The sequence below is a fragment of the Chryseobacterium herbae genome, from assembly GCF_025154075.1.
GTDB classification, from domain to species: Bacteria; Bacteroidota; Bacteroidia; order Flavobacteriales; family Weeksellaceae; genus Chryseobacterium; species Chryseobacterium herbae.
Genome location: NZ_JAOAMU010000006.1, coordinates 1 through 57,671, shown reverse-complemented (window position 1 = coordinate 57,671; position 57,671 = coordinate 1). Strand labels below are relative to the sequence as shown.

The following is a 57,671-nucleotide window of genomic DNA, read 5'->3' as shown; positions in this document are numbered from 1 at the left end:
AAGACATGCCTGTTATCAAGTCTTATTTCAACGGTGGATCCAATGACATCAGAGCATGGGTAGCATTTGGAGGACTGGGACCTTCAGACTCTCAGGTTGATGAGAGAGTACGTACCTATATGACGAACAACGTAAAGCTGACCACGAATATCGAATACAGGGTTCCATTCAATGAAATGTATGAGGGTGCCATATTTACCGATATCGGAAATACCTGGAGCATTAGAAAACCTGGCGAAAATGACAGTTACGCAGATGAGTTTAAATTCAATAAATTCTTAGGACAGATGGGAATAGGAAGTGGATTTGGTTTAAGGGTAAATGTGGCGTACATCACATTCAGACTAGACCTTGCCTACAAAATCTATGATCCGAATAAACCTGATGGTGACCGATGGAGATTTAAGAATTTTCAGCCTTTCAAACCTACATTGAATATCGCATTCGGATATCCTTTCTAATCCGGAGAAATTCCCAATATGAAATAGACTACAGCAATCACTCTGGCGAGTACTTCGCGGGCTTGGTTTCTGTAGTAGCTTTCAGGTTTTGAGACATCCTGAGCATCAAACCCCAATGCGTTCATATTATTATTCCTTGCAAAAAACAAGGCACGAAGGTTATGAAACCCTTGTGATACAATGATCACGTCCTTCTTTTTATAGACGTCTTTACAGCGCAGAATGCTTTTATAGGTATTAAATCCTTTCGGGTCTTCGATAATAATATCACCCGGCACTCCTTCCTGATTGACCAGATAGTTTTTCATAGCAGCCGGTTCATTATAACCCCTGCTTTTCTCACCACTTACAATGATTTTTTTGATTTTTCCATGATGATACAGAAGTGCTGCAGCATCCATTCTTTTTGTAAAATACGGATTGGAAATGCCCGATCTCATCTTTGGAGAAGTTCCCAGCACCAAAGCAATTTCACGCGGCGGAATTTTTGAAATTTTGTTATAGGTACGGCCGTTGGTAAGCCCGAAAACCCAGGCATTACACAGACATATCACCAGAATTCCTATTTCTACTGATATAAAAGTTAAGTTAAATATGTTCCTGATAATTCTCAACTAAGGTCAAAGTTAAGCTTTATTTTCTTACTTTTTATAATAGACATACACGCTAATATTTTTCCCTGGGCCTCTTCTTTTTCCGTTAAATATTCATTTTCAAGAAGTTCTACTTCCCCTTCTTCAAGATAACATTCGCAGCTTCCGCAGATCCCTGATTTACATGAATAGGGCACCGGAAAATTCTGAATCAGAAGCTGTTGAAGGATCTTTTCTCTATTGTCTGGAAGATGGGCTTCATAGTCTTTTCCAAGCATTTTGAATGCTACTTCCACGTTCTCAATCAGAGGAAATTCCTTTTCTACAGGATAAATATCGTCATTATATTCTTCAAAAAGCTCAAAATGGATATTCTTTTTAGGAATTCCATGGTGATAGCAAGCATTGGCCAGCGATTTTATCATCTCCCCTTTGCCACAAATAAGTACTTCATCTACTGCATCCCAAATGGTAGATTCTTCGTCTGTATCATCCAGATGGAGAATCTGATTGATGATTAAGTTCAGTTTTTTTTCATCCAGTCGGCCGTAAAAAAACTGGTCAGCTGTTTTCTCTTTTGAAAAAAAGTAGAAAATCTGAAGTCTGTCACCATGCATTCTGGCAAGATGATCCAATTGTTCCCTGTAAATAACTTCTTCCGAACTTTTATTTCCAAAAAACAAAAACAATCTGGTGCGTGGCTCTGTATGCAGAATATTTTTAAAATGGCTCAGGACCGGAGTAATTCCAATACCTGCAGCAAATGCAACAATCGTTCTGAACTCGCTTGGTTTGGAGACCAATGTAAATCTTCCGGAAGGCTCGCCTACCATCAGTTCATCTCCGATATTATAATTCCTGAATAGCTCTGAAGTAGCTCCCTCAGAAGAATTCACCTTGATTCCGAGGCAGATTTTCTTTTCATACGGCGCCGATGTCATGGAATAATCGTTTATCACTTCCTCTCCATGGGCCATAAATTTTATGCTCACAAACTGCCCTGCTTCAAACTTGAAATTCTCCTGTAAATTCTCTGTAATATCGAATTCCAGAGAAAAAGTATTTTTGGTAAGTTGTACCTTTTTCGCTATTTTTAACGGATGAAACTGTATCAGTTTCCCTTTATAGATTTGTTGTTCCATACTTCAATTCAAAAATAGTCAAAAAATAATTTATGAAGAAGATAATTTTATCCACGCTTATTCTTACCGCTCTTTACAGTTGTAAAAAAGAAGGCCAGAAAATGGAGGATACCGCTGTGGCAGATTCAGTTTCCGTAACAGACCATACAACTTCTACAGTGGATGCCTCATATACATCAAAGGAACTCTCTCCGGAGAATCTTGGAAGATATTTAGCTCAGAAAAATGACACTCTATACGTTACCAACTTTTTTGCAACCTGGTGCGGACCGTGTATGAGAGAAATTCCTCACTTTAAAAACAAAATGGAGGAGCTAAAAGGGAAGCCGGTAAAATTTACGTTTATCAACCTTGATGACAAATCCGAATGGAACGGTTCTGTAAAAAGATTTGCCATGGAAAACAACCTTGCTCCCAATATTATACTTTTAGATGGCCAGAAACTGGATCAGACCTTCTTTACCACGAATTTCAAACAGTGGGACGGCGGTTCAATTCCTTTTACCTACCTGAGAAAAGGTGATAAAACCGATGAATATCTGGGTATGATGACTGAAGAAGTATTGAATTCCAAAGTCGAAGCCCTTTTAAAATAAAAACATCCAGATGCTTTCTGAATAATGTCAAAAAAATTCAAGATCCTGTGTTTACTGCTGACGGCCGCCATTATTCTTGCTGCGGTCATCAATCTGAACACGGGATTTTTAAGTTTAAACCTGCAGGATTTTCTTCAGAATTCTGACCAAAGCCAGATCGCTGAGATCCGTGTCAACCGGGTCCTGGTCATGTTGCTAGCCGGAATTTCAATTCCAACGTCAGGTTTCCTGATGCAGGAATATTTTCAAAATCCGCTGGCCGGTCCGGATATTCTTGGGATCACATCGGTAGCCAGTTTATCTGTAGCCTTCTATATTTTCTTTTCCCATGATTTTCTGATCCCGGAATTTCTGCAGAACAGTTTCCTCAGTCTTTCCGCCATTGCAGGAAGCCTTGTCCTGATGCTGGTTCTTCTTTCCATGTCGAATAAATTTCAGGATAAATCTTATCTCATTATATTCGGGTTCCTCGTTTCTGCATTTGCCGGAGCAATTGTTTCCCTATTACAGTTTTATGCAGAAAATCAGAGTCTGAAAAACTATATTCTATGGTCTTTCGGGGCCAATAATATGGTGACCAGAAACCAGATTTACGTATTATCTATTCTGGTTTTCGTAGGCCTTTTCTTCTGTTTTAAAACCATAAAACCATTGATTGGAAATTCATTGGGAACGTCTTATGCTCAGAGCTTGGGAGTCAATCTTAGTCAGCTGAAGATTCTTATCATTGCAGCTTCTTCCCTACTTTCGGCTTCCATTACGGCATTTTTAGGGCCTATTTTATTTATTGGCATTATTGTCCCGCATTTTTGCAGACTGATCTATAATCCTTCCAAACTATGGCAACAGTGGATCCTGAATATGTTTCTCGGAATGCTGGTGATGATGCTTTTCTCAGTAGTAGCAGAAAAAACACAGATTCCGTTGAATGTGATAAGCTCCGTATTTGGAATACCCGTGATTTTATTGATGCTTTTGAAGCAGAATAAGGTGTAAAGGTGAATAAGTGAATGGTCAATGGTGAATTTTTTAAACCGGAAATAGGATCTGTGTAATTTGAGAAATCTGCGGGAGATTTTTTTTGCTCGCTGATTTTGCAGATTGTCTAGTTTGTTGGTTAATCGCGAAGTCGCAAAGAAATTCGTAAGGATTATGCTTTAAGGCGCTAGGATTTTATCTCCGATAAAATTGTAAACCGCACACTCTAAAACGGTGTACTTGCTGAAAATCTTTGATTCTCTTACGTCATAAAATATTCTCATTTTTAATCATGCCTTGCGACTTTGCGTAAAACCAACAAATTTGTAAATTCATCTGCAAAACATAAACACAATGACAGAAAATGAATTATCAAAAGTAGTTTTTGATGCAGGCTTAAAGATCCACAAAAAACTAGGCGCCGGATTATTTGAACATGTTTACGAAGAATGCCTGTTCTATGAACTTTCAAAGACCGGGTTATTAATCGAAAGACAGAAATTATTTCCCATTATCTATGAAGATTTAAAAATTGAAAATGCGTTCAGATTAGATATAATGCTTGAAAATAAATTAATATTAGAAATAAAAACGGTAGACTATCTCAATTCAATTCATAAAGCTCAGCTCTTGACCTATTTAAAAATGACGGATTGTAAATTAGGACTATTATTAAACTTCCAATCTGATGTTTTTAAAAACGGAGTAACCCGAATTGTCAACCATTTATAATTTAGTAGTATAAAAATTCGACTCTGTCGAATTCTTTGCGCCTTAAAAACATTATTTTTGTAAAAAAATTGCGTCTTTGCGATTAACCAACAAACTCATGCACCTGGAAATCAGACAAGCCAATATAGGCTACGATAAAACCTTAATTTCAAATGCTCATGCAGATCTGAAACTGGGCGACGTATGCCTTCTGATTGGAAATAATGGGGTTGGGAAAACCACACTGATCAAATCTATTTTGCATCAGATATCTCTTTTAAGCGGAGAAATTTTGATTCAGCAGAAAAATATAAAAGACCTTTCCGTAAAAGAAATTGCCGAAAATATTGCAGTCGTTTTCTCTAAATCAAATGTTCCTCAGCATTATACCGTTGAAGACCTTATTTCATTGGGGAAATATATTTATTATCCTTTTTATTTTGAACTAAAGAAAGAAGACCGGGATGAAGTTTCTGACATCATCGATGAGCTGGATCTCAGACAATATAAATATACTCTTCTTAAAAACCTGTCTGACGGAAATCTGCAGAAAGCATTCATCGGGCGCGCCATCACCCAAAATTCTCAGGTTATTATCCTGGATGAACCTACGACCCACCTGGATGAGAAAAACAAGCTTATCATCTTAAAAACACTTCGCAGGCTGGCTAAAGAACAGAATAAAATCATCTTATTTTCCTCTCACGACTGGAGACTGGCCAAAGAGTTTGCAGACAAAATCTGGTATGTAAAGAATAACCAGCTTTTCACCGGGCTTGTAGAAGATGTATTGCTTCAGCATGATGAACTGACGAATGTATCCTTATTTCAGGTGAATGATAATTTCGTTCCGCCTTCCATTCAGGCTCCGCAGGTTCATAAAGAAATGCTCTATTCTTTGCTGCAGAAAAATTTCGAAAAAGACCTTTCTGCCCTGCATTTTGAATACAAAGACGGTTTTTGGGATATTCTCACCAACACCACGAAACAGCAATGTGAATCTTTCGAAGAAATAGTTGATTCCGTTAAAAACATTCATTAATACTACGTTTCCGTTAAATATTTCACATACTATGCATGCATAGTATTATGCTAATCATACAATTTAACTCATTCACTATCAGATTATTAACAAAATTTAACGTTAATAAATACTATGCATGCATAATATTTACTAAATTTGGGTAACACCATTCGTACATAAATGATGGATAATAATAAAGAAAAAATAGAAAACGTAGATTTAGTTTTAAAACAGACCTGGCTGGCTGTTTCTAAAATGTACACAGAACTTGCTCAAGAGCATGATTCTACCGCTGTACAAGCCCTCACTCTTCTTAAAATTGATCCCAAGGAAGGCACCCGAAGTACCAACTTAGGTCCTAAAATGGCGATTGAGCCCACCTCTCTGACAAGAATCATCAAGCTTCTTGAAGACAACGGATATATCTATAAGGAAAAAACCACTGCCGATAAAAGGGAAGTGATTATTAAACTTACGGATAAAGGTTTGAATTCAAGGAATATGTCAAAAGAAGTGGTCGTTAATTTTAACAAGAAAGTGATGGAGAAGATCGCTCCCGAGAAAATTGAAACGTTCAAGGAGGTCATGTCCGAAATCATGAAAATTGCAAACGAATTATTAAATAACAGAAAATAAATTGTAGGAAATCCATATGGTAACCTATGGTTTTAGCAAATAATAAAAATTTACATATGAAAAGAAGAATCAAACATGTAACGGTTCTTGGTTCAGGAATTATGGGTAGCGGTATTGCGGCACATTTCGCCAACATTGGCGTGGAAGTGTCCCTTTTGGATATCGTTCCTTTTGAACTGACAGAAGCTGAGCAGAAAAAAGGTTTGACCAAAGATGACAAAGTGGTAAGAAACAGAATTGCTTCTGAAAACTTTGAAAAACTGAAAAAAGCAAGTCCTGCCCTTCTCTATTCTCCAAAATTTGCAGATAGAATAAAGGTAGGAAACTTCGATGATGATCTTCAGAAGATCAAAAACACAGACTGGATCATTGAAGTAGTCGTTGAAAGACTTGATATTAAGAAATCTGTTTATGAAAAAATTGAACAGTTCAGAAAACCGGGAACATTAATTTCTTCTAATACATCGGGAATTCCTATTCATTTTCTAATTGAAGGAAGAAGCGATGATTTCAAACAATACTTTGCAGGAACGCACTTCTTCAACCCGGTGAGATACCTTCCTCTTTTAGAGATCATCCCTACGCCTGAGACACTTCCTGAAGTGGTTGATTTCTACATGAACTACGGAGCTAAATTCTTAGGAAAAACTACCGTTTTAGCAAAAGATACTCCAGCGTTTATCGCTAACAGAATCGGAGTATTCTCCATGATGGATCTCCTTCACAATGTACAGAAATTAGGACTGACTGTTTCTGAAGTTGATAAATTAACCGGTCCTGTTATCGGACGTCCAAAGTCAGCGACATTCAGAACGGCTGATGTGGTAGGTCTTGACACCTTGGTCATGGTTGCAAATGGCGTTCGTCAGAGCGGTGCTGAAGCCAACAACTTTAATGACGTTTTTGCCCTTCCAGACTATATCCAGAAAATGATGGATAATAAGTGGTTAGGTTCTAAAACGGAGCAAGGTTTCTACAAAAAAGTGAAAAATGCAGAAGGAAAATCTGAAATTCACGGATTAAACCTTGATACATTAGAATATGAACTTCAGGGAAAATCTTCTTTCCCAACGTTAGAATTAACGAAAAATATAGACAAACCAATTGACAGATTCAAAGTTTTAATTGGTGGAAAAGATAAAGCCGGCGAATTATACAGAAAATCTTTAGGGGCTCTGTTCGCTTATGTTTCTCACAAAGTTCCTGAAATCTCAGATGAAGTTTACAAAATAGACGACGCTATGAGAGCAGGTTTCGGATGGGAAAACGGTCCGTTTGAAATCTGGGATGCTGTAGGTGTTCAAAAAGGTATTGAATTAGCTAAAGATGCTGGTTATGAAGTTTCAGACTGGGTAAAAAATGTAGAGGCTTTCTATAAAGTAAATGATGAAGGTCAGAGTATTTTCGTGGATAAAAATTCAGGAGAATACAACAAAATTCCTGGTCAGGATGCCTTTATTATCTTAGACAATATCAGAAAGAACAAAACACTTTGGAGCAATTCAGGGGCAGCCATTGAATATCTTGGTGACGGTATCATCAACTTTGAGATCCGTTCCAAAATGAATTCTCTTGGAGGTGAAGTTCTTGACGGATTAAACAGAGCTATCGATTTAGCAGAAAAAGAATACGACGGATTGGTTGTTGGAAACCAGGGAACCAATTTCTCTGTAGGAGCCAACCTTGCCATGATCCTGATGATGGCTATCGAGCAGGACTGGGATGATCTGAATATGGCCATCGCTTATTTCCAAAAATCCATGATGAGAGTACGTTACTCCTCTATTCCTGTAGTCGTTGCTCCTCACGGAATGACGCTTGGTGGTGGTTGCGAAATGACGATGCACGCAGACAGAGTGGTTGCAGCAGCAGAAACTTATATCGGATTGGTAGAAACCGGAGTTGGGGTAATTCCTGGCGGTGGTGGTACCAAAGAACTTACGTTAAGAACTTCCAGAGAATTCCACAGCGATGACGTTAAAAACAACAGACTTCGTGAAGCATTCATGAATATCGCGATGGGTAAAGTAGCAACTTCCGCTTATGAAGCCTACGATATGGGAATTCTTGAAAAAGGAAAAGACATTGTATCCGTAAGCAAAAACAGACAGATCGCTGAAGCTAAAAAAGTAGCAAAACTATTGGCAGAACAAGGTTATACCCAACCTATCGAGCAAAGAGTAAAAGTTTTAGGAAGAGATGCCTTAGGAATGTTCTATGTAGGAACAGACCAGATGCTTACCGGAAACTTCATCTCTGCACACGACAAGAAAATTGCTGACAAATTAGCCAACGTAATGGTCGGAGGAAACCTTTCTGAACCAACCGTAGTTACCGAACAATACTTATTGAATCTTGAAAGAGAAACGTTCCTGCAGCTTTGTGGGGAAAGAAAAACATTGGAGAGAATTCAGTATATGTTGCAGAATGGGAAGCCACTTAGGAATTAGACTTGAGACTTAAAGACTCGAGACTAGGAGACCAATAAGAAACTAAATTGAGAGTAAGATTATGCATAATATTAAAAAATTGAAAATCTGGAATGATTCAATTGATTTATGTGTTGACGTCTATCAAGCATTAGCAAATATGCCAAATGATGAAAAGTATGGACTTTCTTCACAAATCAAAAGATCGGCTGTTTCAATTTCTTCCAATATAGCAGAAGGTGCCGGAAGAGAAAGAGAAAAAGAATTTTACTATTTTTTAAATATTGCATACGGTTCCTCTTATGAACTTCAAACTCAGCTAATCTTATGCGAAAAGCTAAACTTTATTTCTGAAGAAGTAAATAAGCCATTGCTAGATAAGCTCAACGATGTTCAAAAAATGATTTATGTTTTTAAAGAAAATATCAATAAAAGAATAATTTAAGTGACAAGAGTCTCAAATCTCTTGTCTAAAAATCTCTAATCTAATGAAACAAGCATATATAGTAAAGGGTTTCAGAACTGCCGTTGGAAAAGCTCCAAAAGGAAGTTTAAGATTCACAAGACCCGACGTGATCGCCGCTACAGTGATTGAAAAATTAATGGCTGAGCTACCACAATTAGATAAAAACAGAATTGACGACCTTATCGTAGGAAATGCAATGCCTGAAGCAGAACAGGGACTGAATGTAGCCCGTCTGATTTCTTTAATGGGATTGAATACCGATAAAGTTCCGGGAGTTACCGTAAACAGATATTGCGCATCAGGAAGTGAAGCGATTGCTATTGCTTCTGCAAAAATCCAGGCGGGAATGGCTGACTGTATCATCGCAGGAGGTACAGAATCCATGTCTTATATTCCGATGGGTGGTTACAAGCCGGTTCCGGAAACGGATATCGCAAAAACAAACCCTGATTATTACTGGGGAATGGGTTACACGGCTGAAGAAGTAGCCAAACAATATAATATTACAAGAGAAGAACAGGATCAGTTTGCATTTGAATCACATATGAAAGCTTTAAAAGCTAATGCAGAAGGGAAATTTGCAAGCCAGATCGTTTCTATTCCTGTAGAATATAATTTCCTGGATGATAACCAGAAAATGCAGTCTAAAAAGTTTGATTTCTCAATAGACGAAGGACCTAGAAAAGATACTTCCCTGGAAGGTCTTGCTAAATTGAGACCTGTATTCGCAAACGGAGGAAGTGTAACCGCTGGAAATTCATCTCAGATGAGCGACGGAGCTGCCTTTGTAATGGTGATGAGTGAAGAAATGGTGAAAGAATTAGGTCTTGAGCCGGAAGCGAGATTAGTGGCTTATGCTGCTGCAGGTCTTGAGCCTAGAATTATGGGTATGGGCCCGATTTATGCGATACCAAAAGCTTTAAAACAAGCAGGTCTTGAATTAAAAGATATTGAATTAATTGAATTGAACGAAGCCTTTGCATCACAATCTGTGGCGATCAAAAATGAATTGGGATTAAACCCTGATATTCTTAACGTCAACGGAGGCGCGATCGCTCTTGGCCACCCGCTTGGATGTACCGGAACAAAACTAACCGTTCAGCTTCTTGACGAAATGAGAAGACGTGGCAACAAGTACGGAATGGTTTCTATGTGCGTGGGTACGGGACAGGGAGCGGCAAGTATCTTCGAGCTGCTTTAATAAAATAGACTAAAAGAGCAAAGACCAGGATGAAGCATAATTTCAAAAACCTCAATATTTGGAAACTATCTATTGAACTGGCCGATGAAATTTATACAGTTACTGACAGTTTTCCCAAAAGCGAAGAATTCGGATTGAAATCCCAGCTTAGAAGGTGCGCAGTTTCTGTTGCCTCAAATATTGCAGAAGGCTCAAGCAGAACTTCTAATAAAGATTTTAATCGTTTTTTAGAAATAAGTCTTGGTTCTCTTTATGAATTGCAGACTCAAATAATAATTTCAAATAACAGAAATTATTTTGAGTCATCTAAAAATGAAATTATAGAAAATAAAATCACAGAATTACAGAGAATGATCTCGGGCTTTCAAAAGAACTTAATGTTGTAAGTCTTTATTCTTTTCTCTTTATTCTTTAATCTATCAAAAAACAAAAAAACATATGGCTACATTAAAAGGAGGTGAATTCCTGATCAAGGAAATTCCTGCAAATGATATTTTCACTCTTGAAGAACTGAGTGAAGAACAAAAAATGCTTCGTGATTCTGCGAAAGAATTTATCGACAGAGAAGTAATTCCTCAAAAAGAAAGATTTGAGAAAAAAGATTATGCTTTAACTGAAGAAAAAATGCGTCAGTTGGGCGAAATGGGACTTTTAGGAGTTGCTGTTCCTGAGGAATACGGTGGTCTTGGAATGGGCTTCGTAAATACTATGCTGGCATGTGATTACTGTTCAGGTGCGAATGGTTCATTGGCTACAGCTTATGGAGCGCACACGGGAATCGGAACCCTTCCTATCCTGTTGTACGGTACAGAAGAGCAAAAGAAAAAATACCTTCCGGATCTGGCAACAGGGACAAAATTCGGAGCATATTGTCTAACTGAACCTGATGCTGGTTCTGATGCCAACTCAGGAAAAACAAGAGCTAAACTTTCTGAGGATGGGAAACATTATGTGATCAACGGACAGAAAATGTGGATCTCCAATGCAGGTTTTGCAGAAATCTTCATTGTGTTTGCTAAAATTGATGATGATAAAAACATTACTGGTTTCATCGTAGAAAAAGGAGGAACTGAAGGGCTTACTTTCGGTGAAGAAGAGCATAAACTGGGAATCCGTTCGTCTTCTACAAGACAGGTTTTCTTTAATGATATGAAAGTTCCTGCTGAGAATCTTTTAGGCGAAAGAAACAATGGTTTCAAAATCGCTTTGAATGCTTTGAATGTAGGAAGAATTAAATTGGCAGCTGCCAACCTTGACGGACAGAGAAGAATCTTAAACCACTCTCTTCAGTATTCTAATGAAAGAAAGCAGTTTGGCGTTTCTATTTCAACTTTCGGAGCGATCAGAAAGAAACTTGCAGAAATGGCAACAGGAATTTTCGTTGCTGAGGCAGGTTCTTACAGAGCTGCAAAAGACGTTGAAGATAAAATCAATGAATTGGTAGCTGGTGGAATGAATCATCAGCAGGCTGAATTGAAAGGGGTTGAAGAATTTGCTGTGGAAGCTTCTATCTTGAAGGTTTTTGTTTCAGATTTAACGCAACATACTGCTGACGAAGGAATCCAGGTATACGGAGGAATGGGATTCTCTGAAGATATGCCAATGGAAGCTGCATGGAGAGATTCAAGAATCGCAAGAATCTATGAAGGAACCAATGAGATCAACAGATTATTAGCAGTAGGAATGTTGATTAAGAGAGCGATGAAAGGAGAATTAGATCTGCTTTCTCCGGCAATGGCTATCAGCAAAGAATTAATGGGAATTCCATCATTTGATGTACCTGATTATTCAGCGTTCATGAGTGAAGAAAAGACGATTATCGCTAACCTTAAGAAAGTATTCCTTATGGTTTCCGGAGCCGCTCTTCAAAAATTCATGATGGATATTGAAAAGCAACAACACTTATTATTGAATGCATCTGAGATCCTTAACCAGCTTTATATGGCAGAATCTGCTGTACTAAGAGCTGAGAAACATTTCTCTCCTGATTCTGTAGAAGCAGCAATGGCACAGCTTAACATTTACAAAGCTGTTGAAAAGGTCATCGCAGCAGCTAAAGAAGGAATTATCTCTTTCGCAGAGGGTGATGAGCAGAGAATGATGCTGTCAGGTCTGAGAAGATTTACAAAGTATACCAATCATCCTAATGTAGTAGCTTTAACTGAAAAAGTAGCAGCACACTATATTGCTAAAGGTCATTACTAAATATCAGTTTGAAATATAATAGTAAACGCTCCAAGTTTTTGGAGCGTTTATTATATTAATATGGGTTGTAATTCTTTTGAAATTACATCTGTTTTTGTCCAATTTCATTTATTTCATTGAAATTTTCTTTAGGATTTACCCCATACTGATTAGCTCCCGGAGTTCCGTCTGTTGCTAAAAGTACAAGTAACCAAATAGTTCCAACAAGTGGAATCAAAGAGATAAAAACCCACCATCCGCTTTTATCGACATCATGTAATCTTCTAACCATAACAGCTAGTCCCGGAATAAAAGTAGCTAGTCCATAGATCAAATAGATAAATCCATAAGGGATCTCCTGATTAAATTTCAATCCTAACAGATTATCTAATACTGCAGCTACAATTGCGAAAATCATATTAAACAATACGTACATCCAGTATTCGGTTCTTCTGGCTCTTCCTGTAAAATCAGCATACTGTTTTAATACTTTTAAATACCATTTCATAGTTTTGTCGTTTTTTTTTGTTAGGCCCAAAAATAAAGTTTTTTTTCAGATCCCCAACTACTTTTTATTTTTATTCGGTACAACTAAAAATTTCGTTCCCTAAAAGATATAATTGCCCAAACACATCAGCTACCAAAACTGAAATAATTCAGGATATTTTTTTGTTTATTGAAAACCTGCGTGAAGTAAACCAACCAACCGAATATAGTGGCTTTAGTCTTTTATACATAGGGTAAAAGCTGCGCGGATTCGCGCAGCTTTTTTCATACATAATAACTTTACTATAATCTGAAATTCTTACTGCTTATTTGATAAGATTTTTACTTGTTTTGTTTCGCGTTCTCCGGTGTAGGATAATATATAAAGTCCATTTTTTTCAAAAAAACGGGGTTCTATCTGAAAATAGTTTTTCCCTTTTTCCACTACAACATCTTTTTCATAAACCAAAGTCCGGTTATGATCAAATACCTGAATCTTTGCTTTTTCTGATTGATCCGAAATAACTTCTGCCTGATAAGCCCCATATTTAGAATCTGGATATATCATCCTGACAGACAGTCTGGAAACATCAGATCCCGTACTTTTTCTTCTCAGCTCACCTCTTCTCTGATCATCAACAACGATGTTTATATCATTCGGATCGATATCATCTGAAGTAAAAACGGTATTGAATAAGCCAGGCTTTGTATTGATTCTGTTAGTCATCCGGTTAGCCTGCCCTTCAGTAAACAACCACCTGCAAGGCCCGTAATCCATAATGTTTTCTACCTGTCTTCTGGTTCCACTGCATGACGTAAAATTTTGACATGGATTAGTGATACCGCTCTCATTGGCACCTCCGGGATCCGTTAAATACCAAAGCGAACCTTCCGCCGGTGGTGTATCTGAAACATGATCACCTCCGTTGTTCTGGGCACATCCCCCTTCAAACGGATGGTCTAAATTAAAGTAATGACCAAATTCATGGGCCAGGGTTGCTCCCGGGCTTCCATAGACAGAAGGACTATCATTGAACATTCTGCTATAGGAAAAAACAGTAAAATCCGAAGTGTTTATCACCGCACTTCCATTACGCGACATTCCCCGGATTACCCTTACATTAGTAGTATTGGCAGGATAAAATCTTGCTAGGGAGTGGATGTAAATTAACTGCATGGTTTCACCATTATTCTGATCTACACTTGCTTCAGATTTAAAAGCATCGTTATCAGCATTTACCTGATAATTATAGCTTTCTTTGCTGCCTTTTTTTATAATTAAATCAACATCTTTAAATAAAAATCTAGGGTTCCCGATTTCAGCTGTTATTTCAGCACTTTTTGTTTTCCCGGTTTTTGCCGCATAAAAGGTATTGGTTTCTTTAATGTAAGTTCCTATTTTTTCTTTATAAAAGCTGGCATTCTGATGATCATTAGGGGATTCTAAAATAGTTACTTTCAATTTTTTTATGATCTTATATTCTTCAAGATTCTTTCTGGTATCCACAAAATGGATCATATTATTGGCCATTCCGGGTATTTTAAAATCATATAAAGTAGCGTCCTTAATACTAACTTTTACAATCACCGGCTGTCTCCCAGTAGTTAAAAGAGTTTTAACCTTCTGACATGGTTCAGTTCCCGGAAAATTTACCAACCACTTCCACTGGAGCCATTTAAGAAATCTTAAAGGAGCATAGTCACACTGCGATTCCCAACCGCTTTTAGAAGTTGCTCCCAATAATTTTACATTATTCGATTCAGTTTCTGCTAATATCTGAGCAACACCTGCTTCATTTATTACAAATCCGTAAGGAACTTTATTTGTTTTTTCTATATAATTATTAACATCAGTAATATCGCTATAAGCTCTATATACTAACTTATCTTTAGATACCGCTGCAGTTGAATATAATTTTTGAATTCCATCAGTCTCCCGGCTATCATATGCAAAAGCTTCAATTTCAATTTTACCTCCTTCTTTGTCAATGGTCCCTTTAATACCTCCAGACACATCAGAGTTTAATCCTAATAAACTGCTATAGTCAAGAGTGGCCATGTCTTCTTGAGAAATAGAAGGATTTGTTTTTGCATTTAACGAGTAAAACACTTTCTCACCCACCACCTTGATCTTTTTGTTTTTATAGACTTTGGGAGTACCTGAAAAACCTTTAATTTCACTAAAAGGTGTTTCCAAAACATACTTCGGAACATGGTAAAAACCAATCTTTGCCAGTTCTTTTTCTAATACAACAACAGCCGGTTCCGAACCGTTGAAACCGTAGATAATAATTTTCCCTAACCCGTCTTTCCTGATCATTCTGGCTATTTCCTCAGCTGTATTTTGCTGAATGGATGATCCCATTAACGTGATATTATTCACTTTATCACTCGTGACATACTTTGCAAGGTTTAAATTTCCGTTATACGCCGAAACCGGAATTCTATTAGGTATTTTTTTTTGTGCATCCGGACCTTTACTTACCAATTGATATTGATGGTTAATATTGTAAGCACTTTTAAAGCCCGATACCGTATTTCCAGTAACAATTCTTCCTTCACCGTAAAAATCAATAATGTTAATAAATGAAGAAGTTCCAGGTATTGAAGTTACAGCCCCATCTGAGTATTCCTGATCAGAATAAGCATATGCCAAATTGATATTGGTCGTATAGTTGGCACCACTACTTGCCTGCCATGTAGCTCTGGTAGCACCTTGCGAAAAAAGCAGCATTGTGCCTGCAAGGATAAGAACAAATAATAAATACTTTTTCATAATGTATTATTTATTTTTGAAACCGTTTGCTTCCCCTTCCAACTTTTTTATTCTTTCGTTTAAAGAAATCACATGCAACGTAAGCTCTTCTATTTTCTGCATGAAAATCATATTCATCTGATGCGCCGTATAGCCGTTTTCCTTTATATTTTTTTCTGAAGGTACGTCTGGCAGGTGTCTGTTCTGCTCAATATGGGCTTTTACTTCCTCTAAACTTTTTAAATGATAATCCGGATGAAAAACCTCATCCTTCCATGTGGCAACACTGGCAAATGCAAAATCTTCTGAAACAATACCTTTTTCAACCCACAGACTGTATTTGGTTAAATATTCAGGTTTAAATTTGGCTAATGATCCCGCTGCCGCCAACTCTGCTTTTGCTCCAATATAAGTAGCTCCTGCTATAGTTAAAGCTGCGTTAGTAACCTGCTTGTCCGTATTGATGGAGACCTGGGCCAAGTCATTTCCTACCCCATAATCAAAGATGACCTTTTTAATTTCTGTTTCAAAAGTATCACCAGTAATTGTCAACTCATGCTTTCTATCCCCATTTGCATCAAAACGCAGGTCATTGTAGCCTAGTAATTCATCTAAGTTGACAATATCTGCTTCTTTGATTGTCCCTCCCAGGTGGCCTAAGGTAATTTGTCCATCACTATTAATACTTAATGCAGGTTGTCCATAACCCGTAGTTGAAGAATTTACAAATATCTCAACTGCTTTACCACCCATTGCTAATGTTCCCACTCTATTAGGTTCATTTCCCATTAACTCTATCCAACTATAGCTATTAAAAACATCCGTATTGTGATGAATCCCAATCTTATTTTTACTATTATTAAAATTAAGATTCCCAAAAAGACTTAAATTTTTCGCCTCAGTTAGCTGCATCATAAGATCCGTGCTATTGTTACCCCCATTATTCCACCATCTGAAACCATCTCCAGTTTGGTTATTGTTATCATCAATAGTCCATGACCAACCTGGTTCATTAATGAGGTCATCTCTTGAATCATTAGATGCGGCATTTTGAGCATTAGTGTATGAAAATAATGACAGAGAAATTCCTACTAATAAAATCTGAAGTTTTGTGTGTTGTTTTTTCATTTTGATTTTGTTTTTTAGTGTATTAGACAAAGAATTTGAAATCACAGGAAACTTAAATGATGTTCAATCCATGCGATTGATATGAATTGGCAGTAATTTTATTTTTCCTGCCGAATACTGATAAAAATAAAATAAAAACAAAAACAAAATCCATCAAATAAATTAAAATAATCTATAATAATTATGTAATTTTTATTGAATTATAATTATTTTAACACAATTTAATACAAATATATAATAACAAAACTTATATATCTATTTATAAATAAAATTTTCACATAAACACAAAATAAACCTCTTAATTACATTTAAAACAATAGAAGTCATAATGGAAATTCCAATTTCATAGAACCCAGCGCGGTTTATATCACCAATTGATGAAAATTAGATTCAGAATCGTTTAAATAGGTTTAATAACTTTTTTCAGTAATTATACGATCAACTCCTTCCATATCCGAATTTTTTGGCATTTCTCGCACCAGAGCGTTGTTTTCGCTATTTAATAAGCGAAAATGGTCGGAATAAAATGTTTTGTACGGGAAGCAGCGCGAAGCTTTTTTGTTATTTTTCAATTTTTTTGTTACTTTTAATTATTAAATAGGATCAAAAGTCATTTAATTTTTCAAAATGATAAAGACGAGTCGCTTTACTATGATAGTCATATATCATTTTTATCTGCCGATCCGAAGAAGAAAATAATAAACTCTGAATGGAATTTTACTAAATTATAAGTCCAAAAAAGATAAAAAAATGAAGTTATCATCATCATGCTTGTTATTCTTGTTCAGTACAATGGCTTTCGCTCAGCAGAAAGAAGATAAAAAACAGCTGCTTCCAAAGATTGACACCACAAAGGTTCTTAAATACAAAAGCCTTGAAGAAGCACAGGCGAAGGTCAAAACAGATGAAAAGCAGCAGTATAAAATACTCGTCGCTACTCCAAAAGACACATCGCTGTACATGGCGTTAAAAGAAGCCAAACGGGATAACTCAAAATACAGGATACTTAACAGCTCAACTCCTGAAAAACCAATACCTGACACAAAAAAGGCACAGCCTTCCAAATAATTAAAAAAACTAATCAAACCACAAAAACCAATTACTATGGGAAAATTCATTATCTCGCAGAGAACAGACAGTGATTTCAAATTCAATCTGAAAGCCGGCAACGGACAAGTGATTTTAACCAGCCAGGGATACGGCTCAAAATCATCATGTGAAAACGGAATAGAATCTGTACGCACCAACTCGCAGGATGATTCTAAATTTGAAAGAAATACAGCAAAAGACGACCGCTGCTATTTCAATTTAAAAGCCGGCAACGGACAGGTGATAGGAACCAGCCAGATGTACGAATCTGAAAACGGAATGGAAAACGGGATAGAATCCGTAAAAAACAATGCACCAGGGGCTTCTGTAGAGGATGAAACCATTATTTAAACTGAGTTCGGGATAAGACATTCCAGTTTTTATCCTGATGCAAGGAAGTCAGAAGCTGGAAGAGGGAAGTTATTGAAATCCAAAGATAGAAATACAGGGTGTTTTTATTCATCTTCTTAAAACTACTTCAATAAATTTAAAAGAAATTGTTAAGTACTTACTGCCCAATAGTAACTTCCATCCTCAAGCTTCCATCTTCCAGCCTTTTAATCTTAACTTTTTAGCCCGAAATCAGGTTATTTGATATTCCTTAAAATAATCTCAATAAAAATGTCTTATTTTTTAAGGCATTTTTTATTTTTGTATTCTATTTTCTATTTGAAATGACAAAAGACGAAATGCTCAACAGAGCCATAAAGATAGCTGATAAAGCACACAAAGGACAAACCGATAAATACCACGCTCCTTACATCGCTCACGTAATGCGTGTCATGGAATACGGTAAAACAATGGACGAAAAGATCGTTGGCGTTCTTCATGACGTAGTGGAAGACCACCCGGAAGAGTTCAGCCTGGAATATTTAAGAACGGAAGGTTTTCCCGAATACATTATTTTTGCCATCAGCTGCCTTACCAAATTTGATCCCGAAGAAGACTATGATGAATTCGTTAAAAGAACGGAAAGATCACCTTTGGCTGTCGCTGTAAAACTAAATGATCTCCGTGACAATATGGATCTCCGAAGAGTCAATAGAGAGCTTACTCCCAAGGATATTAAAAGATTCAACAAATACCTGAAAGCGTATCATTATCTGATAGAGAAATATTAATCCGCTCCCGGGAAGTCATACGTTTTTGTAGGATGATCCGTACCGTCGATATTGATGTTTAAAGCCAGATAGATAAAGTGTAGGTTTTTATTCCCTTTTGCTTCAAATTCACGCTGCCAGAGATAACCTGTCAGGATTCCGAAATGGTCATCGATCTGATAGCCAAAACCGCCATACACCCTGTTTCTTGCGAAAGTAGGCTTCATCGGGCTTACCAAAAAGATTTCGTCATAAGCATTCGCGAAAACGGTTCCTTTTTTGACAGTTTTTGCATTCAGGGGAACACTGATGTTCAGGCGGTATCTGTAACGCATTCTCTGGGAAGCTTTATCTGTTGCCGGCTCGTAAAACCAGCTTTTCTCCGCTCTGAAACGGTTTTCAAACTTCACGATTCCTTTTTTGAGATCAATCACGTCCTGCAGCCATACCCTGAACTCTTCTCTGCTCAGACTGTGTTCCTTGTAATTCACATATCTCCCAAGACCTACGAAAGGCTTGTGGTTTTTGGTCAGGTTGTAACCAACTCCTCCTTTGATCTCGTAATAATCCGGGTAGGTGTAATCTTCGTTACCTCTTAACTGTCCTTCTGCGTAAAGAAAAAATTTCGGATGAAACTTATAGGTTAGAGTCACTGCATTGAAGCTGGAAATGTGTTCCTGTGCTTTTAAAAAGGTCATACTCAAAAGTAAACTCAGACTTAAAAAAAGTTTCATAAAAAATTTTTGCAAAAATAAATTATTTAACAATTTGTTAATGTTAACTTTCATTCATTTCGAATTAACATTTACTTAATATTGATCGTATACGAGAAGCCTAAATGGAACCATCTCTGAGGCATTCCAACCCCAAAAGCTTCCGTATATTTTGTGTTCGTCAAATTATTGATCAGCACATACACCGAAAAGTCTTTTTTGACAAAACTCAGCTTTTCATCAAGGAGATTATAAGTCCCCAGATTCATTCTTTCATTATATCTGTAAACCAATTCGTTCGTGAAATAGTTCAGGAATTTCGTCTCCAGTTTAGCCACCACCTGATGCTTCAGATTGTCCAGAATATATCTTGAAACAAATTCATTGGATTCTTTCATTTTACTGTCCAGATAGGTATATCCTACGGTGTATTTCAGCCAGCTGAAAGCTCTGTGGCTCAATTCAATTTCAACTCCTTTTGTATCAATTTTTCCTACATTCTGAGCGTACCATATTGGATCTGTCAGGCTTTTTTTAACCCAGTCGATAGAATTGTTAGAATTTCTCATAAATCCACTCACTTTAGCCAGAATCCTGCTATCCTGATATTGGTAACCAACTTCAGAAGAAACGGCATTTTCAGGAAGAAGACCTTGATTTCCCTGCTCGGTTTTGCTTACATAATAAAGGTCGGTAAAGGTCGGAACACGGTGAACCTTTGCAATATTTCCGTAAATCTTATTATTCTGATTGAAATTATAACCTACGTCTAATCCGGGGTAAAAAAAGTTCCCTTCTTTGGAATAATTCGCCCATGAAATTCCCGGGCTGATGTTCAGTTTTTTATCCAGTAATGAAAAATGATGCTCAAAGAAAACCTGTGAAACAAAGCGATTTCGCTCGCCTAAATTATTACTCGCCAGAAATTCCTTTCTCAGTTCCACACCCACACCGGTCGTTCCTAATCCCCACTGATAACTGGAATTCACTTCTCCACCTACATTATTCCCGATATGCATATTTCTGTAACCATCAGGCTTATTTCTGTCGTACAGATACATATCCTGTCCTCTTCTCCAGTAGGCATTGGAGCTAAGTTTTAAAGCCCCAAACGTTTGCTGATGCGCTAAGCTTACTATGGAAGCCTGTGTTTCTTCATACTGTTCGGTCGCGCTTTTAGACGCATAAAAACCATTGGCCCCGAATTTCTTTTCAGAAAAACCGGCCTGCAGCTTCAGATCTCCGTTTTTAATGTTCAGTTTGCTTTGGTAGAAAACATTTCGGATCTCGTAATCCGTATTGTACATATAACCTTGTGATGAAGCAGAATTAGCCTGAAGAGAATTGGAGAATTTTTCATTGCCCAACTGCGCATTGAATCCGAATCCGTACGTTTCGTAATCTCCGCCATCAGCACTTATTTTCACTCTTTTTCCAGGAGTTGTTTTGGTAATAATATTGATAACACCTGCATAGGCATTCTGTCCGAATCTTCTGGCAGCCGGACCTTTTATGATCTCGATCCTTTCCACATCATCCATATCTACGGGTACATTCATTGAATTGTGACCCGTTTGGGAATCGTTCATTCTGATGCCGTTCAGCAACAACAAAACCTGCTCAAAAGAACTTCCTCTGAAGCCTATATCACTTTGTACGCCATTGGCTCCTCTCCTTCTGATATCCATTCCCGGAACCTGCTGAAGAACTTCATCGATACTTTTTGCCGGAGAATTGGCAATATCTTCTTTGGTAATGACCGTTATATTCTGATTGGCACTTTTGTAAGGTGTGGAGATAAATTTTCCCTGAAATTCAATGCTTTCAATATCCGTTGTTTTTTCCTGTGCATGGGCGCAGAGCATTGACCCCAATAAAAATATACTCCCAATCTTTTTGATCATAATAGTTGCCGTTTTTGTTCGTAATCAGTTTCTTTAATAATGGCTTCAAAAGTAAGAGAGTTCCGGAAGACAGGCAAATGATAGTTATCATAAAAAAAAAGATGCAGTATGGCTATACTGCATCTTTTACGGGAAGTGACTTTTTTATCTTTTTCTCATTAAATGTGTAACTAGATCTCTGAATAATTTTATCATTTCTATATTACAAATTTATGAGTACAATTTTAAATAATTTTAAAACACAAAACAATAGTAAATGGTAAAAATATAACGAAAATCATAAAACGATGAAAAATATCATGAAAACACCCCACTGATATAACCTTATGACTGATAATTATTTATTCACAGATAACCCTTTTATTCCTCAATAAATCAGTCTTCTTTTCCCGGCATGACTCAGGATAATATATTTATATCCAGGAAATATTTAAGCATCTTATTTCCGCTAAAATTTCGTAATTTTGTGGGTCTTATTTTTTTAAGATGCAAACAATCTTTTTCAAAGATAAAACATGGCTAAAACAATAGAAATAGATATAAAAAAACAGATCTTCGTTAAGAATGCACACCTTAACAATCTGAAGCATATAGATGTTCTGATCCCGAAAAATAAACTCATCGTGATCACAGGAGTTTCCGGAAGCGGAAAGTCTTCTCTGGCATTTGATACTATTTATGCTGAGGGACAGAGAAGATATGTAGAGAGTTTAAGTTCCTATGCACGTCAGTTTTTGGGTAAACTTGAAAAACCAAAAGTGGATGATATCAAAGGGCTTGCACCTTCCATTGCCATTCAGCAGAAAGTGATTTCTTCCAATCCGCGTTCTACAGTAGGAACTTCTACAGAGATCTATGATTATATGAAGCTTCTTTTTGCAAGAATCGGGAAAACCTATTCTCCGGTTTCCGGCGAAGAAGTGAAAAAAGATTCCGTTTCTGATGTCATCGATTTTATCAAGGCTTCCAAAAAAGAGACTTCATTTTTATTGACGGCTCCTTTGGAATATGACGCAGATAATTTTAAAGAGGCATTAAAAGTTTTAAAGCTGGCAGGTTTCACAAGACTTGAAATCAATGGTAACGTAGCCGGTATTGAAGATCTGGAAAGTTTTGGTTTCACCCCTGAAAAAGGAATGGTGATTAATCTGGTGATCGACCGTTTTTCTTATGAAGAAGACGAGAGCTTTCTACAGAGACTTGCAGACTCCATTCAGATGGCGTTTTACGAAGGTCATGGCTATTGTGCACTGAAAAATGCAGATACCGGAAAAGCAAAAGAGTTTTCCAATAAATTTGAGCTGGACGGCATGGAATTCCTTGAACCGAATGTTCATTTTTTCAGTTTTAATAACCCTTACGGAGCATGTCCGGCATGTGAAGGCTATGGAAAAGTGATCGGAATCGATGAAGATCTTGTGATTCCCAATAAAACCTTATCCATTTATGAAGACGCTGTAGTATCCTGGAGGGGAGAAACGATGAGCGAATGGAAAAAGGCATTCATCAAAAAAGCAGAAGACTTTCCTATCCATAAGCCGTATCATCAGCTGACCAAAGAGCAGAAAAACTTCCTTTGGAAAGGTGACGGAAAAAGCAGCTTCCCATCCATCAATAATTTCTTCAAAATGCTTGAAGAAAACCTATACAAAATCCAGTACCGCGTTATGCTTTCCCGATACAGAGGAAAAACGCTCTGCTCTACCTGCGAAGGTCTGAGGCTGCGTGAAGAAACGACGTGGGTAAAAGTAGACGGACACAATATCCAGTCGATGATTGAGCTTCCGCTTGATGAATTGCATCCTTTAATAGAAGGACTGAAACTTTCTGAGCATGATCAGGATGTGGCCAAAAGATTGTTGTATGAGATCAAAACACGTATTGAATTTTTATTAAAAGTAGGCTTGGGTTATTTGACTATTAACAGAACATCCAATACGCTTTCTGGCGGGGAAAGTCAGAGAATCAACCTTGCTACAAGTTTAGGAAGTTCACTGGTTGGATCTATTTATATTCTGGATGAACCTTCCATTGGTCTTCACTCAAGAGATACTGAAAATCTGATCGGCGTTTTAAAGAACCTTCGTGATCTGGGAAATACGGTAATCGTTGTGGAACACGATGAAGACGTAATGAAAGCCGCAGATTATATTATCGATATCGGTCCGGAAGCAGGTTATCTTGGAGGTGAACTGGTTTTTGCAGGAGACTATCATGATCTTAAAAATGCAGATACACTGACCTCAAAATACCTGACCGGAAGAATGGAAATTGAAGTTCCGAAAAAGCGAAGAAAAGCCAAGGAATGGATCCATATCAAAGGAGCAAGACAGAATAATCTTAAAAATATAGATGTAGATGTACCTCTGGAAAGCCTTACGGTGATCTCAGGAGTTTCCGGAAGCGGAAAATCTACGTTAATGAAAGAAATTTTAACCAATGACATCCAGATCCAGCTTGGAATGGGTGGCAAAAAAGGAGATTATGATTCTGTAGAATTTCCAAAGAAACTTATTAAAAACATCGAGCTGATCGACCAGAATCCAATCGGGAAATCATCAAGATCCAACCCGGTTACTTATTTGAAAGCCTATGACGACATCAGGGATCTTTTTGCCAAGCAGAAAGTATCAAAAATGATGGGTTATAAGCCTAAGCATTTCTCTTTTAACGTAGATGGCGGAAGATGCGACGAATGTAAAGGTGAAGGAGTGATCAATGTTTCCATGCAGTTCATGGCAGATATTGAGCTGGAATGCGAAGTATGTAAAGGAACCCGTTTCAAAAGCGAGATCCTGGAAGTGAAATTCGACGAGAAAAGCATTTCTGATATTCTTCATATGACCGTGGATGAATCGCTGGAGTTCTTTAAAGATAATAACGAAGAAAAGATCGTGACCAAACTGAGACCGCTTCAGGAAGTAGGTTTGGGTTACTTACAGCTGGGACAGAGCTCTTCTACCCTTTCGGGAGGTGAGGCACAGCGTGTAAAACTGGCTTCTTTCCTTGTTAAGGGAGTGACGACAGATAAAACCTTATTTATCTTTGATGAGCCTTCTACAGGACTGCATTTCCATGATATTCAGAAATTACTGAAATCGTTGCAGGCTTTGATTGATCTTGGACATTCCGTGATCGTTATCGAGCATCAGCCGGATATTATCAAATCCGCGGATTATATTATCGATATTGGCCCTGAGGCAGGGAAATATGGCGGCGAAGTTGTTTTTGCCGGTACCCCGGAAGATCTGGCGAAGGATAAGAAATCGCATACCGCGAAATACATTAAGGAAAAACTTGAAAACTAAATATAAATAGAGAGCCGATGGCTCTCTATTCTTTTATAGGAAGGTGAACTTTTATTCCTTTACATTATACAGAAATGGACTTTGCTTAGTATAAGTTTCATCCTCAATCTGGGAAACCAGAAATTCAGACAGGTCTGCAGCACTGATCTGTTCGCCTTTACAATCTGTCAGATTCGTTTCTGTTTTGAAATGCTCTGAAGTCGGAATGATTAAAGGAAGTCTTACCAATATCCAGTCCAGATTACTGTTTACAAGGATCTCATATTCATCCTGCTTATCCTGTGTGGTTTTGGGATAATTCTGATACATCCAGTCTGTGGCGGCTTTTACCTTTTCATTCTTATGATCAAAAGGAGTATCAACATTCACGCCGGTGATTGCGATATATCTTTTGATTCCATGACCATTCATAGACTTTATAATATTGTTTGTGGCATCCGTGAATATTGATTTCTCTCCGACAGGCTGTCCTATCTTACTGATCACAGCACTGCAGCCTTTAATAAGATGATTTATAGCGTCGAAATCTCTTGCATCCCCTTTTATAATTTCAATTAAAGGATTCTGAAGGGTAAAATTTTCCGGAGTCCGGAGAAGTAATTTCATAGGATATTCTTTTTTAAGAAGTTCCTGAACCAGATAATGTCCGGTTTTTCCGGTTCCACCTATTACGGCAATGGGAGTTGTTTTCATAATGATCTCTTTTGTCTGTAAAGAAATATGGGCATAGCGAATAATGCGTGCGCTTACCGTCAATTTTCTTTATCGTTAAATAAAATAATAGTAAGGTCAGGTCCAGACAATTTGAACCTTAGGATTTCAGACGATTAAAAATGTGTCTGAACGGGGAATGATATTTATAAAGAGATATTAATGAGCCAAATATAGATATTTATTTTAAAATACCGTCAATTAATTACAAGCATAGAAACTCTTTTTTTAAAGTAATTTCATCCCAAAAAACAACATTTCAGCTTTTATCAAAACAATTTATTTTCTATTTTAAAAAGAAATAATCGTAAAAAAAAGAAAAATTCAAATTTCAAAACACTCTGTTTATCAGCCGATTAAAAACTTATCCACAAAAAAATGTGGATAACTTGTGAATTTTAACATTTAATTCATGTTTCGTATTAAAAATAGTCCTACATTTACTATGTAATACAACTGAAATGAAATCTTTTTTTGCTTTTTTCAGCTTTGAAATTGCAATTAAATTTGAAATAAAAATTTAAGCACAGCATTGTCGGCTGTGCTTTTTTAATTGTTGTCTAATTAAAAAAATGAGATGTTTTTATCTACTGGATCCGCTTCTAAAGAGCGGGTCCTTTCTTTTACAGCCTTTGTACGGAGTTGGGAAGCATTTTGAAAATTGGAATGACTGATTTTTGAAACCTTTTGAAATATTTTATAAAGCAAAGGTCAAGATTAAAGCCTTTTATTTAAGCCTGCAAAGATGGAATCAAAGATTAATTTGACTAAGCTCACTTATTATCCGGCAGCTTAATCAGCGACCGTGTCTCATCTCTTTATTTTCTTTTAAATAGAAAGTAATCAAGCAAAAGCTTTGCGTGGTAAATTCGCAATAATAAAATACTCTTTAAATTTTGAATAAAAATATTCAGTTAAATTACTGGATTACTCTCGCAGATCAAGCTAATTGAGCCGATCTTATTATTCTCTTTCAAACTTTTTTAAGGTTCCGTTTTGATTAAGCTGAATAGAATACCGTTCTCTGCTGCCATTGATACTTGCCGGGAACCACCGAAGGTTGTTATTTGCGATGGATATATAAATAGTGGTTATCGGTTTTGCGCCTTCTACCTGTTCTATTTTTTGATGGTAAACATTCGCAGCTTTGGCAACATTGGCGAAATCTATTTTCTCCAGGGGAACCAAACGGCTTTCAATATCATCTCTTACGGACATCTGCTCAGGTGTAGGATCAGACCATTTCCCGTCTTTGTATTCATAATTATCAATATACCCAGGATTCGTAGGGTGCTGAAGCATAGCGCGAATACTTCCGTTATCATTAAAGTGAATGATATTATACACCCTAATCTCTTTCCCTGCATACTGAGGAAGTTTTCTCAAGGCTTCCTCAGCGCTTTTCAGCTTCTCTTCATTCGTTAAAAAATCTGTATTTTCACCTTCTTTATAGGTATCAGTACGTGTTTTGGTATGCTTTTCCAGCATGGTACTGACCAGGCGCTGGGCTTCTTCTATCTGTTTTTCTACAGCCGGACTGTAAGGACTGGGAACTGAAACCGGAATTTCTTCATTCTTTGTATGTTGAGCCGTAGTATCTGCTACAGGCTCAAAAGTTTCGTTTATACTTTTGGAAACCTTTTCGCAGCCGGTTAAAAGAATGCCCGTGGCTATTATGATGATTAAGTTTTTCATGGTTTCTAACTTATATTATCCAAATCCCCGGCAATGGCAATGCGGTCCGGATCTTCTTTTAAGTAAAAAATATCTATCGTCTGCTGTCTGAGAGTGTTCAGGTCGATAAGATTTACGATCTTCTTGATTTCAGCTCTCCGGGTTTGGTTCTGCTCATCAACAAACTCCACTTTAAATAAAACCATGGGCTGAGCGTTGATATAAGTTCCGGTTTGATTAGCACTGATCAATCTGGCTGTTGTTCTGATTCCTTTAAATTTAATAAGCTCAGGCTCCCCATTTTTACCATGGAAGATCCTGTTTATAAAGTAGGAGAAAATACCTTTGTAAAACAATAATATGGCAGGACAGAGCAACAAAGGATGCCAATAGATAATGAACCTCCACCCCATTCCATGGCTCTCCATCTGATACGAAAAGATATAATACCAGATAACAATACTAACAATTGTCAGCCAGCCCATTGTAATGAGAAAAATATACAGAATATTGATCCTGGCTTCACTTCCTGCAAAAATAAAGTAAGGCATGCTTTTTACGTCTTTATCAATAAGTATTTCAACCGTTCTCCCTTTTTCGAAACGACGCTGTTGAGGTTTTGAATCATTAACGGCTGCTTTCTGCCTGATGTCTGTATTCACCAGGTTTTTGAAAGAAAGTACAAGTTCGTAGACATCATATTTACTGCCGGGCTTAGACACTTTTACTGCTTCCAGAATTTCAGCTTTCCTCCGTACCCCATGTTTAGCAAGATGGATTATGTTTCTTTTGGCCACAAAATTCACAATGATCCATTTGTAAAACCAGTTTGATAAAACCAGGGTCCACAAAAGTACAGAAAGCCCTAAAAGCCCTACTGCAAGCCAAGGATTGGTTTCGTTAAGCATAGGCGGCTCCGCTTCTTTGATATTATAATACAAAATCATGGGAAACGGGATCGCAAAAAACAGCATATAAAGCATCCAGAATATTCCAAAGGCGGGTCTCATATTTTTGTTTTTTAGTTAATCATAAGATACTTATTTTAAGTAAATTATTTTAAAATTATTTGATGTTGCTTAATTTCATGGACAAGATTAATACAATTCTATGGAATGCTTTTTTTTGAACCTGTATTATATCTGCATAAGCTGGGAAATTAAATCAGAAGAAAAATCACTTTATTTCAACAAATCCCTGAACCACTGATAGATCTCCGTATCATTCGGAATGTTGAGTTTTTTCCGAAGACGGTATTTTTTAGTCTGAACAGTCCTTACCGAGGTATAGGTATAAGCTGCAATATCTTTTGTAGAAAAATTAAGATACAGGTAGGCGCAGAAACGGATCTCGGAGCTTTTAAGCTGAGCGGCCTCAACGAGCTTTTCTGAAAAACCGGGGCAATAATCATTAAATCTCGTTAAAAACTCGGGATTGTTTTCTTTGGCCAGCACAATTACCTGATCAAAAAGATCATTATCCTGTACGGCCGGAATTTCTATAGGATCAGCTCCTTTCTCTTTTTCTTTTCCTTTCTTTCTATAAAAAAAATACATAAAAATACAAATCAGCACCACAAGGAGACCAATGCAGAGATAGATCAGGGTTTTTACTTCCATTGCTTTGCTCCCGTCTTCAGCCAGACGCTTTTTATCAAGCCTGTCTTTCTGAACCTTGTTTTGGGCATCATTGTGATTCTGTATTTCCAGCAGCTGCCTCGAATAATAATCTGCACTATCTTTCTCCCCCGTTTTCTCGTACAGATTGATAAGATCAGTAATCACCCCTTCCTGGTAGTTTTCACTTTTATAGTGGTGCATTGCTATGTTTTTGCAGATCCAAAGGTGTTGCTGTGCTTTTTTGAAATCTTCTGCTTTCAGATAATATTCAGCGGCATAGATGGACGCAATGTACTGAAACCCTATCTCATCCATAGTGCGGGCATCCTTCAATGTTTCTTCAATATATATCTTTGCAGAATCCATCTTTCCCAGCTTCTGGTAAGCTCCCGCGAGATAAGCGGTAGTTTTGTAGCTGTTGCTTATTTTGTTTTTACTTTTGTCTGTATTTCGCCCACGCTGTTTTCTATATTCTTTTGCGTTCAGATAGGCCTTTTTATATGCTTTTAGTGCTTTATTATTTTCATTCATTTCAGTGTAGATACCGGCATACTGCCAATCCAAGAGATATTCGTAATAAGGGTTTTCTTTTACCTGATCTGCTATTTCATCCAATAACTTAAGGGCTGCTACTCTTTCACCGAGCTTCTGATGCAAGAGAGACCGGATGGTATAAAAATAAAAAACGGCTTCAAAATCTGTATCGGGAGTGATGAGGTTTTTCTTTTCAATAAGGTCGGTATAGTGAAAGGCTTTTTTAATATCATTATTCTTATTATAAATATTGGCAATTTTAAGATACCCGAATACTTCACAGTCGCTATAGTTGTTCTGATGGCATATTGAAATAATACTGTCTATTTTTTTAATCTCACGGTCGCCGGCGGTGGAAAATCCGATATCAAAAATGATACTTTTAAGCTTTTCTTCAGTCACCTTTTGGGCATATGAAAAGAAAATCAGTGAGAAGGAAAATAAACAAGAAAGTAGTTTTTTAGCCATATTTTTTTTAGTCTTCTTAATCTGTTAAAGGATTTTATCAGCCATTGTCGTAGATAAGAAGCACCTACGCATTAGATACTACACGTTATGTTTCAGAGCTTTAAAATCAATGCCGGAAAGAAAATAATAATTAATTTCGGGGATTATTAAAACAATGATGTTTGCACAACGCCAATATGACATCTTTACAACAAAGATAAATCCGATGCAATATTAATAATATTTCACTAATTTTTATATGACTTTTAACCTAGATATCAATTTTATCAATTAAATATATTTTTTATGAAGAAAAACTACCCCTTATTATGGCAGGCTTCTGTTCTGCTTATTGATCCAAAACCTGAACCTTATATCCCACCAAAAAGCTAAACATTTCATACTAGTTATTACAGTTCCCATGGATTTGCTTTTTTTGCTTTCCATGGGTATTTGGCTTATTTAAAAAATTAATTTTTATGAATACTATGATTAAAAGTATACTTACTCTGATTCTGCTTAATCTCTGCACCTTGCTTTTTGCTCAAGCTGATCAGGTTTTATTTATTGGAAACAGCATGACATATTTTAATGATATGCCTGTTCTTTTTAAAGATCTGGCTGCTTCAAAAGGGAAAAACGTTGAAGTTACCTCCCATACTGTGGGTGGCGCCGGATTTGTCAATCACGTGAATGACAATGCTCTTTACCAGACCATTCGATCCAAAACATACAAATATGTCGTGATGCAGCCCGGAACAGGAGAATCTGCAGGCTACACCTACCCTGTTTCGGTAACGGCAGAAAGAGGCAGAAAGCTGAGAGATTCGATCAGAAAATACAGCCCGTGTTCAAAAATATTCCTATACGAAATTCCTTATGGAGTTCCTTCTCAAAATGAATATGCCACCTATTTCAATCTTCAGAAAACCATCAAGGATTCCATCACGAAAATGTCCAGCCTTATGCAGACAGAAATGATTCCTGCGGGAGAATCTGCAAGAGCTCACTATACAGCGACTCAGGATCTGGCGCTTCACGGTTCTTACAATGATGTCCATCCCGGCCCTCAGGGCAGTTATCTTGTGGCTGCTTCCGTATATACTGCACTTTTTCAGGACAGGATCTTCCCGTCTTCTTTCCTCAGTGGGATGACACAAAACAAGGCTGAATATTACCAGCAACTGGCGGACGGAACTTTTTTTAACAATCCTGCCCAATGGAATTCGAATGTTTTTCACCTCCATGCAGGTTTTTCAGCAGGTGGCAACGGACAAAATGTTACTTTCACCAACCGCTCTACCAATTACGATACCTTGTTGTGGACATTCGGAGATGGAGCTACTTCGACTTCTGTCAATCCTACGCATCTCTATACAGCATCCGGAACGTATACCGTAACTCTTACGGTAAACAAAAATTCCTGTTCCGAAACTTTCACTCAAACTGTGAATACCAACCAGCTTTCAGTTTCTGATAATGCTGTACGGAATTTCCAGTTTTATCCGAATCCTGTTTCAGATACTGGTGTCTTAAAGACAGAGGAATTTATTAAAGAAATTGAAATCTATAGTATTGACGGAAGGAAAATCAAAACGCTGCAGTATGCAAAAGTGAATGATGTGAAAATTGATTTCTCATCCTATGGTAAAGGAATCTACATCCTTAATGTGCTTTTTGAAAACGGTAATTCCGAAAGGCTAAAAATTATAAAAGACTAAACCGAAAACGGTATTTTTTTCATCCAGTTAAAGGACTTTGCTTCGGCAAGGTCTTTTTTTATTTAAATTAATTAGTATTTTTATTCTGTTCAACGGCCTCATAGTTCAATGGATAGAATAGAAGTTTCCTAAACTTTAGATCCAGGTTCAATTCCTGGTGGGGCTACACATCACGCCTAATATGTTTTCCTATTAATTTTTCAAAATAATATTCTACTTAGCTTCTGTGCCTTTGGAAGTTATTGCAGAACCCGCTGATGCAATGATCACACAGGCTACGGCAATACATTCGGTAACTGATAAATATTCCTGTAAAAATACGAAAGCGGCTAAAGAGGCCATTGCAGGCTCAAGGCTCATTAAAATACTAAAAGTTCGTGCCGGTAATTGTTTAAGGGCATTTATTTCAAGCGTAAAAGGAATGGCACTGGAAAGCAGAGCGAGTGCCGCCCCTAAACCTATCAATTGTGGATTAAGGTTAACAAGCCGTCCATCAAAAATTCCAAATGGCAATATAAAGATTGTTGCAATGAGCATCCCGATAGTAACCGCATCACCACCTTTCATTATTTTAGATATTCTTCCTCCAAGAATAATATATGCTGCCCAAAAACCACCAGCAAGTAAGGCTAATAAAACGCCAACTAAGTTTAATCCGTTACTCGACCACGGCGCAATTAATGCAATACCAGCGACGGCTAAAATGATCCATATAAAATCTGTGATTTTTTTTGAGCTGAAAATTGCCAGAACCAACGGTCCGACAAATTCTAAAGTCACCCCCAGCCCAATTGGGATGCGCTCAATAGCCATGTAGAAAATTAAATTCATTGCACCTAACGATAAGCCGTAAAGTGTTACATATTTCCATTGTTTCCCATTGAGTTTGGATAGGTTAGGACGGAAAGCAATCCATAAGATAATTGCAGATAACCCAATCCTTAAAGTAGCAGTAGCCGCTGCTCCAATTTCAGGGAAAAGTCCTTTCGCAATTGCGGCACCACATTGCACACTGACAATAGATAATAATACCGCCGGAATCGGTGGAAGCTGAAACTTAGTCTTCATTAGTATAATTTGAGTTACAATATTACAGCTTTTGATTTGTTCGACTTACATTGTGTGAATGCAATTTATCATAAGTTTCATTTCCTAACCTAAAATCCCGACTATCTAACTAACGGAGTCTATTGTATTATACCTTTTGATCTCTTCAAACCATTTTAGATAGCCGCCCTGACCTTCCAGAAATTTTTTAACAACCGGTGTATATATCCCAAAATCCGGAATGTCATTATATAAGTTTACAAATTCCTCAACACGTGCGTTATACATTTGTACAGCTTCATCAAAAGCATCTTCTATTGAGCATTTCCTTTCATTCAGAATTACGAGTACCAGGTTCAGACCTTCGTCATCCTGCATTTCTTTTTCCAATGAAATTAAGTCATTGCTCCAAGCGAATAGGTCTCCTCCAATGATTCTGGCTTGCTAGATAAAGGGATGTATTACAACATAAATATTTTCTCGTTCCGATACCTATTAAAGAATAGGAACATTGACCAAAGCATACTCCGGCAACGGATGTTTAGTTTTCGTTTAACATACTCCGCTTCCTTTCCTCATCTGTACCGTTGCTTTTTTTTGTACTCTTTATGGTACCGCCAAAATTATAGCTTAAGGCTAATTTAACCATCCTGGTTTCGAATTGGTTTCTCCACTCCTGCTTCAACAATCCGCTGTCCTGCTGGTAATAGTTTCGATATGACCGGAAGATATCAGTAAAGGTGAGCTGAACAGACGCTCGTTTGTCCAAAAACTGCATTCTGGCACCTGCTGTTAAATAGGCAAAGGCCTGATTACTGATGGTGCGGTCGATACTTTTGCCACGATAATTAAAAAGAAACATCACTGACAGGTTGCTGCTCAGTGAAAAATTATTATATGAAGTCGCTGAGAGGCTGTAAATACCTTCACTACGAAGCATAGTCCCATTAAAATCACCTTTGAAAGATCTTTTCGATACAATAGCGTTCGTGCTTGTGTACCACCAAGGAAATACTTGCTTTCCGTACATGACCTGCATTGTGAAATAACCTGAATGATCCGCATTGCCAGGCATTGTAGTCGTAATACCATTATTAAGAGGAAGAGAAAGACTTGTAAAATCATCAATACTGTAGCTATAGGTGAGACCCGCAAAAAATGCGTTTTTATAACCATACCATAGGTCTGCATTATAAGCGATGACCGGCCGGAGAGCTGGATTACCCTGCTGCAAATTACTGTTGCTGATGATACGTATCAATGGATTCATGCTTTCATAACCCGGACGTTCTATCCTTTTGTTAAGACCCAAGCTCAGGGAATGATTTTTAGTCAGTTTATAATCTACATGAATAGAGGGAAAAGGTTGCAAGTAGTTTCTGGTAAAACGGTTTGTTCCAAATTGTTGCTGTCCCTGTCCATAAGTATATTCTCCTCTTATTCCTAATTGATAAGACAGCTTTTCGGTGTTGTCGCTATAGGTTACATAAAGTGCTGAAATACTTTCTTTATAGTCGAACAGGTCTTCTTGTTGGGAGGAAGCGTCCTTATAAAAATTAGAATTCACAGAATTCACATAGCTTGTCTTCAATCCCATCTCTACTTGACTGCTCTTGCTTAACGGAAAAGTATAATCCGTTTTGAGTGCATACACATCAAAAACACGGTCTTGCGCTATTTCACTGGGAAGATCTGAATCAGGATTGAAGGTGATAGTCCGATTATTCTGATTATTGTAGTTGGCATAACGGTAGTAATCTAAATCAATGGTGAGTTCTCTTCCCAATGTATCAATCTTATGCTGGAGACGCAATCCAGATGAGAAGTTGGTTGCTCGTATATCAGCCCGATTGACAAATTGCGATTGGGAAAAATTATTCTCTACGGAATTGATATCAGCAGCGCCATTCCGTTTAAATATCTGGAAACCAGGCTTTACCGAAGCAGATAACGTCGTCCGTTTGGAAAGATATAAATCGATGCCTAAGTTCGGGGTATAATTAGTATTTGTTCTGGTACTTTTAATATCGGAAGTTGATTGCTCCATGGCTCCTCCGGTAGCATCAAGAAAGCGGGAAGCAATATAGCTATCGTAAAAATACTTGTTGTAATTATAGTCGAGGTTTAAAAGGAGATTGTAAGTCTTTCCCTTATAGTTCAGATTAAGTCCACCATTTGCCTTTCCAAATGTCCCTTGCCCTCCACCGGCATAAATATTACCATGCATTCCTGCTTCATAATTACGTTTGCGGATAATATTAATAATGGCACCATTTCCTGCAGCATCATACTTTGCCGATGGCTGTGCAATCAGCTCAACTTTTTGAATAGCGGAAGAAGAAATACCCTTTAGCATTCCTGCCAGTGCCTCAGAAGATAACGTGGTAGCCTTACCATCGATATAGATCTGAACAGATTTTCCATTCAGGCTGATACGGTCATCAGGTGTAACGTTGACGCCTGGCAGTTGGTTCATTACCTCCATTATTGGCGCACCAGAACCCAAACCATTTAAGTTCACGATAAGCTTATCTGCCCGTCGCTGGACAAAAGGAAGAGTGGCAGAAATATTTACCGCAGCCAATTGCGTTGTGGACGGCATTAGTTGGATGACACCCAACGTCACGGTCTTTCCGATAGTAACATCAAAGGTTTTCGAGATTACTGTATCATAACCCATCATCTTAAACACAATCTGATACCTTCCGGATGGAATTTCGAAAGTGAAAGATCCTTTGTCGTCCGCCATAACAGCCTTAACAGTTGTAGAATCTTTGCTGTTTTGTAATGCTACCATCGCAAATGGAAGCGCAGTCCCATTCTCATCTGCAACGCTACCGATGACCTTGCCGGGATTTTGCTGTGCAGTAATATGTAGTGAACTCAATAAAAAAAGCAGGGCTAAGAAATAATCAAAGCGAACGAAACTAAAAATTGGAATATTCATGTCTTTGGATAAGTGTTATCCAAATATGCAACTAATTTATTAGTTACACAACTATAAAATTAGATGAATTGACTAATGTTTTAATTATTTAGTTTTTTTTGACTTTGCTACTTTTAAAATTCACCCCTATCTGATAAGCAGATCTTACTTTTTTGCCCTTCCGCAAAGCAGGCTGCCACTTTGGACTAGAAGTAATTATTCTTAATGCTTCACTGTCGCTCGCATCATCTAAACTTTGTTTAATTTTTGCATCCGTTATTTTTCCATCAGATGCTACGATGAAACTTACCTGTACCTTTCCATCCTGAGTTGAAACTTTATGAGCAGACATAACCAGATATTTACTGAAGGCTTCAAATCCCCCTGGAAAACGAGCCGCCCGATCATTTTTTTCTCCTCCATTCCTGTCAAAATCAGATGTATCAAATGAGCATAACATCATAACTACCATAAGTAACGGCGCAAAAGCGAAATATTTCAACAAATGAAAAGCATTGGATCTATTACGTTGTAGCATCTTGATCCGCGCTTTCAGCAGTGAAGGATGGTTAAAAGTATTCATCATAGCCCCACCGACTTTGAAATTCTGTAAAAACAGCAACTGGGCATAGTGCTTTCTGCTTTCTGCAAAGCGCACAGCATGTTGGTCAGCAAGATACTCATGGATAGACTTCAAACTGTAACGGTAACAATAAACAAATGGATTGAACCAGAAAAAAACGCCAAACAGTTCAACCAATAAGATATCAAGTGTATGAAACTGTCTTACATGCACCTCCTCATGCGCATCGATCACTACAAAATCAACAAGATCTTTGCCTATCACCTTTGTCTTCCAAAATGAAAAGGCACTATCCTTCTCTGGTACTTTTATTTGTTCTTTAACTCGACAGAGCTTAACCATGAGTAGATACCCAGAGAATAATACGCCCATCCAGTAGACGATCAGCAGCCAATCTGTTTCTTTTTCTACTCCTATTGCCATTACATTATTGCGGACCTCAACCATTAGCCCTATTTCCGGTAGCACAACATATGAAGGAAAATCCAACAGAGGAATTACTACGGAAAGACACAGTGCGGTTAGTAAATAAATCCTGTTCAATACAAAAAATGTCTCGCGCCTGAGAAATACCAGATAAAAAAGGTAAAATATCGCCAACGAAACACTTGACCAGAAAAAATAATGCTGGATTTCCATACACTTAGTCTTTTATTTTGTCAATCATCTTAAGCAGCTGTTCCGCATCTTTGAGGTCTATTTTTTTCTCACTGACAAAAAAAGAAAACATATCCTGTACCGAATTAGAAAAATAATTGCCAAGGAATTTATCTGCCTCATGGCGCATGTAGTCTTCTTTTGAAATCAAGGGATAATAGCGATGTGTCTTTCCGAAAGCCTCATAACCTACCACCCCTTTCTTTTCTAAAATCTTAATTATGGTGGACACCGTACTGTATGCGGGCTTAGGATCAGGAAGTTCATGAATGATTTCCTTTACAAATGCTCGGTTCAATTTCCAAAGAACCTGCATGAGCTGGCTCTCAACTTTGGTCAGATCTTTTATATCCATCGTCTATTTTTTTTATCAAATATCAGCTAAATAATTAGTTACCACAACTAAATGGTTATATTTTTTTATTTAAATGGGTCGCAGTACATTATCTTTTTTAATATTTTAATTCATAATATGTATCTGGTGATTAAACAACTCCCCAATATTTCCATATTTACTTTAGGCGTGACGGCGCTTCATTTAAAATGAGTCAACTCAATGTCTTAATACCGGAATCTTTACAAAGCTATCGTTGTACCATTTCACTTTTAAGGGTTCTTTGGCATCTTTAATGGTTTCTTCACTGACTGTTTTTCCTGTTCCATAGTTGAGTTCAGAAAACGGATTTTTATTTACATTCAGATAGATAACCAGCCGGCTCCCCTTCCTTAACTGCTTACTTACCAAATGTGTATTGGAGAACGGAATAGTCTCAATTTCATTAGGTTTCAGCAGTTTTCTTTTTGTAATATCCGTTGAGTAACTTGCCCTCCCAATAAAATAAGACAGATGAAAATATTCTCCATTTGGCATTAATTCATACAATGTCACACCGATATCCATATCCTTTTTATTGATGCTGGCTTTAATTTCTCCTAAAAAGGAACCATTGATTAATAGTGGTTCTTCCAAAGGTTCACTAATGAAATTAAATCCGTTAGTGGTATCTATTTCCTTGCGAATAATAGGTTCCGGGTAGTAATCATTGTTTGTTATTTCTCTGTTTGCAAAATCTATTTGTTGTTCCAAATACCTTTTTTTAACAGGTTTTTTTGAATTTAAAGAATAGAATTTACCTGACTTATTATCAGTCAGATACAAGGTTAAAAAACCATTATTCATTTTATCAATAGATGGAGCACTGCGCCATTCATTGGCACCCATTACCTGATAGTTAATTTTATCTTTTAAAATTTCGGGTTTAGGCCCCTTCTTTAAAATATAGTCAAACCATTGATACGTAATGGTATTGATATCAAATAACGCAACAGGGTCTACTTTATATCCGTACAAAGTAGCTTCTCCTCCACTTTGAGTGCCAAAATGCCCATAAGGTCCTATAATTAAATACGCCGGTGTCCGAGGGCTATACTTTTGAAGTTCTCTCAAATAATACAAACCCGAACTCTGCCCGTCATTGTAGTAACCGTCAAATGCCAAAACAGGTATTTTAATTTGTGCGAAATCTTTTTCATAAGGAGTCATTTTTTGCCAATAATGATCAAAAGAAGGATGGCTGATCCATCGTTGAAACCATTTGTTGGCTACACCATCTATACTGTCTAATTTCTTATAGGCAACTCCTGTTTCCCACCATTTATTTTGCATTTTTCTAAAACGCTGTCTGTCATTTCCAGCTATGGTGTCCAGGTATTTATTATTTCCAACGTAAAATGCCCATTCATAATTGGGGTTAACGAAGATATTATTTTCTACGGGCAAACCCTGTCCCGGTCTGGCTGCTACATAAGGTACAATTGTTTTAAGGGCCGGATGCAGATTTTTACAGGCTGCCCATTGTGTAAATCCATTATAACTTCCTCCATACATTCCAACACTTCCATTACACCATTTTTGTTTACTGATCCAATCTATGACATCATAGGTGTCATTGGCGTCATTCTCATAGGGAAATATTTCATCCTGACTGAATCTTTTTCCCCTTGCATACGCTATAACTCCTACATAACCATTATCTACAGCTCTCTTTAATGATACCATATCCCGGCCCGTATCCCTAACATAAATTGTTGACTGAAGGATTACAGGTGCAGGTATTTCATTTCCTTTTTTACGCACCACCATTAAAGATAAGGTGGCTCCATCTCTGGTTTTTACAGAAACACTATCCTGAATATTATACATACTTTGTAAGTCTTCCGTTTTTGCTTTTCTTGTTTGTTGGGCCGGACAATAGAAAAATGCCAGAAACAGAATGATGAAGTTCAAAAATACTTTCATTGGTTGGTTTTGTTTAGGTCGTTTTCTATCAGATCTTATTTATATTTTTGAATTTAACAGATTGGCGGCTTGAAACTTCTAATAGTTCTCCTGTTTTTAGTTTTACCTCTAACCTGCCACCGGTTATTCGTTTTACTTCCTGGATGTATTCAATATTGATAATCTCAGTTCTGTTTATTCTAAAAAATATATGTTCATCAAGCATTTCTTCCCATTGACGAAGTGATCGTCTTTGAAGTGCTTTTTTTCCTTGAAAAAAAAGTCTGGTATAATTTTCAAGTGATTCAATTAAATAAATTTCATCCAGCTGGATAAAGAATCGTTTCTCTCCATCCTTAATAAAAATATTCCGGTCTTTGGTTACCTTCCGGTTTATAGAATCTCTTATTTTTTCAATTGCTTTTGCAAAACGCTCCTCTCTTATGGGCTTCATGAGATAATCTAACGCATTTACTTCAAATGCCTGTACCGCATATTGATCATAAGCCGTAATAAAAAGCACGGCAGGCACATGATCTAAAGACTCCAACAAATCGAAACCGGATTTCTCCGGCATCTGAATATCTAAAAAAATCAAATCAGGCATTTCTGTTTCAATCAAATGCTTCGCGTCGTCGGCATTTTCAGCCTCACCAATCAGAATAAAATCTTCATATCCTTTTAATGTTTTTTTCAGTTCTTCCCGGGATAAACGTTCGTCATCCACTATTATAACTTTTATCTTTTTCATTTGAATGGGAGTAAAATGGTTGCTAAAACCGTTTCGTCTTTGCTCTCTGTAATCTCAAAAAAGGCATTTCCATTGTATTGCAATAACAGTCTCTCTTTTAGATTATTCAGTCCAATACCGGAATCTTTAATCTCCTGACTCAGTTTCCCCGGATTTTGGGCGCTGATTTTTAGCCAATTGCTTTCCTCTTCAATTTTAATAATAATAAGTCCACCACTTTTTCTTTTTTCAATTCCATGTTTTATGGCATTTTCAACCAGAGACTGAATACTCAAAGGAGGAATCTGATGTTTTGACACTTCTACCTTGATCTCCATTTTTATTTGCAGCCTTTCCTCAAACCGCATCTTTTCTAATTCAAGATAATCGTTCACAAGATTAATTTCATCACTTAAGGACACTAATCTCCCTACATTGCTTTGCAAGGAATTTCTTAACAGCTCAGACAAAAGATCAATGGCCCGTCTTGCCGAATTTGGGTTTTCTAATACCAAAAATTTTATATTATTCAATGAGTTAAAAAAGAAATGTGGGTTAAGCTGCGCACTTAGATTATTCAATTGTACCTCTTTTATTTTAAGCGACAATTGTGCAGATTCAATTTCAAGTCTTGAATAATGGAAAAGGTGATAGGCCAACAACCAAATAGACATTAATCTGGTACCCGTAATAAAAACCTGTAGTTGCATAGATTTGAAAAACGAGATGAATGAAACCATAGTATTGTCTAAGATAAACAGCCGTACCAGATAAAGTTTACTGACAATCAAAAACATATATAATAAAGAAAGTATCAAAACACTGATGGCAATTTTTGGGGCTAACTTTTTCAGATTTAATTTATTCCAGCCTTTTCTTATGGCAAAATTTCTGTAAATATGGGTCAATCCAATACCGATAAATACATCCAATATCAAATCTGCTATTCCAATTTTCCAACTAAAATTGCCGGTTAAAAATGCTGAAAATCCCCAATAAAAGGAAGTCAAAAACCATCCAATGAGCTGAATCTTCCAATAGACCGATATTCTTCTGATTATTTTCAATACATAAATTTTTAATTCTTTAGTAAAGGTATTCCTCTACCACAGATTGAGCAAATAAAAGTACATGAACGAAAAATAACAGCAGATAAGCGCAGATTGTTTCCTGATCTAAGAAAAAGGATAACACAAAATCGAAATTTACACAAGAGAGTCTACAGATTCACGTTAAAAACGGATAGAGCTCTCAGTATCCTGAAAGCTCTATTCCTATAAAAACCACTTACCGAAAGTCTGATTATGAGACCTGAAAATTTATTACTCAGGCATGAACAAACCATTTAATTCATATGTTCATTCCTGATCCACAACCTATAACAATTTTTCCGGCTTTCAGTATTTAGCAGTTTTTACTGTAAAAAGTAGAATTTAAAATTATTTCTTTATTATTTTTTTTGACACGATACGGCCATTTTTTAGTTCTCCCTGAAGAATATAAACTCCTTTCGGAAGTTTTGAAATGTCAATATTCTTCATATTTCCGGTTTTTAAAACAGATTTTCCATCTAAAGAAGTAATACTGACCTTTTTAATATCTTCCTCGGATTGTAGGGTAATCCTGTCTGAACTTGGATTCGGATATATTGAAATATCGGTCTTGTTGATGGTTAAATCAGAGGTTGATAAAGCACCCGGAACAAGGTAAGAAACCATCTTCGAAACATTGGTATTTCCGTTCAAAGTGAACGTATTGATTCCAAAGGAGAAAACCAGCCCCGAAGTTTGATTGATCCATTGGTAAGATTCATTGGTATATGCCAGTGGCGGCTGCCCCGGAATGCTCTGAGTGGCAGTTCTCATTCTCTTTACTCTAAGAACATTGGTATACGTTCCTGTGGCCGTAATAACTGTTCCGTAACCATCTGCTATAAAAGATTCCTGTCCTGCTTCACTGGTATTTCCTGCGCCCGAAACTGTATTAAACTGATACGTTTCATTAAACTGCTGCAGATACGTTACCGGGAACTTGTACATGATCAGAGGATCTGTATAGGTTACGGTTCCATTACCCAGACTCGGTCCGAAATAAGATCCTATCATAGTGGCTTCCGAATCAGTCACGTTACTAAAATCATACGTGTCGAGTGCAATGGGATTCGTAATTCTGTTGGCCGTAGGAAACCTGAAACAGTTGGTCTGTCCTGGACATGTATTGGTAGTGGCTGTTATTGCATTGGCTCCTGTATAAGCAGAAAAATCCCAGGTAACATTAGCACCGGCTGCTCCAGCAGTAATAGATGTAGATGTGACATCACCCGATCTGAATGTAACAGGAACATTGATTCTGTCAATACCTGATCTTGTTACCGTAGGCTGCGCATAAGCCATAATTCCTACGGTAACGGATAAAAGAAAGTTAATTTTTTTCATTTGTTCTGATGGGTTTGGTAAAGTGATTTATATGGAGTGTTTTTTTATTACAAATGTATCCTTAGGCTGACAAAGCATCAATCCTGAAAAAAAAGTATTTTTTTCTACCTATTATTAGGTATTTCATATGACTATTAAAATCATTATTTTTCTACGTTTGAATTCAAAATAAAAAAGCCCGGCATGTGCCGAGCTTATATTAAATCTATTGATTGGATCGTTAATTAAATGACTGTCTGTAGCTTAAATGGGTTTTATCCGTTTTTCGCTGTCTATCGAATAATGATCACAGTATTCCCATTTGATAGTATTCCACTGTCTTTTGCTTCATAGGATGCATACTCCATTCCTCCCATTCACAGGTATAAGGATTATAACCACATTTAAGAGGCGCTGAATAGATATCCTCAGGATGATCAATGTAGGCACGACAATCGGTACATATGTAGCGGAATTCACAGTCCTTACATTTTGTAATCTGATCCTTGGTGATATTCCAGTATTTTTTAAATCCTTCCTTTTCAATAGCTTCCCGGAGTGTGGTGTCTTTTATATTTCCATAACTGTCCTTCATACTCGGACAATTCTTAATATTGCCTTCTGCATCGATACTTATCTTACGATTCAGGCAAGAATTAAATTGTAAAGCCTCCGTATATGTTGAAATATTGATTGAAAAAAGGCTGCTGTCCACTATACCGCAATGATGCTGGCTAGTAATCTCCTTTTCAGTCTGTATTATAAATCCCATCCCATAAATCCCTTCTTTGTATATTTTTTTTTCCGGAGCTCCGGTTATAGTCAGGTTACTTATTTTTCTATTTTCACTGACAAAAGAATCTACTTTTTCATAAAATTTTTCATCTTCTTTATGAATAGGCAGTATGATCTCTATTGATTTGATCTGTGATGGATTGATAAGTGCTGTTACCCTGCCCAGTTCTTCCCAGGAAACTTCTCTGAAAAAACGGAACTGAATAAAATTGCAGCACAGCATTTCAAGCTCTTTAAGGAATTTTTCATCAAAATAATGTAAGTTTTGCCATGCATCTAAAACAGCATGAGAAATATGTGCAGGAAACAGCCATTCTTCATTCATTTTTGGAAAAAGATGCAGTTCATCGACAGAGCAGCAAAATGCAAGTTCATTTTCTTCCAGGAAGTCAAAATACTCCTGTAATATTTCTTTTCCTTCATGATCTAATTGCCGGATTGTTTCAGGGATATCAATATATCTTCCTTCTTTAAACAAATCACCAAAAGCATTAGGAATGGGATAAATCTTTTTACGCTGCAGATCGCAAATAGTGGAACGAGAAACTCCCTTTACAATAATGCAATGGCTGTACAGGAGCAATAACTGATCGGCAATCACAATATAAATGTTTTAGAATAAGGTTTGTAGAAAGGATCGGAAAATAAGATTTCTGCATTGTATTTTCCCAATTTTACAGGTTTAGCAGATTCAATGCCTTTATCGTTTTTGAATACCTGTATATTCCAGCTGTCTACATTCAGCGGCAATTCATCTCTGTTATCCTCGATCCAGTTTTTTATTTCTTCTTTTATTTTTTCTTCTTCTTTCATGCTTAGGTATTTATTAAATCAAGTGCGATCTGTCTTTCTATATCATAATTACAGTTCACCGATACCCATTGAAACTGTCCTACAGGATTTACTTCTAAAAAGACATATTCTCCTTCCGGCGTATAGATCATATCAATGGAGCCGCAGTTCATATCAATAGTCTGCATAAAACAGTGCAGTTTTTCTTCTATTTCTCCAGGCAATTGATAAGGCACACAGCGGTTTGGTCTTTCGGTATCATAGTTTCTGAAATCAATTTTTGTTTTTTCATTGGACTGAGAAAAGATGGCCATTGTGTAGAACTTACCTTTCAAATAAAATATGCGGAGTTCATATTTTTTTTCGATGTACTGCTGGTAAAATGCAAATTTGGCTATTGATCTATTTTGATACTTTTTACTTATTTCTGTTACCTCTTCGTTCGTTAAAACTTGTACACCTGCACCAATAATAAAATTGTAATTATCGTCGTAAGATGCATTTATTTCATTCATCTCAATATCTTTTGTAATAATCTTTTTGTACAAGGAAGAGAAGTGAATTACCTGGTTGAAATCATTGGTGACTAAAACATCAGGAATATTTAATCGGGATTCCATCGCCTGTGTCAAATTGGTGATTTTATTGGTAAAGTTTTCTTGAAATGTATTAATACTGCGCTTCTTATTTAAAGTAGTGTATATACTATTATCAATATATTTTTGCTCCCGGGAAAGGTTCCCTGATATACCTTGTACTAATGGCTGCAACAATGAAGAATCAGTATTCGATAATGGTTTGGTAAAACTAAATCCTCCCCTTCTGTACCAAAAAGATTGTGTATTTTGGCTTTTGAAATCGCCATTGTTGATATTGATAACTTCACCGTCCTTATTGCTAAGTGTATAGGTGAGATTATGTATAACAGTTGCATCATTAAAGCGATTTAGTTCCTCTTCTTTTATTCCAAAGAAGAAGAACCAATCTAATACATCATTGGTAGATTTGTCACTGCAATTGCTTTGAATTAAAAACATCCTTGCGTTCATTTTTTCTCTATAAAGATTGCCGAAACAAATCATATTGTTCCGGCAATAAAGTTCAATGTTTCACGAAAATTTATTTCCAAACCCCATTGTAACAGTATTCTATACATCCTTCGGATAAAACACCAGTAATATTTCCTCTCTTATCTCTACTATATATTACATTTTGCCTGTCTGGAATAGGCTGTTTTGTAATGGCATCTCTAGAATAATTTGTAGTAACCATTTCTCCTCCTTTAATTTTGCTCATTGTGTCGCTAGACATTGCTTCAAATCTTGAAGACTTTAAACTTTCTAATTTCATGATATTAATATTTTGGTTTTTACCTCTGTCTTACCGCCTTGAGGTCGTTGTTCAGCGTATATTATAGAGTAACAGACACTACATGCTTTGTTCCGTCTGCAGTCCAATAAATTTGGGTTACAAGCTTACCTGTAGTGTCATTATATACATTGATGTCCTTGTTTGTAAAGTCCGGAGCTCCGTTGTTCATGAACATATGTCCATTGGTAGCTACATTTTGGCCTGCTTTTATTGTACTCATTTGATTGATGTTGAGTGTTGTAAATTTTTCTGATTGTAAACTTTCTAATTTCATGATATTAATATTTTGGTGTTACCTCTGTCTTACCGCCTTGAGGTCGTTGTTCAGCGTATATTATTTTTTGTAGGTTTAGCGGTGTATTCCTGTTTTTTGAAATGACAAACTATGCATAAATATGATGTTTCATCATCTGTTTCGAAATCTAATAATTGAAAGGAGAAAAGCAAGAAAGGCAATTTTCTTTCTTACCCAGTTTTTTTAATAAGGTCATCTCTTACAGGGTCCAGCAGCTTGCCTTAATTTCTTTAATCCGGACAGGTTATATGATGTGCCACACCCCACTAACATTGTAAGCCATATTGCCATAGGTACCATCTCTGAGTACCACAAAACGATCTTCAGAATAAGACTGTGTTTTTCCCTCCAGATAAATATACCCGCCGCCGGTCTGCTTGACTTCTCCGCCTCTAATTTTATTCATCTGATGGTCATTCAGCTCTTCAAACTTTTTTGATTTTAAACGTTCTAGTTTCATGTTGTTGATATTTAGTTTTTACCCCTGTTTTTCCGCCTTGAGGTAGTTGTTCAGCGTATATACTTTATTACTTTTAATCTTATTTTCAGATTCAGTACAACGAAACTATTTACAGGTTCATCATACAATTAAACTATAAGATAAAAGTAATCTCCATTTTAAATCATAACATAGTACAAACACGACACTTTCAAATGATAATCACTATTAATATTCTGTATTTAATTGGTATAATGAATTTTATCACTTTAAAATAAATGATATTTTTACACCAACCAAATCACAGAATCAGCTATGGAACCTATTATTTCCTTACCAATTCATAGGGCATTAAAACCGATCGTGCAGTCTATTGTTGTTGCAGACATCAACTTCACCAAATTGTCCCTGAATGCTGAATATCGGTATCCCTGGATGAACAGAACAAGTATTTTTTTCACCCTCGATGATGAACCACTCTTATTAAAGCGGAATGAAGAATATATCCGTGTTCCTCTCTGTTATGTAGTGGGTCCCAGACTCGTTAATGATACTGTAAATTTTGGTAAAAGGAGACGTACAGTAGGCATTACGTTTAAAGCCGGAGGTTTTCAGCGCCTTATGGGGATCCCTGTTGATATATTGACAAAAGAAAATATAGATCTGCACCAGATCTTTGGAAAAGAAACGGAGGAGATTCAGGAAAAGCTTAAAGAAGCAAAAGGAAATAACGAAATATTAAGAATTATAGAGAATTTTCTTCTGAAAAGAATATATTCCATCCGTGACTTCTCCTTGTTTGACTTGTCTATTGAGCAATGCGTTAAAAGCAGAGGAAATATGTCCATAGAAAAACTTGCTTCCACAGCTGCATTAAGTACAAGACAGTTTGAAAGGAGATGCAAGGAAAGTTTAGGTATCTCACCGAAGCTTTTTTCAAGACTGACACGATTTTCTAATGCTTATACCCTTAAAGAACGCTGTTCCGGGCTAAGCTGGATTACGATTGCACACGAATCCGGATATTATGATCAGATGCACCTGATACGTGATTTTAAACTATTTTCAGGGTACAGTCCCGGCGGAATTAATGAAATTGAATTACATAATCTTAAAATAATTTCAATTTTGGAAAGTGAATGACCCGTACTATATAATTTATTTAACAAGATTAATTGAATGACTGTCTGTAGCTTAAAGGGGTTTTATCCGTTTTCTTTTTAAACAGTTTATTGAATGACTGCGGATGCTCAAAACCCAAAGCATAAGCTACTTCCGATACGGAAAAACTCGTTGCTGTAAGGTATTCTTTGGCCTTTTCGATCAGTTTTTCGTGAATATGCTGCTGGGCATTTTGTCCGGTAAGATTCCGAAGCATATCACTCAGATAATGAGGTGAGAGATTAAGCTCAGAGGCCAGAAATTCTACGGTGGGAATACCGTGGTTCAGGGTCTGTTCTTTATTAAAATAATCTTCCAGTACCGTATCCATTTTGGACAAAAGATCACTGTTGACTGATTTCCTGGTAATAAATTGTCTTTTATAAAAACGGTTGCTGTAATTCAGCAAAACTTCGATATAGGAAATAATGACGTCCTGGCTAACCTCATCGATGGCCGTATTCAGCTCATTCCTGATATTGTCCAGCAGTCCGGTGATCACCGTTTTCTCCTGATCGGATAAATGCAGAGCTTCATTTGTATCATAAGAAAAGAACCCAAATTTCTTAATGTTCTTTCCCAAAGGATAAGTCCGTATAAAATCAGGATGAACCAAAAGTGTGTACCCGCAGTATTGTGCATCCACATCTGTAGATAGGATCTGTCCCGGCGATGTGAACATCATTCCGCCTTCATTAAAATCGTAATATCCCTGCCCGTAGCCCATCTTTCCGTGTTCGGAAAATTTATAGGAGATCTTATAAAAATCCATCAGGAAGCTTTTGTTCAGCATTTCTTTATCCACACTCATCTTGGTATTGTCTATCAGACTTACTAATGGATGTAGGGGTTTGGGAACACTCAGCAGATTGTGAAGTTCCGATATGGAGGAAATTTTCATTGGGGTATTATCTTTCTTTTCCATGATATAAATGTATTAAATATTTGGTTGAAAAGACAGTATAAAGCACGTATTTATACTGTCTCAATATTTAAATTTCTTAGATAAACTGTTTTCCGAACTGCTCTCTGAAAAGCTCATCTCCCAGCTCAAGACGCTGTGCATAAATCGCTTTGGCATCTTCTCCGGCTACATATCTTAATTGTTTTTTACCGTCTGTAGCGGCTTCATAAACGACTTCAGCAATCTGTACCGGCTCGGAAGCAGCTTCCATCATTCCTTCCATTTTCGAGAATAGAGAATTCGTCATTTCATCATAAGCAGGACTTGTAGCAGCATCTAAAGACCGGCTTACAAAATCGGTTTTAATTCCACCCGGAGAAACGGTTTTAACATCAATTCCAAATCGGTTCAGTTCATACGCTAAACTTTCGCTCCAGCCCTCCAGCGCCCATTTGGTGGCATGATAAGTAGACCCTAATGGGAAAGCAACCAATCCACCTATTGAGGTAGTAGAAATAAACATTCCGCTCTGTTTTTCTCTGAAATAAGGGATGAATGCCTGCGTCACGCGGATCACACCCAGAAGGTTTGTATCCAGCTGTCTTAAGATCTGTTCGTCAGATAAAGCTTCCAAAGGACCAATAAGTCCGTACCCTGCATTATTGAAAACCACATCCACCTGACCCAGTTCAATTGTCTTTTTCACAGTTGATTTGATCTGTTCCAGATTGGTGACATCCAGCGGAAGCAAGGTTACATTTTCAAGATCTTTAAGTTCCGCAGCCGCTTCAGGGTTTCTCATGGTAGCGATAACGTTCCATCCTCTGCTTTGAAATAATTGGGCAGCCGCTTTTCCTAATCCTGTTGAAGCGCCTGTTATAAAAATTGTTTTCATTTTGTTCTGTATTAAATTAACAAGACAAAGGTCAGAATTAGAATAAAGGCCGGAGTTGCCAAATTGGACTAACGTGTAGCCAAAATGGATTTCTCAATTAAATTCAAAAAAAGCGGCACCATCTAGATATACGGTACCGCTTTTGGTATTAAAAAAATTAAATATAAATATTTTAACGGTTGAGCAATCTCTTTCTGATCCTGCTTAAAGACTGAGGCTGTATACCCAGATATCCGGCAATATGTTTTTGGGGGATAAGCTGAAGAATTTTAGGGTTTTCAAGCAACAATTGGTGATAGCGCTGCTCAGGAGAGATACATAATAAACCTTCGATTCTTCTTTTGGCGTGGAGATACACCGCTTCGGCTATTCTTCTCCCGAATTCCTGCCAGTACACATCTTTATCATACAGATTTTGAAGATGATCTTTATGCAGAAGGAATACTTCGGAATCTTCAATAGCCTTGATACTGATCCTGGATTTCACTCCAAACAGAATGCTGTCATAATCTGTGATAAGACTGTTTTCCAGGTGAAAATTAACGTTGATATCTTTGTCGTAGAAACTTCGCATCAATCCGGATTTTAAGAATCCTAAATACTCACAGCATTCCCCTTCTCTTAAAAAGAAATCTGCTTTTTTAAAAATTACTTTATTTAAATAGCGGCATAATTCTACATAGTGCTCTTCATCCACCAGAAATAAAGAACCGTAGGTTGCATACTCTTCAGTGATTCCTTTCATAATTTTTTAATCAATCTCTCAAATTCCGGTTGGTCATAAATCATGAGCAACCATTTGTATCATTAAAGAAGGAAGCCTACTACAGCTCCCTTCTTTGGTTAAAATATAATCTGTTAATAAAATGTTCTCTTCAAAAGTTCTAAAAGTATTCTGCCATGATCCTTACCGCTTCCTCAAGATTCTTTTCAGATACGGAACCAAAGCTGACGAGAACACCCTCGCCTTCGTTTTTATAATAATCGTGGCTAATGATTGATCTTATTCCTCTGGAAGCTAATTCGTCTTTTAAAAATCTGTTGAATTCTTCTACCATAGGATTTACCGGCACAACCCAATAGCCAAGTCCCAGCTCCGGTTTCGTGTACTTTATTTTCCCATTGAGGTATTTATTCAAAACTTCATCCAGAAAATCCCGTTTATTTTTATAATGCCGGACCGATTTTTTTAAATGCTTGGTATAAAGTCCGTCTCTTATTAAATTGAAAAATGCCCTTTCCATAATAGAATCACCATTAATGTCTATGATTCTTCTAAGCGCCACCAGCTTTTTAATAAAAGTTTGACTGCTTGCTACATATCCGATTTTCAGGAAGGGACTTACCGATCTGCTAAATGTTCCCACATAGATATAGCTTTTCAAATTTTCATCGCTGCATAAAGGCAGAAGCCTGTTTTGGCTGTAATTAAGATCAATACAGTAATCATCTTCTATGATGTAAAAGTCATGGGTATTTGATAATTCGATGAGCTCTTTGCGTCTTGATTCACTTAATATGGCAGTTGTAGGAAACTGGGCATTCGGAGATACATAAACCGCTTTTATATTCATCCCCATTTCGATATACTTCCTGATATCTGCAATAACAATTCCTTCTGAATCCACCTCTGCATATAACACCGTTGCCCCAGAATACTCAAATGCCTCCCAGGCAAGCCTGTACCCCGGATGTTCTACAATAACGCAGTCACCGCTCTGTAATAAGCACTGAGAGATCATAAACAAAGCCATCTGGCTGCCTCTTGTAATGCATATATTATTTTCGTCTCCTAAGATTCTTCTCTGATGATTCAGCATCTGAGATAGGGCCAACCTCAGTTTTCTGTATCCAGCGGGATCGTTAAAAGTATGCAGCTTTTGTTTCTGTATTTTTTTGAGGACCAGTTTGTATTCCCGGATGATATCTTCCATTGGAGAGAGGTTGGTGTCCGGAAGGCCTTGGTCAAAAACAATTTTATTAATAGCAGAGGCACTTTTGATATGATCGGGAACAATTTCTTTTACTTCTTTTTCCGGAAGATTATAGGAAACAAATGTCCCGGATCTCTGTTTAGAGATCACCCAACCCTGGTATTCCAATTGATTATAAGCCTCAATTACCGTATTTCTGTTCACCTGCAAAATGTCTGCAAGTTTTCTGGTACCTGGAAGAACATTTCCTCTTCTCAGTTTCCCTGAATGTACAGCATCTATAAGAGTTTCAACAATCTGTTGATAAACAGGCAGCTGAAAATATTTTTCATCAATTTTCAGATCTAGATTCCAGGGTCTTAACATTTTATAGGCTGTTTAATTACAATCTCTCTCTAAATAAATCTAATTGAGTTTTAAGCAGATAATTTATTGATAGTCAAAGAAAAATTATTTTAGTATCATCTTGCTAGGCCAGTTTTAAAATTTTACAGAAGCCAGTTTCTTTAAAAAACAGATTCGAATAGCCGGAAGGTTTCCTTTTTAACAATTAACACAAAACAATAATAAGTTGAATATCAAATACATAATCAACTACATCTTATCACCAATGCTTCATTTTGAATCATTGAAAAATACATTAACTCTACTATTCATCCCTTTAAAAAAAATATGGTTAAAAAAAAATACAAACTGTATTTACAAAAAATAAAAAACTGGATGAGATATAAAGTTAGTTAAAACATTTACTTTGCTCAAATAAATCACTTAATAATGATAAAATATTATTCTAACTCAATAATCAAATAACTTTACTACAGATATTTATAATTCAAGAAAATTAAACCATTTAAAAATAAGCTTATGAAAAAAATAATATTTTCGGTACTGACAATATCCCTATCGTTGGTATCCTGTCAAAACACTGATGAACTATTAGAAAATACATCGGAAAATAATTTGACGAGTGAAAATCAGACAGCATCAAAATCTAATTTTTTCCCTGCTACAGGTTTGGCCAATGAGCAATACGGAAGCATTGGCCCTTACGCGGTGAGCACAGATGCAGTGCTCGGAGACTGTGGAAATATAGGCGGTATCATTGTAGATGTCCTTCAGTCCATTAATGTGCTGGATCATACCATTCAATGTACCAACAATTTTCCTTTTGGGAACGGATCTCCCATTATGACATCGGTGTATTATCCCACAAATATTGCTAATATGGATAAGCTTCCTGTTGTGAATTTTGTAGGTGGTATATTATCCAACGAGGGGAATTACGCACAAATGCTTAAGCTATGGGCAAGCCATGGCTTCGTGGTCGTGGTTTCTTCAGATTTTATTAATTCAATGCCGGAAATGCATATTCTCGGGGCTTTAAAAGCATCAAAGCTTAACAAGGATACCCAATCTCCATTGTACGGGAAAATTGATATGTCCAGGATGATCATAGCAGGCCATTCAGCAGGCGGTGGAGCATCGCTTCTTACCTCAAGTATTCCTGAGCACGCTATGAAACTGATTGATCCTGCCCTGAAAGTTGTAGGATCCCTGCCTATTGAACCGGGACCTGCCGCAGTAAGCTTTACGGTAAAGGCGCCTACTCTTATTTTAACGGGAAGGCTTGATATTGTAGTTATGCCGTGGTATACGAAACTTCATCAGAGTCATCTTCTCAACCAGTCTCCGGCATGGGCAGCGACGGCCACTACTGCGACTCATTTCAGTCCTACCATGGAGATTTCTAAAAATGAATTTGCAGGAATCAGTGTGGCCTGGTTGAAATATACGGGTTACAATGATGCAGACGCGAAAGCTTATTTCGTCGGACCAAACTATAAGCTAAAATCAGATTCACAGTTTCTTCAGGGAATTCATCCTTACAGAGTGGTAAGAAACCCGATTGCCGATAATCTTCAGTAATTCAACTCCATAAAAAGAAAAAAAACAGCAGATGTCTATTCATAGATAAGGTGAAATTTCATCCTTTTCAAAAATTAAGGCTCAGATTTTATAATCTGAGCCTTTTTTCAATATAAGAGATCAAAATATGATGGCTACCATCACTATTCCTCTCTGATCGTGTATAAGTTAAAATTTATAAACAAATGAATTGATATTCATCCCTGCCCCTACAGAAGCGAACAGTACAACGTGTCCTTCTTTGATCTCGTGGGAAGGAAGTTCTCCATCTAAGATCATTGCAAGTAAAGTAGGAATAGTAGCCACACTGCTGTTCCCTAATTTATTGATGACCATCGGCATAATATTTTCCGGCATCGGAAGATCGTAAAGCTGATAAAAACGTTTTACGATAGCCTCGTCCATTTTTTCATTGGCCTGATGAATAATGATCTTATCAAGCTGATCTATGGAATATCCGCTGGCATCCATACATTTTTTCATGGCATCTGCTACATTCACCAGGGCAAATTCATAGATTTTACGGCCATCCATTTTGATGTATTTTGTATCCTGACAGCTTTCGTTGTTGTATGATTTTCCAAAATACAGGAAATCTTTTTCGTTTAACGTATATGAAGCCGATAAATGAGACTGTATTCCGCTGTTATCATCACTGATTTCAAGAATAGCCGCTCCCGCTCCGTCTGCATAGATCATGCTGTCTCTGTCGTGGATATCCACAACTCTTGAAAGCGTTTCTGCCCCAATAACCAGGCAACGTTTTGCAATGCCTGATCTGATGAAAGCATTGGCCTGTATGACACCCTCAATCCAGCCCGGACATCCGAAAAGGACATCGTAGGCCACACAAAAATTATTTTTGATTTTCAGCAGATGTTTTACCCTTGAGGCCAGACTCGGAACACTGTCCGACTGAACAGTACCGAACCGAACATCGCCAAAATTATGGGCAAATATGATATAGTCCAATGTTTCAGGATCTATTTTTGAATTTTCTATCGCTCTCTGTGCTGCTATAAGCCCCAGATCCGAGGTCACCTGATGCTCAGATGCGTACCTTCTTTCTTCGATGCCGGTAATTTCCTTTAGCTTTCTGGCAATAATATCATTCGCTTCCTTTAATGACTCTCCGTTTTTATTAATAAAATGATGCTGGTCAAAAAATAAATTTGTAATTGTTTCCGGCGGAATATAATTGCCGACGCCTATAATCTTGCTTGTCATTAAAAAAAAATTATGATCTTCTTAAATTCATTTCATATTTTTCATGAATTCAAATATTGTACAATAATAACGATAAAATATTTATTAATCGTATGATAAATTATAATTGAATATTTATATTGGTATTCAGCGCATACAATGGAACCTCTTCTTCCGTCAAATCGCTCTCTATCACAGGTTTTTCACTTCATCCTCAATAGCCATGAATCTTGTCATCCTTTTTTGTAAATTCGCATGCTTATGGCAGCATATATTCTTGAAAATACAAGCTTCACTACCCTTTCTGTTTATGATCTTCTGAAACACACCTCCGGCAGCGCATTTCTGGAGATCAGAGATTTCCACGGAATCTACCCTGCTGCCATTGAAAATAACCATGGAATTTTTACGAAAAGGTCTCCGTTACAGGATTTTCCGGATGTTTCCGTAAGCCAGATCGGGAGTTCCATCGTAAGCACCTGCTCCTGCGCTCATCCCAAAGACAAACTTTGTGAGCATCAGACAGAAATTATTCACTGTATTTTAGAGGATAAAAATTTCAGAACTTTTTTTGAACCTTATCTTCGCAAGAAGCTGTTTATTGCTAAAGCCAAAAGCTACGGCTTAGAAAATGAGTCTGATCTTGATATTTATTTTGAACTGGAATACGCTGACGGTAAAATTGAAGTAAAACCTAAGATCAAAGAGCTATTATCCATCGATGAAGATGTTTTTAAACAACAGCTTATTCCACAGCGCTCTTCCGTGATTGAGGAACTGGCTTTACAGGAAAATGGAAAGAGAAAAATACTGGTCATCGGCAAGCACCGCTATTACAGCCATCTGAACTTTTCACTGATGGAATCTGAAACCACGCAAACGGGAAAGATCAAAAACCCGGTCAATCCGGTTGATGCCATGCAGCTGATCTGGAAAGCCGAAGAACCATTACATATTAAATTTTATACCGCTGTTTCAGCCTTCCAGAACAATTACAATGAAGAGTACAATCCGGCAGAACTCGAAGCCCTAAAACTGATTGTACAGAATCCGCTTGGGCTGGAAACGTATTATCATGACCGTGAACTTTCGGAAACCGTTTCAGCAAAATCCCTTGTACCTGTACATCTTGAAGTTTTAAAGGCAGAACTAAAGCTTAATGTGTTCAAAAAAGAACCTTTCTACGAAGTGACAGGTGAACTTGAATTCAACGATATTTCTATTCCCTTCAAAAATGTCACGATCAGGAATGAATATTTTGTTTACAGCCGGAATACACTCAGTTTTGTAGACGATCCTGATATGCTGAGGGTCCTGAAATTCTTTAAAACCAATAACGAAATCCTGCTTGTTCATGCCTCAAAATATGAAGCATTCATGCAGAATGTTCTTGCGTCTATTGAAGAACGCATTCATATCAACTATAGTTACATACAGCCTGCAACTCCGGTTCAGCTTGAAGAAAAAACACACCGGAACGAGAGGATCATTTATCTTCGTCAGCAGGGAAATTATATCGCCATCACTCCGGTCATGAAGTATGGTCAGGCCGAAGTTCCTGTGTATTCCAGAAAGCAGCTTTTCGGTACGGATCAGAACGGAAACGTATTTAAAATCAACAGAAGTGATGCTGAAGAAGCCCGCTTTACGTCTCTCATCATGAAACAGCATCCGGATTTTGAAGGACAAATGGACGGCTACGATTATTTTTATCTGCACAAGGATAAATTTCTGGATGAAGACTGGTTCCTGCATGCTTTTGAAACCTGGAGAAACGAAGGAATTATCCTATTGGGATTCAATGAACTCAAAAATAATAAACTGAATTCCCACAAAGCTAAAATCAATATTCAGATTACCAGCGGCCTGGATTGGTTCAATGCTAAACTGAAAGTAAGTTTCGGGCAGAAAGATGCCGCTTTGAAACAGCTTCACCGCGCCATCCGGAACCGAAGTAAATTTGTACAGTTGGATGATGGTACCCTCGGGCTACTTCCGGAAGAATGGATCGGCAGGATGAATGAGTTTTTCCGGATCGGGGAAATTGATGCTGAAGATCTTAAAATTCCGAAGATCAGTTTTACTGAGGTCTCTTCTTTATTTGAGAAAGAGGTTTTAAGTGAGGAATTACAGGAAGAAATTGCTTCTTATTCTCTTCAGTTCTCGTCTGTCAGGAACATTCCACAAGTGAGTATTCCTAAAGGATTAAACGCCGTTTTAAGAGACTATCAGCACGATGGCCTGAACTGGCTGGACTTCTTAGACCGATTCAATTTCGGAGGCTGTCTGGCAGATGATATGGGACTTGGAAAAACGCTTCAAATCATTGCATTTATTCTGTCTCAAAGAGAAAAACACGGACATACGACTAATCTTGTGGTCGTACCGACTTCCTTGCTCTTCAACTGGCAGGAAGAAATTAATAAGTTCGCCCCATCTTTAAAAGTGATGACGCATTATGGAGCAGACCGATTAAAAGCATCAGAGCATATGTCAGAATATGAAGTAGTGCTTACCAGCTACGGAATGCTTCTTTCGGATATTCGTTTTCTGAAAAACTTCCGCTTTAATTATGTTTTTCTCGATGAATCACAAACGATTAAAAATCCCAATTCGGAACGATATAAAGCAGCGCGACTTCTGCAGTCGAGAAACAGGATTGTCCTGACCGGAACTCCCATTGAAAATAATACGTTTGATCTTTACAGCCAACTTTCTTTTGCCTGTCCGGGACTTTTGGGAAGCAAGCAGTATTTTAAAGATATTTACGCCATTCCTATCGATAAATTTGAATATGGAAAACGGGCTCAGGAACTCCAGGACAAAATAAGACCTTTCATTCTCCGCAGAACGAAGAAACAGGTCGCCAAAGAGCTTCCTGAAAAAACCGAAATGGTGATCTACTGCGAAATGGATACTGAACAGCGCAAGATCTATGATGCCTATGAAAAAGAACTTCGTGAATTTATCGCCGCCAATGATGATGACGATCTGAATAAAAACAGTATGCACGTTTTGACAGGATTAACGAGGCTCAGACAGATCTGCAATTCTCCTTTACTTTTAAAAGAAGGATACTCCGGTGAACATGCTGTAAAAATAGAAATACTGATGGAACAGATCCAAAGTAAATCTAAAGGTCATAAAATATTAGTGTTCTCACAATTTGTAGAGATGTTGGATTTACTTAAAGTAGAACTTGAACGTAAAAAAATACCGTTTGAATACCTTACCGGGCAGACCAAAAACAGAGGTAAAGCCGTTAATAATTTTCAGGAAAATGAAGAAATCCGTGTATTTCTGATCAGTTTAAAAGCCGGCGGTGTAGGCTTAAATCTTACGCAGGCAGATTATATTTATCTGGTAGATCCGTGGTGGAATCCAGCAGCTGAAAATCAAGCGATTGACCGAAGCTACCGTATCGGACAGACTAAAAACGTAATCGCTGTACGACTGATTTGCTCAAATACCGTTGAAGAGAAAATCTTAAGTCTTCAGAAAAAGAAGAATGAACTGGCTCAAAACCTGCTTCAGACTGATGGAACCGGTATTCAGAAGTTTTCAAAGCATGATTTGCTGGAAATACTGGATTCCGGACCTTTATAGAGGTTTCGGGCGGGCCCAATTGACCCCCCCAAAAAAACCCCACAAAATAATTGAAATAATTAATAAAGTTAACAATAAAAAAAAAATACCAAAAACTTAAAA

At 37.2% G+C, this 57,671-nt stretch carries 50 protein-coding genes and 1 tRNA gene (1 of these 51 running past the window's edge); 20 read left to right on the top strand and 31 right to left on the bottom strand.

Features of this window, described 5'->3' with window-relative positions; translation table 11 throughout:
* A protein-coding gene (tamL, locus tag N0B48_RS17520; RefSeq protein WP_259840238.1) for a translocation and assembly module lipoprotein TamL crosses the window boundary here: on the top strand, positions 1-461 show its 3' portion. Its footprint begins 2,152 nt before the window's first position; 461 of the gene's 2,613 nt are visible here — the last part of the coding sequence; its start codon lies off the left edge, out of view; the stop codon is at positions 459-461.
* On the opposite strand, the gene N0B48_RS17515 is transcribed toward tamL, so the two are convergent.
* Entirely contained in the window at positions 458-1,015 is a 558-nt protein-coding gene (locus N0B48_RS17515) for a SanA/YdcF family protein (RefSeq protein ID WP_371830623.1), read from the bottom strand. The two genes, tamL and N0B48_RS17515, sit on opposite strands and share 4 nt — an antisense overlap.
* A gap of 56 nt (positions 1,016-1,071) precedes the next feature.
* Positions 1,072-2,196 carry a ferredoxin--NADP reductase gene (locus N0B48_RS17510; protein ID WP_259840236.1) on the bottom strand — a complete coding sequence of 375 codons (1,125 nt, stop codon included), beginning with the start codon at positions 2,194-2,196 and terminating at the stop codon, positions 1,072-1,074.
* Between the two features lie 32 nt (positions 2,197-2,228).
* Between N0B48_RS17510 and N0B48_RS17505 the strand changes: the two genes are divergently transcribed.
* The 10 genes from N0B48_RS17505 (at position 2,229) to N0B48_RS17460 (ending at position 12,442) form a co-directional block, all read left to right on the top strand.
* Positions 2,229-2,792 (top strand): TlpA family protein disulfide reductase, encoded by a 564-nt coding sequence (locus N0B48_RS17505; RefSeq protein WP_259840234.1) that lies wholly within the window; start codon positions 2,229-2,231, stop codon positions 2,790-2,792.
* A gap of 24 nt (positions 2,793-2,816) precedes the next feature.
* On the top strand, positions 2,817-3,788 hold the full coding sequence (locus N0B48_RS17500; protein WP_259840233.1) for an iron chelate uptake ABC transporter family permease subunit: 972 nt from the start codon (positions 2,817-2,819) through the stop codon (positions 3,786-3,788).
* Between the two features lie 336 nt (positions 3,789-4,124).
* A complete protein-coding gene (locus N0B48_RS17495; RefSeq protein ID WP_259840232.1) occupies positions 4,125-4,502 on the top strand; it encodes a GxxExxY protein in 378 nt (125 codons plus the stop codon).
* Between the two features lie 76 nt (positions 4,503-4,578).
* The gene (locus N0B48_RS17490) at positions 4,579-5,523 is read left to right on the top strand and encodes an ABC transporter ATP-binding protein (protein ID WP_259840231.1); all 945 of its coding nucleotides are present in this window, start codon (positions 4,579-4,581) and stop codon (positions 5,521-5,523) included.
* A 165-nt stretch (positions 5,524-5,688) separates the two neighbouring features.
* Positions 5,689-6,141 (top strand): MarR family winged helix-turn-helix transcriptional regulator, encoded by a 453-nt coding sequence (locus N0B48_RS17485; RefSeq protein ID WP_034727924.1) that lies wholly within the window; start codon positions 5,689-5,691, stop codon positions 6,139-6,141.
* Positions 6,142-6,197: 56 nt separating this feature from the next.
* Entirely contained in the window at positions 6,198-8,591 is a 2,394-nt protein-coding gene (locus N0B48_RS17480) for a 3-hydroxyacyl-CoA dehydrogenase/enoyl-CoA hydratase family protein (protein ID WP_259840229.1), read from the top strand.
* A gap of 61 nt (positions 8,592-8,652) precedes the next feature.
* Positions 8,653-9,015 carry a four helix bundle protein gene (locus N0B48_RS17475; protein ID WP_259840227.1) on the top strand — a complete coding sequence of 121 codons (363 nt, stop codon included), beginning with the start codon at positions 8,653-8,655 and terminating at the stop codon, positions 9,013-9,015.
* Between the two features lie 43 nt (positions 9,016-9,058).
* Entirely contained in the window at positions 9,059-10,237 is a 1,179-nt protein-coding gene (locus tag N0B48_RS17470) for a thiolase family protein (RefSeq protein WP_259840225.1), read from the top strand.
* 29 nt (positions 10,238-10,266) lie between these two features.
* The gene (locus N0B48_RS17465) at positions 10,267-10,623 is read left to right on the top strand and encodes a four helix bundle protein (RefSeq protein WP_259840223.1); all 357 of its coding nucleotides are present in this window, start codon (positions 10,267-10,269) and stop codon (positions 10,621-10,623) included.
* 52 nt (positions 10,624-10,675) lie between these two features.
* Positions 10,676-12,442 (top strand): acyl-CoA dehydrogenase FadE, encoded by a 1,767-nt coding sequence (locus tag N0B48_RS17460; RefSeq protein WP_259840222.1) that lies wholly within the window; start codon positions 10,676-10,678, stop codon positions 12,440-12,442.
* 82 nt (positions 12,443-12,524) lie between these two features.
* Here the strand turns inward: N0B48_RS17460 and N0B48_RS17455 are convergent, their stop codons facing one another.
* The 3 genes from N0B48_RS17455 to N0B48_RS17445 form a co-directional block, all read right to left on the bottom strand.
* Complete coding sequence (locus N0B48_RS17455) at positions 12,525-12,929, bottom strand: DUF805 domain-containing protein (RefSeq protein ID WP_259840220.1); 405 nt, start codon at positions 12,927-12,929, stop codon at positions 12,525-12,527.
* Between the two features lie 297 nt (positions 12,930-13,226).
* Entirely contained in the window at positions 13,227-15,683 is a 2,457-nt protein-coding gene (locus N0B48_RS17450) for a M43 family zinc metalloprotease (protein WP_259840219.1), read from the bottom strand.
* A gap of 6 nt (positions 15,684-15,689) precedes the next feature.
* A complete protein-coding gene (locus tag N0B48_RS17445; RefSeq protein ID WP_259840217.1) occupies positions 15,690-16,790 on the bottom strand; it encodes a hypothetical protein in 1,101 nt (366 codons plus the stop codon).
* 750 nt (positions 16,791-17,540) lie between these two features.
* Here N0B48_RS17445 and N0B48_RS17440 point away from each other — a divergent pair.
* The 3 genes from N0B48_RS17440 (at position 17,541) to N0B48_RS17430 (ending at position 19,000) form a co-directional block, all read left to right on the top strand.
* A complete protein-coding gene (locus N0B48_RS17440) occupies positions 17,541-17,858 on the top strand; it encodes a hypothetical protein (RefSeq protein ID WP_259840215.1) in 318 nt (105 codons plus the stop codon).
* A gap of 36 nt (positions 17,859-17,894) precedes the next feature.
* On the top strand, positions 17,895-18,230 hold the full coding sequence (locus N0B48_RS17435; protein ID WP_259840213.1) for a YegP family protein: 336 nt from the start codon (positions 17,895-17,897) through the stop codon (positions 18,228-18,230).
* Positions 18,231-18,553: 323 nt separating this feature from the next.
* Positions 18,554-19,000, top strand: coding sequence for a phosphohydrolase (locus N0B48_RS17430; protein ID WP_081987452.1), 447 nt, complete (start codon positions 18,554-18,556; stop codon positions 18,998-19,000).
* On the opposite strand, the gene N0B48_RS17425 is transcribed toward N0B48_RS17430, so the two are convergent.
* Both N0B48_RS17425 and N0B48_RS17420 read right to left on the bottom strand, forming a co-directional pair.
* Positions 18,997-19,713 carry a DUF2490 domain-containing protein gene (locus N0B48_RS17425; RefSeq protein ID WP_259840212.1) on the bottom strand — a complete coding sequence of 239 codons (717 nt, stop codon included), beginning with the start codon at positions 19,711-19,713 and terminating at the stop codon, positions 18,997-18,999. The two genes, N0B48_RS17430 and N0B48_RS17425, sit on opposite strands and share 4 nt — an antisense overlap.
* A gap of 71 nt (positions 19,714-19,784) precedes the next feature.
* Positions 19,785-21,596, bottom strand: a complete 1,812-nt coding sequence (locus N0B48_RS17420; RefSeq protein WP_259840211.1) for a TonB-dependent receptor plug domain-containing protein — start codon at positions 21,594-21,596, stop codon at positions 19,785-19,787.
* A gap of 515 nt (positions 21,597-22,111) precedes the next feature.
* Here N0B48_RS17420 and uvrA point away from each other — a divergent pair.
* A complete protein-coding gene (gene uvrA / locus N0B48_RS17415; RefSeq protein ID WP_259840210.1) occupies positions 22,112-24,904 on the top strand; it encodes an excinuclease ABC subunit UvrA in 2,793 nt (930 codons plus the stop codon).
* A 51-nt stretch (positions 24,905-24,955) separates the two neighbouring features.
* On the opposite strand, the gene N0B48_RS17410 is transcribed toward uvrA, so the two are convergent.
* From N0B48_RS17410 to N0B48_RS17395, 4 genes are all read right to left on the bottom strand, one after another.
* A complete protein-coding gene (locus N0B48_RS17410; RefSeq protein ID WP_259840209.1) occupies positions 24,956-25,597 on the bottom strand; it encodes an NAD(P)-dependent oxidoreductase in 642 nt (213 codons plus the stop codon).
* 981 nt (positions 25,598-26,578) lie between these two features.
* Positions 26,579-27,310: a hypothetical protein gene (locus tag N0B48_RS17405; protein WP_259840208.1), complete on the bottom strand. Its 732-nt coding sequence runs from the start codon at positions 27,308-27,310 to the stop codon at positions 26,579-26,581.
* Between the two features lie 5 nt (positions 27,311-27,315).
* The gene (locus N0B48_RS17400) at positions 27,316-28,299 is read right to left on the bottom strand and encodes a hypothetical protein (protein WP_259840207.1); all 984 of its coding nucleotides are present in this window, start codon (positions 28,297-28,299) and stop codon (positions 27,316-27,318) included.
* Between the two features lie 171 nt (positions 28,300-28,470).
* Positions 28,471-29,910 (bottom strand): tetratricopeptide repeat protein, encoded by a 1,440-nt coding sequence (locus N0B48_RS17395; protein ID WP_259840204.1) that lies wholly within the window; start codon positions 29,908-29,910, stop codon positions 28,471-28,473.
* 458 nt (positions 29,911-30,368) lie between these two features.
* Here N0B48_RS17395 and N0B48_RS17390 point away from each other — a divergent pair, with 458 nt between their 5' ends.
* The gene (locus tag N0B48_RS17390) at positions 30,369-31,610 is read left to right on the top strand and encodes a PKD domain-containing protein (RefSeq protein ID WP_259840202.1); all 1,242 of its coding nucleotides are present in this window, start codon (positions 30,369-30,371) and stop codon (positions 31,608-31,610) included.
* Positions 31,611-31,704: 94 nt separating this feature from the next.
* Positions 31,705-31,776, top strand: a tRNA-Arg gene (locus tag N0B48_RS17385).
* A 47-nt stretch (positions 31,777-31,823) separates the two neighbouring features.
* On the opposite strand, the gene N0B48_RS17380 is transcribed toward N0B48_RS17385, so the two are convergent.
* From N0B48_RS17380 to N0B48_RS17310, 15 genes are all read right to left on the bottom strand, one after another.
* Positions 31,824-32,678, bottom strand: coding sequence for an EamA family transporter (locus tag N0B48_RS17380; protein WP_259840200.1), 855 nt, complete (start codon positions 32,676-32,678; stop codon positions 31,824-31,826).
* A 105-nt stretch (positions 32,679-32,783) separates the two neighbouring features.
* Positions 32,784-33,089 (bottom strand): terpene synthase family protein, encoded by a 306-nt coding sequence (locus N0B48_RS17375; RefSeq protein ID WP_259840569.1) that lies wholly within the window; start codon positions 33,087-33,089, stop codon positions 32,784-32,786.
* A gap of 109 nt (positions 33,090-33,198) precedes the next feature.
* Positions 33,199-35,544: a TonB dependent receptor gene (locus N0B48_RS17370; protein ID WP_259840198.1), complete on the bottom strand. Its 2,346-nt coding sequence runs from the start codon at positions 35,542-35,544 to the stop codon at positions 33,199-33,201.
* Positions 35,545-35,692: 148 nt separating this feature from the next.
* Entirely contained in the window at positions 35,693-36,805 is a 1,113-nt protein-coding gene (locus N0B48_RS17365) for an energy transducer TonB (RefSeq protein ID WP_259840196.1), read from the bottom strand.
* Between the two features lie 4 nt (positions 36,806-36,809).
* Positions 36,810-37,178, bottom strand: a complete 369-nt coding sequence (locus N0B48_RS17360; RefSeq protein WP_283950721.1) for a BlaI/MecI/CopY family transcriptional regulator — start codon at positions 37,176-37,178, stop codon at positions 36,810-36,812.
* A 198-nt stretch (positions 37,179-37,376) separates the two neighbouring features.
* Entirely contained in the window at positions 37,377-39,122 is a 1,746-nt protein-coding gene (locus N0B48_RS17355) for a CocE/NonD family hydrolase (protein WP_259840195.1), read from the bottom strand.
* 28 nt (positions 39,123-39,150) lie between these two features.
* Positions 39,151-39,852, bottom strand: a complete 702-nt coding sequence (locus N0B48_RS17350; RefSeq protein WP_259840193.1) for a LytR/AlgR family response regulator transcription factor — start codon at positions 39,850-39,852, stop codon at positions 39,151-39,153.
* Positions 39,849-40,898 (bottom strand): sensor histidine kinase, encoded by a 1,050-nt coding sequence (locus tag N0B48_RS17345; protein ID WP_259840192.1) that lies wholly within the window; start codon positions 40,896-40,898, stop codon positions 39,849-39,851. Before N0B48_RS17345 ends, N0B48_RS17350 begins: the two co-directional genes overlap by 4 nt.
* 372 nt (positions 40,899-41,270) lie before the next feature.
* The gene (locus tag N0B48_RS17340; RefSeq protein ID WP_259840190.1) at positions 41,271-42,266 is read right to left on the bottom strand and encodes a T9SS type A sorting domain-containing protein; all 996 of its coding nucleotides are present in this window, start codon (positions 42,264-42,266) and stop codon (positions 41,271-41,273) included.
* Positions 42,267-42,552: 286 nt separating this feature from the next.
* A complete protein-coding gene (gene gwsS, locus N0B48_RS17335; RefSeq protein WP_259840188.1) occupies positions 42,553-43,641 on the bottom strand; it encodes a grasp-with-spasm system SPASM domain peptide maturase in 1,089 nt (362 codons plus the stop codon).
* On the bottom strand, positions 43,638-43,853 hold the full coding sequence (locus N0B48_RS17330) for a hypothetical protein (RefSeq protein WP_259840187.1): 216 nt from the start codon (positions 43,851-43,853) through the stop codon (positions 43,638-43,640). Before N0B48_RS17330 ends, gwsS begins: the two co-directional genes overlap by 4 nt.
* Positions 43,854-43,855: 2 nt before the next feature.
* The gene (gene gwsG, locus N0B48_RS17325) at positions 43,856-44,869 is read right to left on the bottom strand and encodes a grasp-with-spasm system ATP-grasp peptide maturase (protein ID WP_259840185.1); all 1,014 of its coding nucleotides are present in this window, start codon (positions 44,867-44,869) and stop codon (positions 43,856-43,858) included.
* Positions 44,870-44,951: 82 nt separating this feature from the next.
* Entirely contained in the window at positions 44,952-45,182 is a 231-nt protein-coding gene (locus tag N0B48_RS17320; protein ID WP_259840184.1) for a hypothetical protein, read from the bottom strand.
* A 61-nt stretch (positions 45,183-45,243) separates the two neighbouring features.
* Entirely contained in the window at positions 45,244-45,477 is a 234-nt protein-coding gene (locus N0B48_RS17315; RefSeq protein WP_259840182.1) for a hypothetical protein, read from the bottom strand.
* Between the two features lie 265 nt (positions 45,478-45,742).
* On the bottom strand, positions 45,743-45,958 hold the full coding sequence (locus N0B48_RS17310; protein ID WP_259840180.1) for a hypothetical protein: 216 nt from the start codon (positions 45,956-45,958) through the stop codon (positions 45,743-45,745).
* Positions 45,959-46,252: 294 nt separating this feature from the next.
* On the opposite strand from N0B48_RS17310, the gene N0B48_RS17305 reads away from it, so the two are divergent.
* Positions 46,253-47,080 carry a helix-turn-helix domain-containing protein gene (locus N0B48_RS17305; protein ID WP_259840178.1) on the top strand — a complete coding sequence of 276 codons (828 nt, stop codon included), beginning with the start codon at positions 46,253-46,255 and terminating at the stop codon, positions 47,078-47,080.
* A 28-nt stretch (positions 47,081-47,108) separates the two neighbouring features.
* Here N0B48_RS17305 and N0B48_RS17300 read toward each other — a convergent pair whose 3' ends face one another.
* From N0B48_RS17300 to pdxR, 4 genes are all read right to left on the bottom strand, one after another.
* Positions 47,109-48,023 (bottom strand): helix-turn-helix domain-containing protein, encoded by a 915-nt coding sequence (locus tag N0B48_RS17300; RefSeq protein WP_259840176.1) that lies wholly within the window; start codon positions 48,021-48,023, stop codon positions 47,109-47,111.
* Between the two features lie 76 nt (positions 48,024-48,099).
* Positions 48,100-48,897: an SDR family oxidoreductase gene (locus N0B48_RS17295; RefSeq protein WP_259840175.1), complete on the bottom strand. Its 798-nt coding sequence runs from the start codon at positions 48,895-48,897 to the stop codon at positions 48,100-48,102.
* Between the two features lie 172 nt (positions 48,898-49,069).
* Positions 49,070-49,642 carry a Crp/Fnr family transcriptional regulator gene (locus N0B48_RS17290; RefSeq protein ID WP_259840174.1) on the bottom strand — a complete coding sequence of 191 codons (573 nt, stop codon included), beginning with the start codon at positions 49,640-49,642 and terminating at the stop codon, positions 49,070-49,072.
* Positions 49,643-49,781: 139 nt separating this feature from the next.
* On the bottom strand, positions 49,782-51,197 hold the full coding sequence (pdxR, locus tag N0B48_RS17285; RefSeq protein ID WP_259840172.1) for a MocR-like pyridoxine biosynthesis transcription factor PdxR: 1,416 nt from the start codon (positions 51,195-51,197) through the stop codon (positions 49,782-49,784).
* Positions 51,198-51,695: 498 nt separating this feature from the next.
* Here pdxR and N0B48_RS17280 point away from each other — a divergent pair, with 498 nt between their 5' ends.
* The gene (locus tag N0B48_RS17280; RefSeq protein ID WP_259840170.1) at positions 51,696-52,757 is read left to right on the top strand and encodes a poly(ethylene terephthalate) hydrolase family protein; all 1,062 of its coding nucleotides are present in this window, start codon (positions 51,696-51,698) and stop codon (positions 52,755-52,757) included.
* Positions 52,758-52,925: 168 nt separating this feature from the next.
* On the opposite strand, the gene N0B48_RS17275 is transcribed toward N0B48_RS17280, so the two are convergent.
* The gene (locus tag N0B48_RS17275) at positions 52,926-53,984 is read right to left on the bottom strand and encodes a 3-oxoacyl-ACP synthase III family protein (RefSeq protein WP_259840169.1); all 1,059 of its coding nucleotides are present in this window, start codon (positions 53,982-53,984) and stop codon (positions 52,926-52,928) included.
* Between the two features lie 240 nt (positions 53,985-54,224).
* Here N0B48_RS17275 and N0B48_RS17270 point away from each other — a divergent pair, with 240 nt between their 5' ends.
* Entirely contained in the window at positions 54,225-57,569 is a 3,345-nt protein-coding gene (locus N0B48_RS17270) for a DEAD/DEAH box helicase (RefSeq protein WP_259840168.1), read from the top strand.
* The last annotated feature ends 102 nt before the right edge of the window (positions 57,570-57,671 follow it).

Excerpts from the sequence above, each read along its gene's own strand:
- N0B48_RS17510 (WP_259840236.1), bottom strand. The coding sequence starts at position 2,196 with ATGGAACAACAAATCTATAAAGGGAAACTGATACAGTTTCATCCGTTA.
- N0B48_RS17505 (WP_259840234.1), top strand. The coding sequence starts at position 2,229 with ATGAAGAAGATAATTTTATCCACGCTTATTCTTACCGCTCTTTACAGT.
- N0B48_RS17500 (WP_259840233.1), top strand. The coding sequence starts at position 2,817 with ATGTCAAAAAAATTCAAGATCCTGTGTTTACTGCTGACGGCCGCCATT.
- N0B48_RS17495 (WP_259840232.1), top strand. The coding sequence starts at position 4,125 with ATGACAGAAAATGAATTATCAAAAGTAGTTTTTGATGCAGGCTTAAAG.
- N0B48_RS17485 (WP_034727924.1), top strand. The coding sequence starts at position 5,689 with ATGGATAATAATAAAGAAAAAATAGAAAACGTAGATTTAGTTTTAAAA.
- N0B48_RS17480 (WP_259840229.1), top strand. The coding sequence starts at position 6,198 with ATGAAAAGAAGAATCAAACATGTAACGGTTCTTGGTTCAGGAATTATG.
- N0B48_RS17475 (WP_259840227.1), top strand. The coding sequence starts at position 8,653 with ATGCATAATATTAAAAAATTGAAAATCTGGAATGATTCAATTGATTTA.
- N0B48_RS17470 (WP_259840225.1), top strand. The coding sequence starts at position 9,059 with ATGAAACAAGCATATATAGTAAAGGGTTTCAGAACTGCCGTTGGAAAA.
- N0B48_RS17465 (WP_259840223.1), top strand. The coding sequence starts at position 10,267 with ATGAAGCATAATTTCAAAAACCTCAATATTTGGAAACTATCTATTGAA.
- N0B48_RS17460 (WP_259840222.1), top strand. The coding sequence starts at position 10,676 with ATGGCTACATTAAAAGGAGGTGAATTCCTGATCAAGGAAATTCCTGCA.
- N0B48_RS17455 (WP_259840220.1), bottom strand. The coding sequence starts at position 12,929 with ATGAAATGGTATTTAAAAGTATTAAAACAGTATGCTGATTTTACAGGA.
- N0B48_RS17450 (WP_259840219.1), bottom strand. The coding sequence starts at position 15,683 with ATGAAAAAGTATTTATTATTTGTTCTTATCCTTGCAGGCACAATGCTG.
- N0B48_RS17445 (WP_259840217.1), bottom strand. The coding sequence starts at position 16,790 with ATGAAAAAACAACACACAAAACTTCAGATTTTATTAGTAGGAATTTCT.
- N0B48_RS17440 (WP_259840215.1), top strand. The coding sequence starts at position 17,541 with ATGAAGTTATCATCATCATGCTTGTTATTCTTGTTCAGTACAATGGCT.
- N0B48_RS17435 (WP_259840213.1), top strand. The coding sequence starts at position 17,895 with ATGGGAAAATTCATTATCTCGCAGAGAACAGACAGTGATTTCAAATTC.
- N0B48_RS17430 (WP_081987452.1), top strand. The coding sequence starts at position 18,554 with ATGACAAAAGACGAAATGCTCAACAGAGCCATAAAGATAGCTGATAAA.
- N0B48_RS17425 (WP_259840212.1), bottom strand. The coding sequence starts at position 19,713 with ATGAAACTTTTTTTAAGTCTGAGTTTACTTTTGAGTATGACCTTTTTA.
- N0B48_RS17420 (WP_259840211.1), bottom strand. The coding sequence starts at position 21,596 with ATGATCAAAAAGATTGGGAGTATATTTTTATTGGGGTCAATGCTCTGC.
- uvrA (WP_259840210.1), top strand. The coding sequence starts at position 22,112 with ATGGCTAAAACAATAGAAATAGATATAAAAAAACAGATCTTCGTTAAG.
- N0B48_RS17410 (WP_259840209.1), bottom strand. The coding sequence starts at position 25,597 with ATGAAAACAACTCCCATTGCCGTAATAGGTGGAACCGGAAAAACCGGA.
- N0B48_RS17405 (WP_259840208.1), bottom strand. The coding sequence starts at position 27,310 with ATGAAAAACTTAATCATCATAATAGCCACGGGCATTCTTTTAACCGGC.
- N0B48_RS17400 (WP_259840207.1), bottom strand. The coding sequence starts at position 28,299 with ATGAGACCCGCCTTTGGAATATTCTGGATGCTTTATATGCTGTTTTTT.
- N0B48_RS17395 (WP_259840204.1), bottom strand. The coding sequence starts at position 29,910 with ATGGCTAAAAAACTACTTTCTTGTTTATTTTCCTTCTCACTGATTTTC.
- N0B48_RS17390 (WP_259840202.1), top strand. The coding sequence starts at position 30,369 with ATGAATACTATGATTAAAAGTATACTTACTCTGATTCTGCTTAATCTC.
- N0B48_RS17380 (WP_259840200.1), bottom strand. The coding sequence starts at position 32,678 with ATGAAGACTAAGTTTCAGCTTCCACCGATTCCGGCGGTATTATTATCT.
- N0B48_RS17365 (WP_259840196.1), bottom strand. The coding sequence starts at position 36,805 with ATGGAAATCCAGCATTATTTTTTCTGGTCAAGTGTTTCGTTGGCGATA.
- N0B48_RS17360 (WP_283950721.1), bottom strand. The coding sequence starts at position 37,178 with ATGGATATAAAAGATCTGACCAAAGTTGAGAGCCAGCTCATGCAGGTT.
- N0B48_RS17355 (WP_259840195.1), bottom strand. The coding sequence starts at position 39,122 with ATGAAAGTATTTTTGAACTTCATCATTCTGTTTCTGGCATTTTTCTAT.
- N0B48_RS17350 (WP_259840193.1), bottom strand. The coding sequence starts at position 39,852 with ATGAAAAAGATAAAAGTTATAATAGTGGATGACGAACGTTTATCCCGG.
- N0B48_RS17340 (WP_259840190.1), bottom strand. The coding sequence starts at position 42,266 with ATGAAAAAAATTAACTTTCTTTTATCCGTTACCGTAGGAATTATGGCT.
- N0B48_RS17330 (WP_259840187.1), bottom strand. The coding sequence starts at position 43,853 with ATGAAAGAAGAAGAAAAAATAAAAGAAGAAATAAAAAACTGGATCGAG.
- gwsG (WP_259840185.1), bottom strand. The coding sequence starts at position 44,869 with ATGTTTTTAATTCAAAGCAATTGCAGTGACAAATCTACCAATGATGTA.
- N0B48_RS17320 (WP_259840184.1), bottom strand. The coding sequence starts at position 45,182 with ATGAAATTAGAAAGTTTAAAGTCTTCAAGATTTGAAGCAATGTCTAGC.
- N0B48_RS17315 (WP_259840182.1), bottom strand. The coding sequence starts at position 45,477 with ATGAAATTAGAAAGTTTACAATCAGAAAAATTTACAACACTCAACATC.
- N0B48_RS17310 (WP_259840180.1), bottom strand. The coding sequence starts at position 45,958 with ATGAAACTAGAACGTTTAAAATCAAAAAAGTTTGAAGAGCTGAATGAC.
- N0B48_RS17305 (WP_259840178.1), top strand. The coding sequence starts at position 46,253 with ATGGAACCTATTATTTCCTTACCAATTCATAGGGCATTAAAACCGATC.
- N0B48_RS17300 (WP_259840176.1), bottom strand. The coding sequence starts at position 48,023 with ATGGAAAAGAAAGATAATACCCCAATGAAAATTTCCTCCATATCGGAA.
- N0B48_RS17295 (WP_259840175.1), bottom strand. The coding sequence starts at position 48,897 with ATGAAAACAATTTTTATAACAGGCGCTTCAACAGGATTAGGAAAAGCG.
- N0B48_RS17290 (WP_259840174.1), bottom strand. The coding sequence starts at position 49,642 with ATGAAAGGAATCACTGAAGAGTATGCAACCTACGGTTCTTTATTTCTG.
- pdxR (WP_259840172.1), bottom strand. The coding sequence starts at position 51,197 with ATGTTAAGACCCTGGAATCTAGATCTGAAAATTGATGAAAAATATTTT.
- N0B48_RS17280 (WP_259840170.1), top strand. The coding sequence starts at position 51,696 with ATGAAAAAAATAATATTTTCGGTACTGACAATATCCCTATCGTTGGTA.
- N0B48_RS17275 (WP_259840169.1), bottom strand. The coding sequence starts at position 53,984 with ATGACAAGCAAGATTATAGGCGTCGGCAATTATATTCCGCCGGAAACA.
- N0B48_RS17270 (WP_259840168.1), top strand. The coding sequence starts at position 54,225 with ATGGCAGCATATATTCTTGAAAATACAAGCTTCACTACCCTTTCTGTT.